This window comes from Vreelandella hamiltonii, from assembly GCF_014651795.1.
GTDB lineage: Bacteria > Pseudomonadota > Gammaproteobacteria > Pseudomonadales > Halomonadaceae > Vreelandella > Vreelandella hamiltonii.
Genome location: NZ_BMXO01000010.1, coordinates 1 through 55935, shown reverse-complemented (window position 1 = coordinate 55935; position 55935 = coordinate 1). Strand labels below are relative to the sequence as shown.

54 protein-coding genes (1 of these 54 only partly in view) are annotated in these 55935 nt (G+C 62.0%); 34 read left to right on the top strand and 20 right to left on the bottom strand.

Annotated features, from left to right (window positions below; all coding sequences use genetic code 11):
• The 3 genes from IE061_RS11265 to IE061_RS11255 form a co-directional block, all read right to left on the bottom strand.
• On the bottom strand, positions 1 to 658 hold the 5' end (the start) of the coding sequence (locus IE061_RS11265) for a 3'-5' exonuclease (RefSeq protein WP_193461635.1). Its footprint begins 1193 nt before the window's first position; only the first 658 of its 1851 coding nucleotides appear in the window; its start codon is at positions 656 to 658; its stop codon lies off the left edge, out of view.
• A 235-nt stretch (positions 659 to 893) separates the two neighbouring features.
• Entirely contained in the window at positions 894 to 1796 is a 903-nt protein-coding gene (locus IE061_RS11260) for a sucrase ferredoxin (RefSeq protein WP_193461634.1), read from the bottom strand.
• Positions 1793 to 2605, bottom strand: coding sequence for an ABC transporter ATP-binding protein (locus IE061_RS11255; protein WP_144979839.1), 813 nt, complete (start codon positions 2603 to 2605; stop codon positions 1793 to 1795). The genes IE061_RS11260 and IE061_RS11255 overlap by 4 nt, the downstream gene beginning before the upstream one ends.
• Positions 2606 to 2871: 266 nt before the next feature.
• Between IE061_RS11255 and IE061_RS11250 the strand changes: the two genes are divergently transcribed.
• Entirely contained in the window at positions 2872 to 5004 is a 2133-nt protein-coding gene (locus IE061_RS11250) for a TonB-dependent receptor (RefSeq protein WP_193461659.1), read from the top strand.
• A 3-nt stretch (positions 5005 to 5007) separates the two neighbouring features.
• Here the strand turns inward: IE061_RS11250 and IE061_RS11245 are convergent, their stop codons facing one another.
• The 5 genes from IE061_RS11245 to IE061_RS11225 form a co-directional block, all read right to left on the bottom strand.
• Positions 5008 to 6036: a FecCD family ABC transporter permease gene (locus tag IE061_RS11245; RefSeq protein ID WP_193461633.1), complete on the bottom strand. Its 1029-nt coding sequence runs from the start codon at positions 6034 to 6036 to the stop codon at positions 5008 to 5010.
• Positions 6033 to 7037: a FecCD family ABC transporter permease gene (locus IE061_RS11240; RefSeq protein ID WP_193461632.1), complete on the bottom strand. Its 1005-nt coding sequence runs from the start codon at positions 7035 to 7037 to the stop codon at positions 6033 to 6035. Before IE061_RS11240 ends, IE061_RS11245 begins: the two co-directional genes overlap by 4 nt.
• Complete coding sequence (locus IE061_RS11235) at positions 7031 to 7987, bottom strand: ABC transporter substrate-binding protein (RefSeq protein ID WP_193461631.1); 957 nt, start codon at positions 7985 to 7987, stop codon at positions 7031 to 7033. Before IE061_RS11235 ends, IE061_RS11240 begins: the two co-directional genes overlap by 7 nt.
• Positions 7988 to 8054: 67 nt before the next feature.
• Positions 8055 to 8390 carry an AzlD domain-containing protein gene (locus IE061_RS11230; RefSeq protein ID WP_193461630.1) on the bottom strand — a complete coding sequence of 112 codons (336 nt, stop codon included), beginning with the start codon at positions 8388 to 8390 and terminating at the stop codon, positions 8055 to 8057.
• A complete protein-coding gene (locus IE061_RS11225; RefSeq protein ID WP_039175691.1) occupies positions 8387 to 9127 on the bottom strand; it encodes an AzlC family ABC transporter permease in 741 nt (246 codons plus the stop codon). The genes IE061_RS11230 and IE061_RS11225 overlap by 4 nt, the downstream gene beginning before the upstream one ends.
• A 145-nt stretch (positions 9128 to 9272) precedes the next feature.
• Here IE061_RS11225 and IE061_RS11220 point away from each other — a divergent pair, with 145 nt between their 5' ends.
• The gene (locus IE061_RS11220; RefSeq protein ID WP_193461629.1) at positions 9273 to 10577 is read left to right on the top strand and encodes an MFS transporter; all 1305 of its coding nucleotides are present in this window, start codon (positions 9273 to 9275) and stop codon (positions 10575 to 10577) included.
• A gap of 94 nt (positions 10578 to 10671) precedes the next feature.
• Here IE061_RS11220 and sstT read toward each other — a convergent pair whose 3' ends face one another.
• Complete coding sequence (gene sstT, locus IE061_RS11215) at positions 10672 to 11895, bottom strand: serine/threonine transporter SstT (RefSeq protein ID WP_193461628.1); 1224 nt, start codon at positions 11893 to 11895, stop codon at positions 10672 to 10674.
• Positions 11896 to 12179: 284 nt separating this feature from the next.
• On the opposite strand from sstT, the gene IE061_RS11210 reads away from it, so the two are divergent.
• A complete protein-coding gene (locus tag IE061_RS11210) occupies positions 12180 to 12509 on the top strand; it encodes a hypothetical protein (RefSeq protein ID WP_039175695.1) in 330 nt (109 codons plus the stop codon).
• 68 nt (positions 12510 to 12577) lie between these two features.
• Here IE061_RS11210 and IE061_RS11205 read toward each other — a convergent pair whose 3' ends face one another.
• The 3 genes from IE061_RS11205 to IE061_RS11195 all read right to left on the bottom strand — a co-directional run bounded on the left by IE061_RS11205 (position 12578) and on the right by IE061_RS11195 (position 14106).
• A complete protein-coding gene (locus tag IE061_RS11205) occupies positions 12578 to 12898 on the bottom strand; it encodes a hypothetical protein (protein ID WP_016916369.1) in 321 nt (106 codons plus the stop codon).
• A gap of 247 nt (positions 12899 to 13145) precedes the next feature.
• Positions 13146 to 13322 carry a hypothetical protein gene (locus tag IE061_RS11200; protein WP_193461627.1) on the bottom strand — a complete coding sequence of 59 codons (177 nt, stop codon included), beginning with the start codon at positions 13320 to 13322 and terminating at the stop codon, positions 13146 to 13148.
• A gap of 154 nt (positions 13323 to 13476) precedes the next feature.
• On the bottom strand, positions 13477 to 14106 hold the full coding sequence (locus IE061_RS11195; RefSeq protein WP_039175697.1) for a CDP-alcohol phosphatidyltransferase family protein: 630 nt from the start codon (positions 14104 to 14106) through the stop codon (positions 13477 to 13479).
• Between the two features lie 343 nt (positions 14107 to 14449).
• On the opposite strand from IE061_RS11195, the gene IE061_RS11190 reads away from it, so the two are divergent.
• The 5 genes from IE061_RS11190 to IE061_RS11170 all read left to right on the top strand — a co-directional run bounded on the left by IE061_RS11190 (position 14450) and on the right by IE061_RS11170 (position 21242).
• Positions 14450 to 16033, top strand: a complete 1584-nt coding sequence (locus IE061_RS11190) for an SLC13 family permease (RefSeq protein ID WP_227407703.1) — start codon at positions 14450 to 14452, stop codon at positions 16031 to 16033.
• Between the two features lie 153 nt (positions 16034 to 16186).
• The gene (locus IE061_RS11185; protein ID WP_193461626.1) at positions 16187 to 17335 is read left to right on the top strand and encodes an exonuclease SbcCD subunit D; all 1149 of its coding nucleotides are present in this window, start codon (positions 16187 to 16189) and stop codon (positions 17333 to 17335) included.
• Complete coding sequence (locus IE061_RS11180; protein WP_193461625.1) at positions 17332 to 19932, top strand: AAA family ATPase; 2601 nt, start codon at positions 17332 to 17334, stop codon at positions 19930 to 19932. Before IE061_RS11185 ends, IE061_RS11180 begins: the two co-directional genes overlap by 4 nt.
• A 96-nt stretch (positions 19933 to 20028) precedes the next feature.
• On the top strand, positions 20029 to 20754 hold the full coding sequence (locus IE061_RS11175; protein ID WP_039175704.1) for a tellurite resistance TerB family protein: 726 nt from the start codon (positions 20029 to 20031) through the stop codon (positions 20752 to 20754).
• 8 nt (positions 20755 to 20762) lie between these two features.
• On the top strand, positions 20763 to 21242 hold the full coding sequence (locus tag IE061_RS11170; protein ID WP_373294976.1) for a phosphatidylglycerophosphatase A family protein: 480 nt from the start codon (positions 20763 to 20765) through the stop codon (positions 21240 to 21242).
• 101 nt (positions 21243 to 21343) lie between these two features.
• Here IE061_RS11170 and IE061_RS11165 read toward each other — a convergent pair whose 3' ends face one another.
• Positions 21344 to 22726 carry an NAD-dependent succinate-semialdehyde dehydrogenase gene (locus IE061_RS11165; protein WP_039175708.1) on the bottom strand — a complete coding sequence of 461 codons (1383 nt, stop codon included), beginning with the start codon at positions 22724 to 22726 and terminating at the stop codon, positions 21344 to 21346.
• 309 nt (positions 22727 to 23035) lie between these two features.
• On the bottom strand, positions 23036 to 23947 hold the full coding sequence (locus tag IE061_RS11160) for a LysR family transcriptional regulator (protein ID WP_039175710.1): 912 nt from the start codon (positions 23945 to 23947) through the stop codon (positions 23036 to 23038).
• Positions 23948 to 24086: 139 nt separating this feature from the next.
• Between IE061_RS11160 and IE061_RS11155 the strand changes: the two genes are divergently transcribed.
• From IE061_RS11155 to IE061_RS11110, 10 genes are all read left to right on the top strand, one after another.
• Positions 24087 to 25598 (top strand): CoA-acylating methylmalonate-semialdehyde dehydrogenase, encoded by a 1512-nt coding sequence (locus tag IE061_RS11155; protein WP_039175712.1) that lies wholly within the window; start codon positions 24087 to 24089, stop codon positions 25596 to 25598.
• Positions 25599 to 25649: 51 nt separating this feature from the next.
• On the top strand, positions 25650 to 27317 hold the full coding sequence (locus tag IE061_RS11150; RefSeq protein ID WP_039176070.1) for a GMC family oxidoreductase: 1668 nt from the start codon (positions 25650 to 25652) through the stop codon (positions 27315 to 27317).
• Positions 27318 to 27507: 190 nt separating this feature from the next.
• Complete coding sequence (locus IE061_RS11145; protein ID WP_009101184.1) at positions 27508 to 27711, top strand: cold-shock protein; 204 nt, start codon at positions 27508 to 27510, stop codon at positions 27709 to 27711.
• Between the two features lie 218 nt (positions 27712 to 27929).
• Entirely contained in the window at positions 27930 to 29699 is a 1770-nt protein-coding gene (locus IE061_RS11140; protein WP_039175717.1) for an SLC13 family permease, read from the top strand.
• Between the two features lie 72 nt (positions 29700 to 29771).
• Positions 29772 to 30437 carry an alpha/beta hydrolase gene (locus IE061_RS11135; RefSeq protein WP_039175719.1) on the top strand — a complete coding sequence of 222 codons (666 nt, stop codon included), beginning with the start codon at positions 29772 to 29774 and terminating at the stop codon, positions 30435 to 30437.
• A gap of 50 nt (positions 30438 to 30487) precedes the next feature.
• Positions 30488 to 31177, top strand: coding sequence for a hypothetical protein (locus IE061_RS11130; RefSeq protein ID WP_039175721.1), 690 nt, complete (start codon positions 30488 to 30490; stop codon positions 31175 to 31177).
• Complete coding sequence (locus IE061_RS11125) at positions 31174 to 32664, top strand: complex I subunit 5 family protein (RefSeq protein WP_052196325.1); 1491 nt, start codon at positions 31174 to 31176, stop codon at positions 32662 to 32664. Before IE061_RS11130 ends, IE061_RS11125 begins: the two co-directional genes overlap by 4 nt.
• Complete coding sequence (locus IE061_RS11120; RefSeq protein WP_016916385.1) at positions 32661 to 34166, top strand: complex I subunit 5 family protein; 1506 nt, start codon at positions 32661 to 32663, stop codon at positions 34164 to 34166. The genes IE061_RS11125 and IE061_RS11120 overlap by 4 nt, the downstream gene beginning before the upstream one ends.
• On the top strand, positions 34163 to 35932 hold the full coding sequence (locus IE061_RS11115) for a proton-conducting transporter transmembrane domain-containing protein (RefSeq protein ID WP_230478442.1): 1770 nt from the start codon (positions 34163 to 34165) through the stop codon (positions 35930 to 35932). Before IE061_RS11120 ends, IE061_RS11115 begins: the two co-directional genes overlap by 4 nt.
• Positions 35929 to 36933 (top strand): YihY/virulence factor BrkB family protein, encoded by a 1005-nt coding sequence (locus IE061_RS11110; protein WP_193461624.1) that lies wholly within the window; start codon positions 35929 to 35931, stop codon positions 36931 to 36933. The genes IE061_RS11115 and IE061_RS11110 overlap by 4 nt, the downstream gene beginning before the upstream one ends.
• Positions 36934 to 37002: 69 nt before the next feature.
• On the opposite strand, the gene IE061_RS11105 is transcribed toward IE061_RS11110, so the two are convergent.
• Together IE061_RS11105 and IE061_RS11100 are read right to left on the bottom strand one after the other, a co-directional pair.
• Entirely contained in the window at positions 37003 to 38412 is a 1410-nt protein-coding gene (locus IE061_RS11105) for a PhoH family protein (protein ID WP_016916388.1), read from the bottom strand.
• Positions 38413 to 38616: 204 nt separating this feature from the next.
• A complete protein-coding gene (locus IE061_RS11100; protein WP_016916389.1) occupies positions 38617 to 39486 on the bottom strand; it encodes a LysR family transcriptional regulator in 870 nt (289 codons plus the stop codon).
• A gap of 109 nt (positions 39487 to 39595) precedes the next feature.
• Between IE061_RS11100 and IE061_RS11095 the strand changes: the two genes are divergently transcribed.
• Together IE061_RS11095 and IE061_RS11090 are read left to right on the top strand one after the other, a co-directional pair.
• A complete protein-coding gene (locus IE061_RS11095; RefSeq protein ID WP_016916390.1) occupies positions 39596 to 40459 on the top strand; it encodes a cation diffusion facilitator family transporter in 864 nt (287 codons plus the stop codon).
• A 99-nt stretch (positions 40460 to 40558) separates the two neighbouring features.
• A complete protein-coding gene (locus tag IE061_RS11090; RefSeq protein ID WP_016916391.1) occupies positions 40559 to 40828 on the top strand; it encodes a hypothetical protein in 270 nt (89 codons plus the stop codon).
• A gap of 47 nt (positions 40829 to 40875) precedes the next feature.
• Here the strand turns inward: IE061_RS11090 and IE061_RS11085 are convergent, their stop codons facing one another.
• Positions 40876 to 41061 (bottom strand): DUF3008 family protein, encoded by a 186-nt coding sequence (locus tag IE061_RS11085; RefSeq protein ID WP_016916392.1) that lies wholly within the window; start codon positions 41059 to 41061, stop codon positions 40876 to 40878.
• Between the two features lie 105 nt (positions 41062 to 41166).
• On the opposite strand from IE061_RS11085, the gene ybaK reads away from it, so the two are divergent.
• From ybaK to IE061_RS11050, 7 genes are all read left to right on the top strand, one after another.
• Positions 41167 to 41634 carry a Cys-tRNA(Pro) deacylase gene (ybaK, locus tag IE061_RS11080; RefSeq protein ID WP_193461623.1) on the top strand — a complete coding sequence of 156 codons (468 nt, stop codon included), beginning with the start codon at positions 41167 to 41169 and terminating at the stop codon, positions 41632 to 41634.
• A 251-nt stretch (positions 41635 to 41885) separates the two neighbouring features.
• The gene (gene dbpA, locus IE061_RS11075; protein ID WP_230478441.1) at positions 41886 to 43283 is read left to right on the top strand and encodes an ATP-dependent RNA helicase DbpA; all 1398 of its coding nucleotides are present in this window, start codon (positions 41886 to 41888) and stop codon (positions 43281 to 43283) included.
• Between the two features lie 20 nt (positions 43284 to 43303).
• Positions 43304 to 44161: a PA4780 family RIO1-like protein kinase gene (locus tag IE061_RS11070; protein WP_081139037.1), complete on the top strand. Its 858-nt coding sequence runs from the start codon at positions 43304 to 43306 to the stop codon at positions 44159 to 44161.
• 108 nt (positions 44162 to 44269) lie between these two features.
• Positions 44270 to 45313: an AbrB family transcriptional regulator gene (locus IE061_RS11065; protein WP_193461621.1), complete on the top strand. Its 1044-nt coding sequence runs from the start codon at positions 44270 to 44272 to the stop codon at positions 45311 to 45313.
• Between the two features lie 48 nt (positions 45314 to 45361).
• Positions 45362 to 47254, top strand: coding sequence for an ABC transporter ATP-binding protein (locus tag IE061_RS11060; protein ID WP_144979914.1), 1893 nt, complete (start codon positions 45362 to 45364; stop codon positions 47252 to 47254).
• Positions 47255 to 47314: 60 nt separating this feature from the next.
• Positions 47315 to 48322: a zinc-dependent alcohol dehydrogenase family protein gene (locus IE061_RS11055; RefSeq protein ID WP_016916398.1), complete on the top strand. Its 1008-nt coding sequence runs from the start codon at positions 47315 to 47317 to the stop codon at positions 48320 to 48322.
• A gap of 12 nt (positions 48323 to 48334) precedes the next feature.
• Positions 48335 to 48472, top strand: a complete 138-nt coding sequence (locus IE061_RS11050) for a hypothetical protein (RefSeq protein WP_189462636.1) — start codon at positions 48335 to 48337, stop codon at positions 48470 to 48472.
• 8 nt (positions 48473 to 48480) lie between these two features.
• Here the strand turns inward: IE061_RS11050 and IE061_RS11045 are convergent, their stop codons facing one another.
• Positions 48481 to 48744, bottom strand: a complete 264-nt coding sequence (locus IE061_RS11045) for a hypothetical protein (RefSeq protein ID WP_039175741.1) — start codon at positions 48742 to 48744, stop codon at positions 48481 to 48483.
• 137 nt (positions 48745 to 48881) lie between these two features.
• Here IE061_RS11045 and IE061_RS11040 point away from each other — a divergent pair, with 137 nt between their 5' ends.
• Genes IE061_RS11040 through IE061_RS11030 form a run of 3 tightly spaced genes read left to right on the top strand, consistent with a single transcriptional unit; the run spans position 48882 to position 51645 of the window.
• Positions 48882 to 50048, top strand: a complete 1167-nt coding sequence (locus IE061_RS11040) for a hypothetical protein (protein WP_039175743.1) — start codon at positions 48882 to 48884, stop codon at positions 50046 to 50048.
• 8 nt (positions 50049 to 50056) lie between these two features.
• Positions 50057 to 50887 (top strand): mechanosensitive ion channel family protein, encoded by an 831-nt coding sequence (locus IE061_RS11035; protein WP_193461620.1) that lies wholly within the window; start codon positions 50057 to 50059, stop codon positions 50885 to 50887.
• Positions 50884 to 51645 carry a hypothetical protein gene (locus IE061_RS11030; protein ID WP_039175746.1) on the top strand — a complete coding sequence of 254 codons (762 nt, stop codon included), beginning with the start codon at positions 50884 to 50886 and terminating at the stop codon, positions 51643 to 51645. The genes IE061_RS11035 and IE061_RS11030 overlap by 4 nt, the downstream gene beginning before the upstream one ends.
• Positions 51646 to 51649: 4 nt before the next feature.
• Here IE061_RS11030 and IE061_RS11025 read toward each other — a convergent pair whose 3' ends face one another.
• Complete coding sequence (locus IE061_RS11025) at positions 51650 to 52381, bottom strand: YebC/PmpR family DNA-binding transcriptional regulator (RefSeq protein ID WP_016916403.1); 732 nt, start codon at positions 52379 to 52381, stop codon at positions 51650 to 51652.
• Positions 52382 to 52619: 238 nt separating this feature from the next.
• Between IE061_RS11025 and IE061_RS11020 the strand changes: the two genes are divergently transcribed.
• Both IE061_RS11020 and IE061_RS11015 read left to right on the top strand, forming a co-directional pair.
• Positions 52620 to 53237 (top strand): LysE family translocator, encoded by a 618-nt coding sequence (locus IE061_RS11020; protein WP_016916404.1) that lies wholly within the window; start codon positions 52620 to 52622, stop codon positions 53235 to 53237.
• Positions 53238 to 53338: 101 nt separating this feature from the next.
• Positions 53339 to 53824: a glutathione peroxidase gene (locus IE061_RS11015; RefSeq protein WP_016916405.1), complete on the top strand. Its 486-nt coding sequence runs from the start codon at positions 53339 to 53341 to the stop codon at positions 53822 to 53824.
• Between the two features lie 5 nt (positions 53825 to 53829).
• Here the strand turns inward: IE061_RS11015 and IE061_RS11010 are convergent, their stop codons facing one another.
• Positions 53830 to 54213 carry a DUF7079 family protein gene (locus tag IE061_RS11010; protein WP_039175751.1) on the bottom strand — a complete coding sequence of 128 codons (384 nt, stop codon included), beginning with the start codon at positions 54211 to 54213 and terminating at the stop codon, positions 53830 to 53832.
• A gap of 160 nt (positions 54214 to 54373) precedes the next feature.
• Here IE061_RS11010 and fabV point away from each other — a divergent pair, with 160 nt between their 5' ends.
• A complete protein-coding gene (fabV, locus tag IE061_RS11005) occupies positions 54374 to 55579 on the top strand; it encodes an enoyl-ACP reductase FabV (protein ID WP_026002006.1) in 1206 nt (401 codons plus the stop codon).
• Between the two features lie 62 nt (positions 55580 to 55641).
• Positions 55642 to 55857 (top strand): hypothetical protein, encoded by a 216-nt coding sequence (locus IE061_RS11000; protein ID WP_039175752.1) that lies wholly within the window; start codon positions 55642 to 55644, stop codon positions 55855 to 55857.
• The last annotated feature ends 78 nt before the right edge of the window (positions 55858 to 55935 follow it).

Sequence of the window (55935 nt, the reverse complement as noted above, 5' to 3'; positions counted from 1 at the left end):
CGAACAGGTCCCCGGTGGGGGCGTCGATGCGCACTTCCGGGAAGAGCTGCCAGCGAATCCTGTCGAGCTGAGGAAGGCTCAGTTTTTCGCCAAACTGATAGTTGAACATGTTCCAGAGGCGTTCCTGAAATGCCTCCGGGTCGGTGGAGGGGGCCATCTCGTCCTTGCAGATGACCAGGTGGCTCGGCAGCACTAGCTCCTGGTCGGCTTCGGCAATCGCGTTATTCCACTGCAGCCGAGTGATGTTGGGAAAGACCACCCCAAAGCCATAAGGAAAGCAGAGCTTTCCCCGGTAACGCTCGTCGCGTTGCGTGAGCTGCGGGTCTCGCTGTAGCTGGTTGATGGCGGAAAAGGCGCATTGGCGGGCCTGAGCCAGTGGGTTACTGACGGTCTTGCGCCCTTGAGGCGTATCGATCTCGACGCTGTCGGGGGTGATCGAGCGGAGCGTTTCGATCTTCCAATCTTTTACTTCGAGAAATAGCAGCCCTCGGGCAGGGTGCAGAACGATGAAATCTGGGTAGCGGCGCTTTTGCCCCAGCGGTATGTCGTACCAGACGATGTAGTCGTCTTCCAGCAGGCTATCGAGGCGTTGCGCGACACGTCGCTCGCCAGCGGTCATGCGGGGAATGGTGGTGAGCGTGGGGATGAATTTGGCCATGGTGTGAGGGCTCCGGTATCGGGCCATCTACCCAATCATGAAGTTTTATTTGGTAATTCATTCTATCCGGCGTATCGGGTGGCTTCAATTAGAAAACCCGGAAGTGACGATGCGGCGGGCAACCCGAGGTCACGTATATCGAAATGGCGCCATCGAGTGCTGGATATGGTGGGCTATGCCGGTGCCTGGCAGAGGCAGTGCAAGCTACCGCTGGTAACGGCGGCAGGGTGGCGGGTCAGTCGGCGTTGACAGCATACGCCCGCCACACGACGCTTTCTGTTGGCCCCTGATCCAGGTCGGCGCAGCTATCCACACGCTGGATCGTCGTGGCTTGGCAATAGACGGTCAGCTGGCCCTGGCCATCAGGGCGCTGCCATTGCCATTGAATCCGGCGCTGCTGCTCGTCGCCTTCGTCGTTCAGCAGGGTCAGGTGGGGTTGTTCTTGTGCATCACTCAAATGGTGCAGGGCGGCCAGTTGGCTGGCCTGCTGAGCGGGTGACAGTTGGGAGTCGCCACGATAGCCGGGTAAATAGCGCTGTTGGCGCGCCTCGCTGTGCAGGAACGCAGCCACTTCTGCAGGGGTGATGCGCCCGTACTTGCGCACGGGAGAAAGTAGCAGGAGGCTGGCCGCCAATCGGCAGCCGCCCAGGTGGCTGCTTTCCCAAACGTCGAAGGGAAGCTGCTCGTCAGCCACCGTGTTGGCCAGTGCCTTGTAGGTTTGATAGCCGTATTTGGCGCAGCATTTATCCTTTTTGCCGTGGGTGCAGCAGAGAATCAGGTCGTGCTCGGGGGGTGGCTGCTCCCATTGTTCCAGTGGAAGGTCGTGCTGCCAGGCGTGCAGGAACGTCTCCAGGTGCTCGCGAGCCACGCTGAAGCGGCGCCTTTCCGGCATCAGAAATACCTGATGCTGATAGTGATCCTGATGATGCCGATGAATCAGGTTGATTCTGCGCCCGCTGGCGGCAATGCGGTCCAGCGTGTGTTTCAGCGGTTCGCTCATGTCGCTGGCATGTCGCAGGGTGCGAAGCCATTTTGCTCGGGGCCAGCTGATCAGCAGGTTGTGTTCCAGGTGGGCTGCACTCCCTGCCAGAGGGTCGTTCTGCTGGCGGCTCAGGTCGGCGCAGAAGGTGTGTTTCATGAGGCCATGGCTCGCTTGAAAGGCACGCAGACGGGGCTGCCGCTGGCGGGGTCGTGCAGCACATGGGCATCCAGATCAAAGACCCGTTTGAGATTGTCGGCGGTAAAGACGTCGTTGGGCGAACCGCGCGTCACGATGGCGCCTTCGCGCATCATGACCAGTTGATCGGCGTAGGCGGCGGCCAGGTTCAGGTCATGCAGTACCAGCAGCAGCGTACGGCCATGATCGTGAGCCAGGCGAGAAAGCAGCGCCAGCAAATCGACCTGTACTTTCAAATCGAGAAAGGTGGTGGGCTCGTCCAGGAGAATCAGGTCGGTCTGCTGCGCCAGCACCATGGCGATCCAGCAGCGCTGGCGCTGGCCGCCAGAAAGCGCGTCCACGCTGCGGTTGGCGAACTCCGTCACATTGGCGTAGGCCATGGCCTCACGGATGGCGGTGGCGTCGCGCTCGGCATCCTTGTGCCATAACCGCTGATGGGGGAACCGCCCCATGCTCACCAACTGCCGCACGCTCAATCCCTCTGGCGCCACTGGCCCCTGGGGCAGAATGCCCAACCGCTGAGCCACCTCGCGGGTGCTGCTGCGGTGTATATCCTTGCCATCCAGATAGACGTGCCCTGCCTGCGGGGTCAGCGTGCGGGCAAGGGTTTTGAGCAAGGTGGATTTGCCGCTGCCATTAGGGCCCAGCAGTACCGTCAGCTTGCCCTCGGCCACGGCAATGTCGACCCCATCCAGCACTCGTCGCGATTCATAGCCTGCCTGCAGGGCATCGCCTTTCAAGCGAGGAGGGGGAGGGCTCGTGGCGGACATGGGCGAACTCACAAGAAAATACGAAGCTCAGCACCCTAATTCAAAACATTCTCATTTTCAATGGTGATGCCCGGCACCGAGCGCCCAAGGCAAAGCGACATACCCCTCAGTCATTTCATTATATCGAACGGTTCGTTCCCCAAGCCTAGATCTTTCTTATCTTATATGCATAATACAATCATTATCATTTAATGATGAGTTGCGTTTGCAGCGAAGGAAGTTCACGTCACACTGATCCGCAGGGGGATAAAAAGAACATGCGTACGATGAAGCGTCAGGTATTTTGGCCGACCGTCACGTTGGCCGGTCTGGTGTCGGCCAGTCAGGCCCATGCTCAGGAGAGCATTGCGGTAGAGCCGCCAGGCAACCGCAACAATACGGAGCCCACTGTGGTGGTCACGGCGTCGAGAACCAATACCACCAAGGAGGACTCGCCGCAGACCGTACGCATCATCAGCGAGGAAGAGATCCAGCAGCAGCTGCAGCTGACCAGCGACTCCTCGCAAATTCTCAGTAACCTGCTGCCTTCCTACTCGCCCAGCCGCCAAAAGATGAGTGGCAGTGGTGAGACGCTGCGTGGCCGCAGGCCCTTGATCCTGATTGATGGTATTCCTCAGTCCAATCCGCTGCGCCCCACCGGGCGCGAGGCCCACACCATCGATTTTTCCATGGTGGAACAGATCGAAGTGATCCAGGGGGCCAACGCCACCAACGGGATTGGCGCGGAAGGGGGCGTCATCAATCTGGTGACCAAGCGCCCAGAGCCGGGGTCTTTCAACCAGCACATAGAGGCCCAGGTCACGACGCCCACTCGGGAGCTGGATAGCGATACCCTGAGCTATCGCACCACTTATGGCGTCAGTGGCAACAGTGGCAACGTGGATTATCTGTTTTCCGCCAGCCTCGAAGACCAGGGGCTGTTTCTGGATGGTAATGGCCAGGCGGTGGGGGTGGATAATACCCAGGGCGATCTGATGGATGCGCGGTCGTTCGATATTCTTGGCAAGTTGGCGTACTGGTTCGATGATGACCAGCGTCTCCAGTTCACCCTCAATCACTACAACATCGAGGGGCATAATAACTATCTGAGTGTCACCGGAGATCGCGCCAATGGCGTGGTGACCACTTCCGAGCGCGGCACGCCAGAGGGTAAAGCGCCTTATAACCGGGTCTGGACCACCGGCTTGAGCTACGACCATTACGACCTGGCAGGCATGCACTTGAGTGCCCAGGTGTTCTATCAGGATTATGAGGCGCTGTTTGGAGCCGATAATTCGGCGACGTTCCAGGACCCCGCCTATGCCCCCATCGGCACTTTTTACGACCAGACCATGGCCGACACCTCGAAATGGGGCACCAAGGTAAGCTTGACCCGCGAAGACCTGCTGGATGACCGACTATCGCTCACGGCGGGCTTCGACACGCTGTTCGATGACACCGAGCAGTACCTCTACCAGACCGACCGTACCTATGTGCCGCCGGTAGAGTACACCGACCTCTCGCCATTCCTTCAGGCGGAGTTGCGCCCGGCAGAGTCGCTGCTGCTCTCGGCGGGGATGCGTTACGAGTACGCCAAGCTGAACATCGACGACTACCAGACGCTTTACACCCGCAATGGCGTGGATGTGGAAGGGGGCTCCCCCAGCTTCAATGAGACGCTCTACAACCTGGGAGCCGTGTGGAAGCCCGTGCAGCACTGGAGTCTGTTTGCCAACTACTCCGAAGGTTTCACCGTGCCCGACGTGGGGCGTGCGCTGCGCAGCATACAAACCCCGGGGCAGTCGGTCGACAGTATCGAGAACCTGCGCCCTATCGTCACCGACAATATCGAAACCGGTGTTCGCTACGACGACGGTCGGCTGGCTGCCGAGCTGAACTACTATGTGTCGTCGTCTGATTTTGGCAGCCGCCTGGACGAGCGCGACGGTGCCTTCTTCATGTCGCGCCAGGAAACCGAGATCAAGGGGGTAGAAGCCGCCGTGGGTTACCAGTTCACGGATCAGCACGCCGGTCGGCTCTCTTATTCCCGCATGCGCGGCCGCTACGACAGTAACGACGACGGCAACCTGGATGCCTCGCTGTCCGGCATCGATGTGGCCCCGGACCGCCTGGTGGCAAGCTGGTCGGCCAACTGGACCGACCAGCTCTCGACCTATGTTCAAGCCAACTATGCTTTCGACATGACCTTCGACGAGCCCGAACGTGAGTTCGATGGCTACCTGCTGATGGATGCCGCCGTGGGCTACCAGCTGCCGGTCGGGCGAGTGAATGTCGGGATATCCAACCTGCTGGATGAACAGTACGTCACCTACTACTCGCAAAGCGCGCTGGTCAATGACGAACGCTATTTTGCTGGCCGAGGCCGGACATTGACGCTGGGGTACCGTCTCGATTTCTGATCGTCAGGCATGGCGCGACCGGTACAGCATATAGACGAAAAACGGCGCGCCAATGCCAGCCACGAAAATGCCTGCAGGCAGGTCCTTGGGTAGAAACATCACTCGGCCCAGGAGATCGGCAAGCACGACGATCAAGGCGCCTACCAATGCAGAGGCAGGCACCAGCCTCGCCATGGAACGGCCTACCCATTTTGCTGCCAGGTGTGGGGCAATCAGCCCCACAAAGCTGAGGGCTCCGGCATAGGCCACGGCGGCACCGGCCAGGGCGACGCTACAGGCCAGCAGGCTCACTCGGCTGCGTGTGATAGCGACCCCCAACCCTGCGGCCACCTGATCGCCCAGTGCCATGACGTCGGCATGGCGAGCAAAGAAGCAGCAAAGGGGCGTCGCTATCAGCAGCCATGGCAGTATCCCTCGCACATCCTCCCACTGGGCGGCATAGAGGCTACCAGTCAGCCATACATAAGCCGACATGGCAGCAGCATCGTCGCTCACCACGATCAATAGGGTCGTACCGGCCCCCATGGTGGCTGCCAGACCAATCCCCACCAGAACCATCCGCGATGGGTGAAGACCCTCTTTCCAGGCAAGGCTAAACACCAGCAGTGCTGCTATTAACGCGCCCAACATGGCGGCCACCGGCAACCAGCGATGGCTCAAGGTGCTGCTGAGGAGGGAGAGAAACAGCACTGCAGCCAATGCAGCCCCGCTGGTGATCCCGATGACATCCGGCGAGGCCAGTGGGTTGCGCACGATGCCTTGTAGCAGCGCCCCCGCCACGGCGAGCGCTGCCCCCACCAACATGGCCAGCAGAATGCGCGGCAGGCGCAGCTCCCAGACAATGAAGGCTACCTCGCTGGTGTGGGGCGCCACCAGCGCCTGCCATACGTCCATGGCAGAGGTCGGGAAGCTGCCCAGACCTAACGACAGGCCTGCGCTGGCCAGCAGCAAGAGTGCCAGTGCGGTCAGCCTGGGCAGCAAGCGGGCCGAATGAAGGGCGGTAGGCGTTGGCGTCGCGGATAGTGGTCTCATGGGGCGGCCATGGTGCGTCTGGCAAGATAGATGAAAAACGGCGTGCCCAGCAGGGCGGTCATCACCCCAACGGGCAGCTCCTGGGGCGCGATCAAGAAGCGCGAGGCCACATCGGCCAGTAGCAGCAGGCATGCGCCCAGCAGGCCACAGGCAGGCAACAGCCAGCGGTGTCCCGTGCCAAAAAGCGCCCGCGCCAGGTGCGGGACTATCAAACCAATGAAACCTATCATGCCCGCCAGCGCCACGGAGCTACCCGCCAGCAGGATGACGGCAATCCCCAGCAGCAGCTTGGTGGTCGTGGGCGCCAGCCCCAGCCCGGAGGCCATGTCATCCCCCAGCAGCAGCGCATCCGCATGGCGCACCAGCAGCGCGCAGAGACACAGTGCACCCCCAAACAGCGGCAGCAAGGGCACTACCAGTCCAAGGTCACGGCCGGATACCGAGCCCGCCAGCCAGTAGAGCACGTTTTCGAAACTCTGCTGATCGACCACCAACAGCCCCTGACTGAACGAAACGAACATGGCCGTCACGGCCACTCCCGCCAGAACGACGCGCAGCGGTGGCAGCTCCCCACGCGGGCCTCTGCTCAGTAGTATGACCAGTAGCGCTGCCACCAAAGCCCCCAGTAACGCCGCCCAGACGTAGTGGCCGGGGGGGGGCAAGGGGAACAGCGAGACAGCGATCACGACAAAGCACATCGCCCCGGCATTGATCCCTAAAATGCCAGGCGATGCCAGTGGGTTGCGCGTGATGGTTTGCATCAGCGCGCCTGCCATGGCCAGACTGGCCCCTACCAGCGTGGCCACCACCGCGCGAGGTAATCGCTCGGTGTGCAATATGAGGTGGTCCACACTGGCCGGATTTGGCGCGACAAGCGCTTGCCACAGCGTAGGCCAGGCAATGTCGGTGGGCCCCATCTTTATACTGAGCAGAAAGGCCAGCGCGAGGGCCGTTCCAGACACCAGCAGGCCGCTGCTTTTGGCGGTGTGACTGGTCAGCATGTGGACACCTCTGCCTCCGGTGCAGAGAGGGCAGCGCTGCAATCCATGGGGAGCGCATAGTGTCGGAAGAGATCGTCCAGCATGGCGTTGGCAGCCAGAATACCGCCGCCCATCATCCAGTTGACCGGGTCTACCTCGAACACACGCTGCTGCTGCACGGCTTCCAGCTGCTGCCACAGAGGGTGTGCTGACCAGCGCTGGTAGTTGTCGAGAATGGCCGGGTCCGGCTCCAGCAAAATAAACAGCACGTCCGTGTTCAACAGCGGAATGTTTTCCGGGCTGGTCAGCTTCATGCCCCAGCCATGGGTGTCTAACGTCTCGGGGTGCTCGAACCCCAGCTCATCCAGAATGTAACCAGCAAACCCACCCGAATAGATGCGTACATGGTCACTTTTGAACCGCACGACCGCGACTTGCTGGGGCCACGCTTCGCCTAGAGCGTGGGTGATTTGCTGTTGAAACGTGTCGACACGGGCAGCCCAACGCTGTAGCAGAGCGGCAGCCTCTGCCTCGCGGCCAGTGGCTTCGGCCACCATGTTCAGAGTGTGCTTGAAGTCGAACACGTTATCGGCCGTGACCGTGGGCGCAATGGCAGAGAGCAGTGGCTGTATGCGCTGATGGCGAAAATCCGTCGCCACGATGACATCGGGTCTCAACCAGGCAATTTTTTCCAGGTTGGGCTGAGTCTCCAGGCCCACATGGGCGACCTCCGCCAGGGGCGCTCGAAGGTAGCGGTACATGGGCTTTTCCAGCCAGGCATCCACGACGCCGATGGGAGTAATGCCCAGTGCGACGGCGCTGTCGGTTGCGCCCTGGTAAAGCGTAACGATCTGTGGCTCGGGTGGTTTGGCAGAGGCGGTAAGGGCGGTCAGGCAAGCCGTCAGCAGCAGCGACCACGCTGCACATAAACGGCGCCCGCCGCCCAGAGAGGAAAAGTTGGCCGTGAACATGCGTGCCCTGGAGTCCTGAAACGAGGCAAAAAGCATGACAGGTTGTAAAAAGTAATGCAAAGCATTATCAAAGGAGTGCGAATCCTACTTCCACCATCCCAAACACCGACACCCCCGCCGCCACTGGCCAGCCCAGGGAGCGCAGGCGCCGCCATACCAGCAGCGTCACGCTCAGCCCGATGGCCGTGGCGAGCCACGAGGTCGGGCTGGGGTTGACGGGCACGATGGAAACCCCGAGCACGCCTGCAATCATCAGCGGGCCGAGGATCACCAGCCACTGCGGCATGGCATTGAGGCCAGTGTCGCTACCCAGGCGGCGCTGCATCCACAGGAAGGGCACCACCCGCATCAATAGCGTGCCCAGCGCGCATATCACCACGGCAACCCACAGCGATGCGCTCATGGCGTGTGCTCCCGGCTACGAAAGGTCAGGGTGTAGAAACACAAGGCGCCGCAGGCCGCCGCCAGTGGAATGGCCACATTGCTCCAGCCTGCCAGGTTCAAGCCCAGTGCGGCCAGCACGGTACAAGTGGTGGCGGCCGCCCAGCGTTTGCTGGTAAAGCGCGGTGCCACCATGGTGAGGAAGAGCGCAGGCAGGGCAAAGGGCATGATTTCTCCCAGCAATGGCCAGCGGGCGGTGACGGCTTCGCCACCGCTGGCTCCGGCGATGGTACCTATGATCCACACCCCCCAGGCCAGCAGCGACGCGCCCACGAACCAGGCAAAACGCTTGACCTCGGGGAGCTGCGGCAGGCGGGTGAGCGCCAGGGCAAATACCTGGTCGGTCAGGCCGTGCATCAGCCAGGGCCAGTGGCGGCTACGGGGTAGCAATGGCGCGAGGTTCGGCCCATACACCACATGGCGCACGTTGATCAGCAGGGTCAGCGCCACCACCAGCCACAGCGGCGCGCCAGCCGCGATCATGCCCACGAACAGAAACTGCGAGGCGCCAGCGTAGATCAGGGCCGAAATGATCGCGGCTTCCCAGGTCGTGAAACCCGCCTGGGTTGCGACCAGGCCAAACGACAGCGAAACGGGCACATAGCCACCCAGCAAAGGGATGGCTTCGCGAACGCCCTGAAAGCCTGCGCGCAGGGCGGAATGCTGGCTCGTATCGGCTGGCTCGATCGACTGGTTCACGATGGCGTACTCCCTTGGCCGTCAGTAGGAAACGTTAGCCTGGCAACTATTATGACCTTCTGTCAGGGGCGTGTCATGCGTAGAGAAGATTTCCAGTGGCATCTTTCATGCATGGTCTGTAGCGAGGCTGCTACGAGGAAGCGCGATGTATTCATTAGCCATGCTCAATCCCGTTAAGTCGATACTGCGCAGTGTGGCACTGCTGTTGCTGGGCAACGGCCTGCTCAACACGCTGCTTACCCTGCGGGGCACGGCGGAAGGTTTCTCCAGCGCGGTGCTTGGGATCATCATGTCTGGCTATTTTGTCGGTTTTATCTGCGGCACCTGGGTAAGCGGGCGCTTGATTCGGCGTATGGGGCACATTCGTACCTTTGGCTTCTGCGCTTCCATTTGTTCATCGGTGGCGCTGCTGCATCTGGTGTTTATCGACCCGTGGGTATGGCTGCCGTTGCGGGTGATCTACGGGCTTGCGTTCATTACCTTAATTACGGTGATCGAAAGCTGGTTGAATAGCCAAGCCGCCAGCCATGAGCGGGGGCGTATTTTTGCGGTATACATGGTGGTTAACCTGGGTGCCTTGGCACTCGCCCAACAGCTGTTGCGCCTCTCTTCGCCGGAAGGGTTTCTACTCTTTGTGGTGATCGCTATTTTGATCAACTGGGCGCTGTTACCCATTACCTTGACCCGTCGCGTTCAGCCCAAAATCTCCGAGCGGCCCAAAAGCAGCCTGCGTGCACTGCTGAGCTTTGCGCCGCTGGCGGTGGCTTCTGCCGCGTTATCCGGGCTGGCCATGGGGGCGTTCTGGTCGATGACGCCGATATACGCCACGCAACTGGGGTTTGATATTGGCGGTGTTGGCTGGGTCATGAGTGTAGCGATCATGGGCGGCGCGCTTTTACAGATCCCCATCGGCCGCTTTTCCGACAAGCATGACCGCCCCAAGGTGATGATCTGGGTGGTGCTGCTGGCGGCCTTGACCGCCGCCGCCATGCCCTTTGCACCCAGTCACGAGGTGCTGCTGGGGCTCTATTTTATCTGGGGTGGTTTGGCGTTTTCCCTCTATCCGCTGGCGGTAGCGCAGTTGATTGACCAGCTCCATCCGGATGAAATTGTCTCGGGCTCGGCGGATATGCTGGTCATGCACGGCGCGGGGTGTGCCGTGGCGCCGGTGGCTGCGGGGTCTCTGATGACCCTGGTCGGCAGCCACGGCCTGCCGATCTATATTGCCTGCGTCTTTACCCTGTTGGGTATCTATGCCCTCTATCGCCGCCGCCGTGTCAGGGCATGGGGCACGCATACGGCGCACTTCGAGCCGATGGTGCAAAGTAGTGCAGAGGTGTTGGAAATGATCTTCGATGATACCCAGCGCGACCTCTTTGATGACCCGAGTTTTTATGAAGAGGATGAGCGTGAGCGTTTGTCGAGACTGGTGAAAACATCCAGCGGGTAGTGCGAGAGGGCCGTAGAGAAAGTCGTGGGTAACCGTCGTGGGAGGGCGTGCTGGGGAGTGGCAGTGGTCAGCCGCCACTCCCCCTGGCAAATGCCTACGCGCGCTTCGCCTCTTGCGCCCGGCAGGCGGCAGCCGTAAACAGCACGTCGGTGGACGAATTGAGCGCCGTTTCGGTGGAGTCCTGCACCACGCTGATGACGAAGCCGATTGCCACGGCCTGCATGGCGACTTCGGTAGGAATGCCGAACAGGCTTGCCGCCATGGGAATCAGCATCAACGACCCACCGGCCACGCCAGACACACCGCAGGCCGCCAGGGCCGAGACGACGCACAGCAGCAGGGCAGTGGGGAAGTCCACGGCAATACCCAGCGTATGGGTGGTGGCCAGGGTAATGACGGTAATGGTGATGGCGGCGCCGCACATGTTGATGGTGGCGCCCAGCGGAATGGAGATGGAGTAGGTATCGGCATCCAGCTTGAGGCGGCGGCACAGTTCCAGGTTCACCGGGATATTGGCCGCCGAGCTGCGCGTAAAGAAGGCGGTAATGGCACTGCCGCGCAGGCAGGTGAACACCAGGGGGTAAGGATTCTGACGAGTGACCAGATAGACCAGCAAGGGGTTGCTCACCAGGGCGACGAACAGCATGCAGCCCACGATGACCCCCAGCAATTGGGCATAGTTGAGCAGCGCCTGCATACCGGATTCAGCCAACGTACCCGCCACCAGGCCAAAAATGCCAATGGGGGCCAGCCGAATCACCAGCGTCACGATGCGGGTAATGGCGTTGGAGAGGTCTTGCAGCGCCTGGCGCGTGGTATCGGCCGCCTGACGCAGCGCCAGACCCAGCGCAATGGCCCAGGCCAGAATGGCGATGAAGTTGCCTTCCATCAGCGCGCTGACCGGGTTGGTGACCGCGTTCAGCAGCAAGTCACGAAGTACGCTGAAAATGTCGCTGGGCGGGTTGCCGTCTACCTGGCCGGCATCCAGCGTCAGTTCGGTCGGCATCCAGAAGCTGGCGGCCACCGCAATCAGCGCGGCGATCAGCGTTCCACATACATATAAAAGCAGCACCGCACGAATGTGCGTAGGTTGCCCTTGGCGATGTGCTGCGATAGCCGCAGCGACCAGTACGAATACCAGAATGGGGGCGACGGCCTGCAGGGCGGCGATGAACAGTTGGCCCAGCAGGGCAATATCGCTGGCGACCGTAGGGGCGAGTAGCGCCAGCAGCACCCCCGCAATGATCCCCATCACGATCTGGGGTACGAGCCCCCATTGTAACAGTGGTCGGAAGAGGGCAGTGGCGGTAGCTATCATGACGGAACTCTCAGGTAGTGGGTGCAGATAGTAGGTGCAGATAGTAGGTGCAAATAGTAGGTGCAGTAGTCGGTGGAGCCGCGAGCTGGCAAGCCGCCAGCCCGTGCCTGAAAGGGGCAGTATTCTATCAGCTACGCAGAAGCTGTGGGGGGCTGCAAAAAAGCGCCTAAGGCTATCTCGAAAATGGCGGGCCAGAGATATACTGATATTAGCGTCTGGGCTCGGCGTCAGCAGGCTTGGCGCGCTAACGTGGTTTCCTCTAAAAAAACATCAGGAATACACCCATGCGTATCAAAGTGTGGCTCTTCTCTTTATTGCTGCTGTGCAGCTCGTCGCTCGTGATGGCGGACGATTACTATGTGGATATCACCAATCGTACCGGCTACACCATTTATTACATGTACGTGAGCCCAGCATCGTCTTCCAGCTGGGAAGAGGACGTGCTTGGGAGCGATGTGTTGATGAATGGTGATACCCAGCGGGTGACGTTGACGGGCTATCGCAGCCCTTACTTCGATATTCGCCTGGTCGATGAGGATGACGATAGCTATACCTTCTGGAACATCGATGTATCGCGCCAGGATATCGTGGTCACGTTGGAGCATCTGGACTAAAAAAAACGGCTTGCGCTCAGGGAGCGCAAGCCGAAGTAAGCCTTGTAGGAAACTGGGTAGTCAGTGCATCAAGCCACGGCGACAGAAACGGATGACGTCGCTTTCATCGCTTGATTAGCGGCACTGGAAGATTCAGCGTGCTGTGCGGCGCTCAAGGTCGCCATGTCGGCATAGGCCTTTTCGGTAAGCGTGACGACCTCCGGAGAGGTGCCCCATTTCAGCAGCATGTCATCGATGTGACGTTCTGCTGCTTCGAACTGGCCGCAATGGCAGAGCAGCTTGGCGATGGTGTAATCGCACTCGGGAGTGTCGAACATTTCTTCCCTGAGTTCGCGAATGGCCAGTTGCAGTCCTTCCTGAGAAATATCGGTCAACTGTGTAAATGGCATGCCACGTCTCCTTGTGAATGCTAGTGATCGCCCTTGAAGGGCCATCTTCCCTTGCTGTATCAGCAGGTTGATGCGTCAGATTGCCCTGTGGTAGCTATTTGTACGCGTCTTGTACCAATTGAGAGTAATACAGGGAGAGACGAGAATCAATCGCCGTGTGGCAGGTAAGGAAAAAATCACATGAATTAAAAAAATCCCCACGCGGCAGGTGGGGATTTCAGTGGTGCTGTGGGCCGCTGGCGATGGGCTAAAACGTCATCATGGCCAGTAGCGTCATGGCGCAGCCCAGGAAAAACGCGCTGGTGGCAATGACGAGCTTATCGGGCTCTTTGACTTTTGCGCGGCTACGCTTCTGATCCATAAGGTATTTTTCTAAATGCTCACGGCTTCCTGGCTGTGTGCCTTTATAAAGATGTTGTCGCATCAGCTTACCTCCCTCAGGGTGGGTAATGTGTGTGACCCCCTCTAGCAATACTGCGGTAGCGCTTTGTCAGTGCTTGTTGTCACACTGTGTTCTGTCTTGAAAGCAGAGACCATGGCGTCACGGAATAATTCATAAAAGCTATACAAAATGTTAACTATCGTGTCATGTCATCGTGATGGCGCAGGGTCCAGTAGCCGCCCCACAGCCGCGTTGCCGTGGTGATCAGGCAGGCTGCAGCGAACAGGTACGCCAACCAGGGGAAATGGTCGGGAAACAGGCAGAACACGATCAGCGCTATCACGGTTTCCGTGCCTTCCGTCAAACCCTCCAGGTAATAGAAGGCTTTTTGCGGAAAATGCGGGCGTTCCACCTGGTGTGCTCGAGCCGCAATCGCAAACGCCAGAAACGACGTGCCTGTGCCAATGAAGGCAAACAGTAACAGGGCCGCGGGCAGTGCGTTTTGCGCCGGGGCTGCCAGCGCAAAGCCCAGTACCACGGCGGCGTAAAAGACGAAGTCCAGCCCAATGTCGAGAAACCCGCCTGCATCGCTTTGTTGCTGGCCAAGCCTTGCCAGCGCGCCATCCAGGCCGTCGCCGATGCGATTGAGCACGATGGCCAGCAGCGCCCAGCCATAATGCTCGAAGGCCAGCAGGGGCAGGGCCAGCATACCGATCAGAAAGGCCGCCAGGGTCACCTGATCCGGGGTGATGCGGCAGGCATGAAGCGCGCGGGCGACCCAGCGTAGCGGAGGGTGGGTCAGGGGCATGGTAAAGCGGTCCAGCATGGGTGAACTCCTGAGCGGTGTGGGGCTCAGCCTGGAGCAGTGAAACGGATTTGTATACCTTGATTCTCTGCGGGCAACATCTTAGCCAATGCTAATAATTACGACCAAAGTGTTTAGACTTTGGTTGTAATTGCCGTCAATTTACTGGACTAATGGCTTATGGCAGTGAATAAAGGGCACCTCAAAAAAGCCAGACGCGCTGGCACATTTGTCCTTGGGTTGGCCCGTACGGCGCCCATTCGTTCACCCTGACTGCGAGCGGTACTTCATAATGCGCAGAACTGCCACGATGACGCTCTGGGACTCCCTTTGGCATTCCCACGACCAAGCAAAAAACCTCCTCATGTGTGCGCTGCCCACTTCTGGCACGGGCAGCGCTGGGCGAGGTGGTTCCTCTGACGCACAGCCAGGCAATCAGCCTCCGCGTCCGCCTGCCTTCAACACGGCGCAAAAAATTGGCCTGGTACTCGGGCCAGCTCTCTTTGCCTTTGTTTTGCTGTTTTTCCATCCGGCCGACCTGAGCTTCGAAGGGCGCATGGTGCTGGCTACCACGCTGTGGGTTGCCGTCTGGTGGATCACCGAAGCGATTCCGATCCCGGTCACCTCGTTACTGCCCATCATCCTGCTGCCGATTACCGGCGCCCTGGATGGCAATACGGTGACGGCCGCCTACGGTAACCCGATCATCTTCCTGTTCCTTGGCGGCTTCATGATCGCTCTGGCCATGGAAAAATGGGATCTGCACAAGCGCATTGCGCTGTCGATCATTTCCATTTTGGGCACCAGCATCAATAGCATCGTCTTTGGCTTCATGGCGGCCACCGGCTTCTTGTCCATGTGGGTATCCAATACCGCAGCGGTCATGATGATGCTGCCGATTGGTACTGCCATTGTCTTCCAGGTAACGGAAGAGCTGAAAAAGAGCTCGGAAGACCACAGTGCCGAAATCGACAAGTTCAGCAAGTCGTTGATTTTTGGTGTGGGTTACGGTGGCACCATCGGCGGTCTGGGCACCTTGATCGGCACGCCGCCCAACATCATTCTGGCCGCTATCGTCAGCGAGCTGTTTGGCGTCGAAATTTCCTTTGCGGGCTGGCTGATGTTTGCCTTCCCCGTGGTGGTGATCCTGCTGTTCATCGGCTGGGTCATGCTGACGCGCTTCATCTATCCCATCAAGCTGGCCAAGCTGCCGGGTGGCCGTGCGCTGATTCGCAAGGAGAAAGAGGCGCTGGGCAAGATATCTTTCGAAGAGAAAGCCGTACTGGGCGTTTTCCTGTTCGCGGCATTCTTCTGGATCACCCGCTCGTTCCTGTGGCAGGGGCAGATCATCAACATCCCTGGCATCAACGACACCATGATCGCGATTGCCGCGGCCATTGCGCTGTTCCTGATTCCTTCGCCCTCCAAAGGCGGCTGCCTGCTGGACTGGAGCGTGGCCAAAGACGTGCCTTGGGGCATTCTGCTGCTGTTCGGGGGTGGTTTGGCCATCGCGGCGGGCTTCGGCTCTTCGGGCCTGGCGTCCTGGATTGGCGGTCAGATGAGCGTTCTGGAAGGCGTCAATTTCATGCTGGTGATTCTGCTGGCCACGGGCATGGTGCTGTTCCTCACGGAAATCACCTCGAACACGGCCACGGCCACGATGATTCTGCCGGTACTGGCGTCGCTGGCGCTGGCGTTGAACATCCATCCCTTCGTGTTGATGGTACCTGCGGCCATGGCGGCCAACTGTGCCTTCATGCTGCCGGTGGGCACGCCGCCCAACGCAATCATCTTTGCCACGGGCAAGATCACCATCATGGAGATGGTGCGCAACGGCTTCTGGCTGAACATCATTTCCATGTTCCTGATTGCCGCGGCGGTCTACTTCATGTTGCCGGTACTCTGGGGTGTGGATTTGACCACATACCCGGACGCGTTCCGCAACTAACCCGGTGTGTCGCCGCTGGCTCCTCTGGTGGGCCAGCGGGAAGCCACCAGGCTCCGGCCCCGCCCTCGTGCGGGGCTTTTTGTGCTCGGCTTTTGTGCGTCGTTGGCCATCGGGTTGGTATGATGCGGTCATACTTTCTGGATCGAGCCTGTCATGCGACTACTTCATACCGCCGACTGGCATTTGGGTCGGCTGTTTCACAATCTCTCGCTGCTGGACGACCAGCGTCATGTCCTGCAACAGATGCTGACGATCATCGACCGTGAGCGCGTGGATGCGGTGCTGATTGCTGGTGATATCTACGACCGCTCGGTGCCCCCGGCAGCGGCGGTGACCCTGCTGGATGAGATACTGGCCGAGCTGTGCGAGAAACGTAGCCTGCCGGTCATCATGATCTCTGGCAACCACGATGGCGCCGCGCGGCTGGGGTTTGGGGCGCGTCATCTGCGCCAGGCCGGGTTACACATCCTCACCGATTTGGCCACCTGCGATCAGCCGGTGACGCTTGCCGTCGATGGCGTGACGGTGGATGTCTTCGGCATTCCCTACGCCGACCCGGAGTACGTGCGCAGCGAGTTTGGCGCCGACGTGCGCGATTTCGATGCCGCCCACCGCTACCTGCTGGAGCGTATTCACGCTCAGCGCCATCCCGCGCGCCCGGCGCTGCTCATGAGCCATTGCTTCGTGGAGGGCGGGGCGGCCAGCGAGTCCGAACGCCCGCTCACCCTGGGCGGTGCCGAAAGCGTTGCCTGGGAACCCATGCAGGGTTTCGATTACGTGGCGCTGGGGCACCTCCATGGCCCCCAGTACCGCGGAAGCGAGCACATCCGCTATAGCGGCTCGCTGCTGAAATACAGCTTCTCCGAGGCGACGCAGCGCAAGGGCGTCACCCTGGTGGAGATGGGCAGCGAAGGTCTGGTGAGCATCACCCAGCATCCGTTGACGCCCAGGCGCGACGTGCGCGTGCTGGAGGGAGAGTTGGCGCAGCTGCTGGCCATGGGGGGCGAAGACCCCGGTGCCGATGACTACCTGCTGGTGCGCCTCACCGACCGGCACGCCATTCTCGACCCCATGGGCAAGCTGCGGGCGGTGTATCCCAACGTCCTGCATCTGGAGAAGCCCGGCATGCTGGAAACGGCAGGTCGCCAGTCGCTGAGTCGTGAACGACTCGCTTTCAGCGCGCTGGACATGTTCAGCGATTTCTTCGCCCAGACCAGCGGCGAGCCCATGAATGACGAGCAGGCCCGCGCCATGGGCGAGCTGATCACCGCCCTTGACCGCGAGCAGGAGGGGCCAGCATGACGCCTTTGACACTGACCCTGCAGGCCTTTGGCCCGTTTGCCCGGCGTGACACCATCGACTTCACCGCGCTGGGCAAAAGCCCGCTGTTCCTGATCAATGGCCCCACCGGTGCTGGCAAAAGCTCGATACTCGATGCCATCTGCTTCGCACTTTACGGCCAAACCACCGGCAATGAACGGGATGCTGGCCAGATGCGCTGCGACCAGGCTGCGCCAGACCTGCTCACCGAAGTCACCCTCACGTTTCGCCTGCGGGAAAGCACCTATCGGGTGCGCCGCGTGCCCCAGCAGGAGCGCCCCAAAGCCAATGGCGAGGGTACCACCACCCAGGCTGCCGAAGCCCAGCTGTGGCGGCTGACCCCAGAAGGTCAGGAAGACGAATGCCTGGTGGCGCGCAAGGTCACCGATGCCAACGGCCAGCTGCAGCAGTTGCTGGGGCTGGATGCTCGGCAGTTCCGCCAGGTGATGGTGCTGCCCCAGGGCAAGTTCCGCGAGCTGTTGCTGGCAGGCTCCAAGGAACGCGAGGAGATTTTTGCCCAGCTGTTTCAGACCCAGATCTTCCAGCGCATCGAACAGCGCCTGGCGGACCAGGCCAAGCACATCGTGCGTGAGGTGAACGACCACCGCCAGCGTGTACAGGGCATGCTGGCGGCCAGCGATGTCGAGAGCGAAGCCGCCCTGGAAGCTGCCCTCGCTGCGCTGGCCCCTGACCACCAGATCGCCAGGCACGACTTGGCCCTGGCCGCCGAGCAGCGGGAGCAGGCCGTGGCGGCCGCCCAGTCGGCGGCAGCGCTGGCCCGCCAGTTCGCGCAGCACGCCGCGCTGGTCAATGCCAAGGCCGCGCTGCTGGTGCAGCAGCCGGCCGTGCAGCGTGCCCAGCAGCAGCTGCGGCAGCATGAGCAGACCCAGGCCCTGGCAACACCGTTTTATGCCCGGCAAAGCGCCCAGCAAAACGCCACGGCGGCCCAGCGCGAGTGGGCCGCCGCCGAACAGGCCATTGCCCCGCGCCAAGCGGCTCACCAGCAGGCTCAGGAAACGCTCGAGGCGGCCAATGCCCAATATGAACAGCTGCCCGCCCTGCAACGCCAGGCCTATGCGCTAGAGCAATCTCTCGATCAGTGTCAGGCATTGGCCACGCTGGAGAAACAGCAGCAAGCGCTTGCCCAGCAAGTGGCCCGGGCGCGCGAAAATGCACAGCAGAAGCAGCGTGCGGCCACACAACAGGAGCAGCACGCCATCGAGCAGGAGATGCGCTGGCACCAGGGCCAGGCGGCTCTGCTCGCTGAGCAGCTGGAAGGTGGCCAGCCTTGTCCGGTGTGTGGCAGCCGTGAGCATCCCGCGCCTGCCTCGACGGCCCAGCTACTGGTCACGCAAGAGGAGGTGAAGCAGGCGCGCAGCGCCCATGAGCGCGCTCGACAGGCATGGGTGAGCGCCCAACAAGATGCCCAGCGCCTGGAGCAACAGGCCGAGCACGTCGGTGAGCAGTGCCAGAAGCTGCGTGAACAGCTGGGCGATAGCGCCTCGCTGGAGAGCGTGAATGCCTCGTTAGCGGCCGTGAAGCGTGAGATGGACACCTGCGAGCGGAGCTGGAAAGCCGCCCAGAGCCAGGCCCAGACCGCCCACACGGCGTTCACCCAGGCGCAAACCACGCTCACTCAGGCAACCCAGCGCCAGGCCGAGGCGCAGCGGACGCTGGAAGCGGCCGAGGCCGAGTGGCAAACGGCCCTGCAGGGTAGCCCCTTTGAGGATGAGCAGGCATTTATTACCGCCCGTCTGGACACCACCGAACAGCAGCGGCTGAGTGACGACGTGGCGCGCTTTCAACGGGAACTGGCCAGGCTGGAAGGGCAGCTCGAAGCCAGTGCGCCGCTGCTGGAAGGCAAGACGCCGCCCGACGTTGCTGCCCTCGATGCCCAGGCTGACAACAGCAAGTCCCGGGAGGAGGCGTGCCGACAGCATTACCAGCGGCTGAGTGCACGGGTAGACCAGCTCACCGCCACCCGACAGCGGTTGGCAGAGGCGCGCAATGTGGAGGCGGCCCTGGACGAGCAGTACAAACTGTGGGGTACGCTCAGCGAAGTGGCCAATGGGCGCACCGGGAATCGCATCAGCTTGCAGCGCTTCGTGCTGGGCGTGCTGCTGGACGATGTGCTGATTCAAGCCTCCGCGCGCCTGGTGCGCATGAGCCGTGGGCGCTATCAGTTGGTGCGTCGGGAAGACCCTTCCAAAGGCAATAAAGCCTCCGGCCTGGAACTGGACGTGGCCGATACCTATACCGGCAAGAATCGCCCGGTGGCGACGCTTTCCGGCGGCGAGTCGTTCATGGCTGCGCTGGCGCTGGCGTTAGGGCTTTCCGATGTGGTGCAAGCCTATGCAGGCGGTATTCAGCTGGATACGCTATTCATAGATGAAGGCTTTGGCAGCCTCGACCAGGACGCGCTGGACCAGGCTATCGCCATGCTCAGCGAGCTGCAGATGAGCGGGCGCATGATTGGCATCATTTCGCATGTCAGCGAACTCAAGGAGCAGATGCCGATTCGTATCGACGTGCTGCCCAGCCGTCAGGGCAGCACGGTCGTGGTGAAGGGTGAAGGGTGAAGGGTGAAGAGCCCGGCGGTTCACGTTGCGTTCATGTTCGATGCTTTATAACCAGAACCGATCAATTCACGATGATGACCCGAAGGGGGAGCAAGGATGAATGCGAGCAAGATTCTCCAGCAGTTGATGAATCAGGCCAGTGGTGGCAAAGGCGGCCGTGGTGGCATGGACGTGCAGGGCATCATGGATGGGTTGTCGCGGCAGTTGGGCGGCAGTGGCAGCCAAGCGGCGCGCTCCGGCGGCAGCTCGGGCGGGTTCGACATGAAGAGCCTGCTGGGTGGCGGGGCCATGGGCATGCTGATTGGCTCCAAGCGAGGCCGCAGCATGGGGGGCAAAGCGCTGAAGTATGGGGCCATTGCCGGGGTGGGCGTGTTGGCCTGGAAAGCCTGGCAACGCTCCCAGGCCAACGGCGGTGCCACGGCGGCGTCGGCAGAAGGGGAGCGTGTCGAGGTACTCAGCGGTGAGTACCAGGAGCGCCGCAGCCTGGAGCTGTTGCAAGCCATGATCATGGCAGCCCGCGCCGATGGCCATATCGATGAACAGGAGCAGGCGCTGATCACTCAGCAGATCGATGCGCTGGGTGCCGACGACGAGATGCACCGCTGGGTAGAGCAGCAGCTGCGCGCCCCGCTGGACGCCAGGGCACTGGCTCGTGAAGCAGACTCCCCCCAGGCCGCCCGTGAAATGTACCTGATCAGCGTGGCGGTGACCGACGACCAGAACCCCATGGAACGCGCCTGGCTGGACCAGTTGGCCAGCGCCCTGAACCTGTCGCCCGACATGGTGGCAGAACTGGAACATCAGGCCCAGCAGGCCAGCTGATGCTCGATATCGTTGGCACTGCCAACTTGTGGTTAGCCACCGGTTTTGGGCTGGGGCTGATGCCCGTGGCCCCAGGCACGTTTGGTTCCTTGCTTGGCCTGCCGTTGGCCTGGTGGCTGTCAGGTCGCTCGACCCGTCAGCAGGTGGTCATCATCACGCTGATGCTGTTGGCTGCCGTGCCGGTGTGCCACATGGCGTCCCTGCATTTTGATGGACAGGATCATGGCAGTATCGTCGCCGATGAATATGTGGCTTTCCCCTTGGCAGTGCTGGGGCTAAAAGCTGCCCGCCATCCGCTGGTGTTGGCCTTGGCGTTCGGCGTCTACCGCTTCTTTGATGGCCTGAAACCACCGCCTATTCATCTGGCGGAACATGTTACCGGGGGAGTGGGGATCGTGCTGGATGACGTGATTGCTGCGCTGGTAAGTTGGCTGGTGGTCGCGTTGCTGGTGACGCTATGGCAGCGTCGGCAGCGGCAAATCGTTTAACATCGCTTCTCTCGACGCTAACCACCAAAAACGCCGCAGGTCGCGAAAGCGACGCTGCGGCGTTGTGCTTTTGCCTACCGGAGCAGCGTAGGCGTTCGCTATCAGCTTTGAACCACGATCACCGACTTGGCATTAACGAACTCGTGCATGCCAAAGCCGCCGTGCTCACGGCCGTAGCCTGAATCCTTCACGCCGCCAAACGGCATCTCGGGCGTGGCCACACCAAAGCCGTTGATGAACACCATGCCGGTATCGAAATACTTGCTGGCCAGCTCGGTGGCGCGTTTCACGTCCTTGGAGATGATGCCGCCGCCCAAGCCGTAGCGGCTGTCGTTGGCGATGCGCATGGCGTCGTCGTCATCCTTGGCGCGAATCAGCGCCGCCACCGGGCCAAACAGCTCGTCGTCGTAGGCGGGCTGACCGGGGGTGACGTCATCCAGCACCGTGACCGGGTAGAACGCGCCTTTGCCTTCCGGCTTTTCACCGCCGCAGAGGATTTTCGCGCCCTTGCGCACGCTCTCTTCCACCTGCTCGTGAAGGGTATCGCGCAAATCCACGCGGGCCATGGGGCCCAGGTCGCTCTCTTGCTGGCTAGGGTCGCCCGCTTTCAGGTCCTTCATGCGCGCCACGTAGCGCTCCTTGAACGCTTCGTAGTTCTTCTCGGTGACCACGAAGCGTTTGGCGGCCACGCAGGTCTGGCCGCCGTTGAATACGCGACCGGTCACGCAGGTGTCGATGGCCACGTCCAGGTCGGCGTCGTCCAGCACCAGATAAGCGTCGTTGGAGCCCAGCTCCAGCACGGTCTTTTTCAGGTGCTCGGCGGCCTTGGCGGCCACTTTGCGACCAGCGCCGTCGCTGCCGGTCAGGGTCACGCCCCGCACGGCCTTGTGGGCGATGACGTTGTCGGACACTTCATGGGAAATCACCAGAGTGCGGAAGACGTTTTCCGGCAGGCCCGCCTCACGATAGATCTTTTCCAGCAGCAGGCCGCTGCCGGTGACGTTTTCAGCGTGTTTCAGCAGCACGCCGTTGCCCGCCATGATGTTGGCGATGGAGTAGCGCACTACCTGGTAGGCAGGGAAGTTCCAGGGCTGAATGCCGTAGATCACGCCCATGGGCGAGTAGGTGACGAAACCGCGCTCGCCATTACCGGGCTGGCGCTCTTCATCGGCCAGCTTGGTGGGGCCGTGTTCGGCGGTGTAGTCACAAATGCCCACGCACAGATCCACTTCCTGACGGGCCTGATCCGGCAGCTTGCCCATCTCTTTCACCATGAGCTGGGCCAGGTCTTCCCGATGCGCTTTCAGCGCCTGGCCAATGGCCTTGACCACACGGGCGCGTTCGTCCAGAGAGGTCAGCCGCCAATCGAGAAAGGCCTCATGACAGGCCTCGACGACCTGCTGAGCCTGCTGGTCATCCATCAGTGTGTAGGATTCGAGGGTATCACCCGTGGTGGGATTGACGGTCTTGATCGTGTTGCTCATAAGATCTCCTATCTTTAGATCAACGGGACGTGAGGGGGTAGACCACATAGCGGCTAATCGTTCCTTTAGGCTTGGTACGAAAACTGCCTACGCTCGCCCATACGGCGTTAAAAATTGGCTCAAAGTACTCATTTACACCCCGTAAACTCCGTCTTTTCGCCAATTTTTGCCTTGTCTGGCCATCGCTCGACGATTTTTCGTACAAGCCTAGGCCGACTGGTCTATTCACGCTGATTTTCCACTTTAGTAGAAAAATCCCCATTTGCCCAAATTTCGCGGTCTGTTCACCCGCCCACCCTTTGGCGCTTTTTATGGCGCCAGGGAAGGGCGGTGGGCCCACACGGTATCCAGGGTGTCCAGCGCTGCCTTGATGGTGGGCTCGATGGCGCGATCCTGTCGCCAGATCAGGCTCAAGGCGCAGGGCAGGCGAACGTGCTCGGCCACTGCCAGCCCGCTCTCCTGGCGCTCGGCCATGGCCAGCGCGTCGCGGGCCAGGCTCAGGCCGACCCCGGCGCGCACCAGGTCCAGCATGCAGGCTTCCTGGTCGACCTGTGCCACTCGGTGCGGCGTGGCGCCGCTGGCAGCCAGCGCACGCTGGAGCAGGCGCGAGTGGGCAGACACGCTGGGGGTGACGATCCAGGGGAGGCTGGCCAGCGCTTCCCAGCGGGTGTCGGCCAACTTGGACTCCCAGCCCGGGGGCGCCACCACGTGGTAATGAAAGTGGGTCAGCTCACGCCAGGCCAAGGCGTCATGGGCCGGGCCTTCGCCGGGCGGTGCCAGAAAGAAGCCCACATCCAGCTCGCTGTGCACCACGTCTTCCAGCACGCTGCCGCTCATGCCGTGGTGCAGCTCCGTTTCCAGCTGGGGCGCTCGGGCCATCAGGCGGCTCAAAAAATCGCCCAGGCGGATGAATTCAGGGTCCACGATGGTGCCGATGCGCAGCTTGCCGCGAAGGGTGCTGTGCAGGGCACTGGCGCTTTGTTCGAATGCCAGCGCACTGGCCAGGGCGTTTTCGGCGGCGGGCAGCAGGGCATAGCCATCGGCAGTGAGGCGCAAGCCCTGAGGGCGGCGGGTGAACAGTGTCAGGCCAAGGTGTTGTTGAAGCTGCTTCAACTTTAGGCTGACGGCAGGCTGGGTGAGGTGCAGCTGTTCAGCGGCGCGAGACACGCTGCCGGTATGGGCAACGGCCACAAAGGCCCGTAGCGTGGCGTACTCCTGCATGGTCGATGACCTTCGTTGTCATGTTATTAGCAGAGCTTATATCCGGGTTAAAAATTACTCAATTGCTTGGCCTGTGGCGCCGGGTAGTCTAGGGCAGACTCTCCTCATCACTTAAACGATGTTTATAAAGGTAGCGACAATGACAACTCACGCCATTCACCACTTCATCAACGGCCAGCGCAGCGAAGGCACCTCTGGTACTTCCCAGGACGTTTTCAACCCGGCCACGGGTCAGGTCACCGGCCGCGTGGCACTGGCGTCGGCAGCGGATGTGGACACGGCCGTGCAGGCGGCCCAGGCGGCCTTCCCTGCCTGGGCCGACACGCCCCCCATTCGCCGCGCTCGGGTGATGTTCAAGTTTCTGGAGTTGCTCAATACACATAAGGATGCGCTGGCCGAAGCGATCACCAAAGAGCACGGCAAGGTGTTCACCGACGCCCAGGGGGAAGTGGCGCGTGGCATCGATATCGTCGAGTTTGCCTGTGGCATCCCTCAGCTGTTGAAGGGTGACTATACCGAGCAGGTGAGTACCGGCATCGACAACTGGACCGTGCGACAGCCGCTGGGCGTGGTGGCCGGGATCACCCCGTTCAACTTCCCGGCCATGGTGCCCATGTGGATGTTCCCCATCGCGATTGCCGCCGGGAATACGTTCATTCTCAAGCCCAGCCCGCTGGACCCCAGCGCTTCGCTGATGATTGCCGACCTGTTGCAGCAGGCGGGCCTGCCGGATGGCGTGTTCAACGTGGTGCAGGGCGACAAGGACTCCGTGGAAGCGCTGATCGATCATCCGGAGGTGAAGGCGCTGTCGTTCGTCGGTTCCACCCCCATTGCCAACCTGATTTACGAGCGTGGCGCGAAGCACGGCAAGCGCGTGCAGGCGCTGGGCGGCGCCAAGAACCACATGGTGGTGATGCCCGATGCCCACCTGGACAAGGCCGTCGATGCGCTGATCGGTGCCGCCTACGGCAGCGCCGGTGAGCGCTGTATGGCCATCAGCGTGGCCGTGCTGGTGGGCGACGTTGCCGATAAAGTCGTGCCGATGCTCACCGAGCGAGCCCAGGCGCTGAAGGTCAAGGATGGCATGCAGCTGGACGCCGAAATGGGCCCCATCGTGACCCGTCAGGCCCATCAGCGCATTACCGGTTACATCGAAAAGGGCGTGGCCGAGGGTGCACAGCTGATCGTCGATGGCCGTGAATTCGACGGCGCCAACGCGGGAGAAGGCTGCGCCGAGGGGTTCTGGATGGGCGGCACGCTGTTCGATCACGTGACCCCCGACATGACGATCTATAAAGAAGAGATCTTCGGCCCGGTGCTGGTGTGCGTGCGCGTGCCGGACGTGGCCACCGCCATTCAGCTGATCAACGACCATGAGTTTGGTAACGGCGTGAGCTGCTTCACCGAAAGCGGTAGCGTTGCCCGTGAGTTTGGCCGCCGTATCCAGGTGGGTATGGTCGGCATCAACGTGCCGATTCCCGTGCCCATGGCGTGGCACGGTTTCGGCGGCTGGAAGCGCTCGCTGTTTGGCGATACCCATGCCTATGGCGAAGAGGGCGTGCGCTTCTATACCAAGCAGAAGTCGATCATGCAGCGCTGGTCTGACTCCATCGACGCCGGTGCCGAATTCGTGATGCCCACGGCGAAGTAACGCCCGCTCTTCACCGGAGTCACCCGCATGTCCAACAATACAACTACCCCCATGGCGGCTCATGCCGCCATGCAATGCTTTGACTATATCGTGGTAGGCGCAGGCACTGCAGGGTGCCTGATGGCCAACCGACTGAGCGCCGACCCGAACAATCGGGTGCTGCTGATTGAAGCCGGTGGCCGAGACAACTACCACTGGATTCATATACCCGTCGGGTACCTGTATTGCATCAACAACCCGCGCACCGACTGGCTGTTTCGCACGGAGCCCGACCAGGGGTTGAACGGTCGCTCGCTGATCTACCCGCGCGGCAAGACCCTGGGCGGCTGCTCCAGTATCAACGGCATGATCTACATGCGCGGCCAGGCGCGGGATTACGACCACTGGGCGGAAGTGACCGGCAGCGATGCCTGGCGCTGGGAGAACTGCCTGCCGGACTTTATCAAACACGAAAACCACTACCGATTGGATAAAGGCAGCGACGGTGATGACACTCACCGCGCGTTTCATGGCCACGGCGGCGAGTGGCGGGTGGAGAAGCAGCGCCTGAAGTGGCAGGTGCTGGATGACTTTGCCGAAGCTGCCGTTCAGGCCGGTATTCCTCGAACCGAGGACTTCAATCGAGGCAGTAACGAAGGCGTTGCCTATTTCGAAGTCAACCAGCGCGACGGCTGGCGCTGGAACACGGCCAAGGCGTTCTTGCGCACGGCCTTGAAGCGGGACAACCTGACGCTGTGGCACTCCACCCAGGTGAATCGGCTCTGCTTCCAGCGTGATCAGGCCGTCCCCCGCTGCGAAGGAGTCGAAGTGGTGCGAGCAGGCAAGACTCTGCGCGTGCAGGCCAGCAAGGAAGTCGTGCTGTGTGCCGGCGCGATTGGCTCGCCCCACCTGCTGCAGTTATCGGGCATCGGTCCCGCCGAGCACCTTGCCGAGCATGACATCGAGGTCGTGCACGACCTGCCGGGGGTGGGCGAGAACCTGCAAGATCACCTCCAGATACGTTCGGTGTATCGTGTCAGCAATGCCAAAACGTTGAACGCCATGGCCAGCACGTTATGGGGCAAAGCCGGTATCGGATGGGAGTACCTCACGCGGCGCACGGGACCCATGAGCATGGCGCCGTCGCAGTTGGGCGCGTTCACGCGTAGTTCCGACGACCAGCCGTATCCCAATATCCAGTACCACGTGCAGCCGTTGAGTCTCGAAGCCTTTGGGCAGCCTCTGCACCCGTACCCTGCGATCACCGCCAGCGTGTGCAACTTGAACCCTACCAGCCGAGGCACCGTGCGCCTGAAAAGCGCCGACCCGCGCCAGGCACCGGCGATCGCGCCGAACTATCTGAGCACCTCCGAGGACCGCAAGGTGGCCGCCGATTCGCTGCGGGTGACGCGACGCATCGCCGAGCAGCCCGCCTTTGCCAGATACGCCCCGGAAGAGATCAAGCCGGGCGTGGAGTACCAGACCGACGAGGAGCTGGCCCGTTTGGCAGGGGATATTGGCACGACGATTTTCCATCCGGTCGGCACCACGCGGATGGGAAAAGACGACGACCCCATGGCCGTGGTGGATGCGCAATTGCGGGTTCGCGGGGTGTCTGGACTGCGGGTGGCCGACGCGGGAGTGATGCCCACCATCACCAGTGGCAACACCAATTCGCCGACGCTGATGATCGCCGAAAAGGCCGCCGGATGGATTTTGGAAGAAAATTCATTGCACTGACATTTTTTTCCATCATAGTGTTGACGTGCAGCGTCGTTAAGCGCATGCTGCATGCAGTTGGTTAGCAAGTCGAACGTAGTCAGCAGTATCGAAACGCTCTCGCGTTGAGTCTGGTGAAAGTTTCTTGTTCTACCCACTGCAACTCGGGTATTGCCCGGCTCTTCATTAAGCTAAATCGAGGATTTCGATCATGGCAACTGGTACCGTTAAGTGGTTTAACGACACTAAAGGCTTCGGCTTCATTTCTCCGGACGACAATGGCGACGACCTGTTCGCGCACTTCTCCGAAATTCAAGCTGACGGCTTCAAAACTCTGCAAGACGGCCAGAAGGTTTCCTTCGACGTCACCCAGGGTAAAAAAGGCCTTCAGGCTTCCAACATCAAAGTTCTGTAATCTGAACGAATGATGTTGTCAGGTGACCTACGGGTCAGCCTGTAAAAAAACCCCGCCTTCGTGCGGGGTTTTTTGTTTGCCACGATTTTCACCTCACCTCACCTCACCCCTCATGGGTATATTCTATTTTGTTCTTACTGTGTTTCTAAAAATAACTTTTTAGAATATTGGGCAGGCGGCACAATATCCCCAGGTTCGTTTATCAAGGATATGGGTTTATGTCGCTGGATGCCTGGATTGCCGTTGGGGTGGTGCTGACGATTTTCCCCCTCATGGCGCTGTCGCGCCTGGGCCCCGATATCATTCTATTGGGAGCCGTGGTGGTATTGATGACCCTGGGGGTCATCGACCCGCAGCAGGCGCTGGGAGGCTTCTCCAACAGCGGCCTGTTCACCGTGGCGTTCATGTACGTGCTGGTGGCCAGCATCCGTGAAACCGGCGGCATCGATTTGATCATTCGCTATGTGCTGGGTCGCCCAGCCACCGAGCGGGGCGCCCTGACCCGGCTGCTGCTGCCGGTGGCGTCGCTGAGCGGCTTTCTCAACAATACCCCGGTGGTGGCCACCTATATCCCTGCGGTGATGAGCTGGAGCCGCCGTTTGAAGCTGTCTCCCCAGCGGCTGCTGATGCCGCTGAGCTTTGCCTCCATTCTGGGCGGGACCATCACGCTGATCGGCACCAGCACCAATCTGGTGGTGCATGGGCTGCTGGTGGAGCGCTACCCGGATCTGGCCATGGGGCTGTTCGACCTGGCCTGGGTTGGCCTGCCGGTGGCTCTGGCCGGGCTTGCGTACCTGATCGTGCTGGGTCCGCGCATCCTGCCTGCCCGTAAAGGCGTCGCCAATGCTTTTGCCAACCCCAGAGAATTTACCATCGAAATGGAGGTGGACCCCACCGGCGTGCTGGTGAACCGCACCGTGGAGGAGGCGGGGCTGCGGCATCTTCAGGAGCTGTTTCTGGTCGAGATCGAGCGTGACGGTAACGTGGTCAGCGTGGTGGGGCCGGGCGAGCAGCTCAAGGGCGGTGACCGGCTGGTGTTCGTGGGCACGTCGGCGGCGGCCGTGGAGCTGCAGCAGATCCGGGGTCTGATTCCCTCCCGGGATGGCGCTTCCAGCCTGGAGAAGGAGTTCAAGGAGCGACGGTTGGTAGAAGCCGTGGTCTCCAGTCAGTGCCAGTTCATTGGCCAGCGCATTCGCGACGGACGCTTTCGAACTCTGTACGGGGCGGCGGTGCTGGCGATTTGTCGCGGCGGCGAGCGGGTGACCGGCAACCTCGGGCAGGTACGCCTGCAGCCAGCGGACGTGCTGCTGCTCGAGGCTCGCCCGCCGTTCATCGAGCGCCATCGCCAGTCCAAGGATTTCCTGCTGATCAGTGAACTCAACGGTGCGGCCAGGCCGGTGCATGAAAAGGCGCCGCTGGCTTGGGCGATTCTGCTGGGGGCGGTGATGCTGGCGACCTTTGGCGTGCTCAGCATGCTCAATGCTGCCATGCTGGGCGCTGCCATGGTGCTGCTGACCGGTTGCTGCACGGTAGGCGCGGCCAAACGGGGTCTGGATACTCAGGTTCTGCTGACCATTGCGGCCTCGTTCGGCGTGGGGGCTGCGCTGCAAACCTCTGGAGCAGCCGACGTGATGGCGGGCGGTATTCTCTCTCTGGTGGCAGGTAATCCCTGGCTACTGCTGTTGGGCACCTACTGCGTGGTGGCGCTGCTCACCGAGATGGTGACCAATAACGCGGCGGCGGTGATCATCTTTCCGGTGGTGATGGCGGCGGCCGAGAGCCTGGGCGTCAATCCCATGCCCTACGTGGTGGCCGTCATGTTTGCTGCGTCGGCCAGTTTCCTGACCCCCATTGGCTACCAGACCAATCTGATGGTGCATGGCCCAGGGGGGTATCGGCTGGGGGACTTTCTGCGCGTAGGAGGTGGATTGAACCTGCTGACCGGGGCCATTGCGGTGACGTTGATTCCATGGGTGTGGCCGTTTTAAGCGGGGAAGGACTCGCCCAACGCGTCGCTTTACGCTAGGGTGGCGCTTTTGACAGCCACCAAGGAATGCGACATGACAGCTCCAGGCGAACTGATTATCGAGCCGCAACATGGTCAACCCGCCGATGCGTGCGTGTTCATCATTCATGGACTCGGTGCCGATGGGCACGATTTCGAGCCGCTGGTGCCTGCGCTGGCCTTGCCGGAAAGCGCCCATGTGCGCTTCATCATGCCCCATGCGCCGCGCCTGCCGGTGACCATCAATGGTGGCATGGTGATGCCTGCCTGGTATGACATTCTGGCCATGGACCTGGGGCGCCGGGTCGACGAAGTGCAGCTGAAAACCTCCGCTGCGCGCATTCAGGCGCTGATTCAGGAGCAGATCGATCAAGGCATCGATAGCCAGCGCATCATCGTGGCGGGGTTCTCTCAGGGCGGCGCGGTGGCCTATCAGGCGGCCCTCTCGTTCCCCCAGCCGCTGGGCGGGTTGCTGGCGATGTCGACCTACTTTGCCACCGCCGACAGCATTGAACTTGCCGAGGCCAACCGCCATATCCCCCTTGAGGTGCATCATGGTAACTTTGACCCCATCGTGCCTGAAACGCTTGGCCGCTCTGGCGCCGAGCGTCTCAAGGCGCTCGGTTACTCGGTGAACTATCGTCAATATCCCATGGCCCACGCGCTCTGCCCGCAGCAGGTCAACGATATTGGCAGGTGGTTGAGCGAACGTCTCGCGTAGTACGGCCTCCTTTTTCGCTGGCCAATGCACAGGATAGGCGGAGGCACTTCATGATGTCGGTGGATATGTTGGAAGCTGGGCTGGCGCTTTGCCTGGTGGCAGTGGCGCTTGCCTGTCTGTTGGACCGCCATCTGCTGCGGACCTGTCGGCTGTTTTTGCTGTTCACGCTGCTGATGAGCCTGGCCTGGTGGCAGTGGCAGGCGCCCTGGTTGGGGCTGATGGAGCTGGTGCTGGGTGGCGCGCTCACCGGCGGCAGCTTCTTCTATGCCTTGAAGGCATTTCCCTCGGCTCACCCGGAGGCTGCCCACTACGACCGAGTGCAGCACGGGGCCGGGCATGTCATCAGCCGTGGGCTGCTGGCGCTGGCGTGGAGCGTGATGATCGGCGCCGCGCTGCGCTACCTCTTGCCCGACATGGCCTACTCGTTGAGCGAACACCCCTTGATGCTGGCGGCGGTCGTCATGGTCTCGGCGGCCATGGGGGCTTTTGCACTGCATCGACACTGGCTGCGTCGGCTGATGGCCTTCAACGTGCTGGGGTCGGGTGTGTTTCTGCTGTTGGCAGGCATGGTGGGCCCCTTGCCCAATGCCCAGGCGCTGATTGGCGTGGGCTTGCTGATTGCTTGGCTGGGCACCCTGCTGGGCGTGCTGTTGATACGACATCTGCTGCAGCTGGAAGGGGTGTCGGCCCTGGTCGATGAGCAGCCAGCCCCCCTGGCCCCCCGTGAGGCTTCACAATGAGCTGGCGTTTTGGCTTGCATGACAGCACTTTCGAGCCGTTGTGGTCGACCCACTGGGCGCTGCTGGTCGTTCTGCTGCTACCTGCCCTGATAGGCCTGCTGGGGGCCTGGTTGCGTCCCGCGCGCATGGTGCCCGTCCTGCTGGCCTGTACGCCGGTGCTGGTAGCAGGCCTGTGGATGGTCATGGATGCCCAGCAGGCGGGCGTGTTGCGCTGGCAATGGCAGCTGGCAGGGGTGGATCTGGCGCTGCGCTTCAGTGGCGTGAGCGGCTTAATGCTGCTGATTACCCAGTGGGTCGCGTTGGCCGCTGCGCTGTATACCCCTGGGCACTTGGCGCTTTCCCAGCCTGGCCCCCAGGGGCGCTGGCTGTGGCCGCTCATGGGCGTTCTGGTGAGCGCGCTGTCATTGATCTGGATGGCGGCCGATTTGCTGACGCTCTACGCCGCTTTGGAGCTGATGGGGCTGGCCGCCGTCGGCATGCTGCTGCTGTCGGGCAAGGGCAGTGCGCTCAAGGCCGGTATGCGCTACCTGCTGCTGGCGTTGGTGGGGTCGTTGGCGTTCCTGCTGGGCATTGCCCTGCTGCTGGGGTACTGGGGGGAACTGACGCTGATGGGCCTGGCCCAGGTGGTCGAGCCAGGCCCGGTGAGCTGGGTCGCGGCGGCACTGATGGGCGCGGGGCTAGCGCTGAAGGCTGCACTGTTTCCGCTGCATGGCTGGCTGACCCCGGTGCACGAAAACGCCTGGACGCCGGTGAGCGCACTGCACGCGGCGCTGGTCATCAAGGCCTCGCTGTTCATTCTGCTGATGGTGTGGAGCGTGCTGTTGCCCGATACCTGGCTGGCCCCGCAGTTGGTGGGCTGGCTGGGAATGGCGGCCATCCTGTGGGGCGGGCTGGTGGCATGGCGGGCAGCGTCGCTGAAAACCCTGATCGCCTCGTCCACGGTGGGCCAGCTGGGCTATTTGATGGTGGCATTTCCGCTACTGCTGGGGCCGCAAGCCTCGCCACTGCCCCAGGCGCTGGCCTGGGAGGGTTTCTGGCTACAGCTGATGGGGCACTCGCTGGCCAAGGCGGCGATGTTTCTGGCGGCCGGCAATCTGCTGCTGGCCACCGGCAAGAGCGCTCTGCAGGCGCTGGCGGGCACCAGCCGCCGATTGCCACTCTCGCTGCTGACGTTCGGCATCGCCTCCATCACGCTGATGGGCCTGCCACCCAGCAGCGGTTTCACGGCCAAGTGGCTGCTGCTGCAGGCCATGGTGCTCACTCAGCAGTGGCTTGCCGTTGCAGCATTACTGGCGGGAACGCTGCTGACCGCGGCCTACGTGTTCAGGGTCTTTCGCTACTCGTTCGATGAAACCGCACCACGCCATGACTACCAGCCGTTGGCACCGGGCATGGATGCGGTGGCACTGGCGCTCGCCCTGGCCGCGCTGCTGCTGGGTCTGTTGGCCCACTTGCCGTTGGCCCTGCTACAAGGAGGTGGCGCATGAACGCAGCCTGGTTACCGCTGACCACACTGGCGACCTCTCTGCTGGCCGCCGTGGCCATTTTTGCGCTACCCGAAGAGGCGCGGCGCTGGCGTACCGGTATCAACCTGCTGGCGGCGGTCAGCAAGATCGTGCTGGTCGTGCTGATGGTCGGGCGCGTGGCGGAAGGCTACGAGGACACGTTCAGCTTCCAGATTGTCGAAGGCGTCGATTTCGTGCTGCGCGCCGATGCGCTGGGCGTGATGTTTGCCGGGCTCTCATCGCTGCTTTGGCTGTGCACCACGGTGTATGCCATTGGCTACCTGGAGCATGCGGCCAACCGCAAACGCTTCTTTGGCTTTTTCAGCCTCTGCGTGGCCAGCACGCTGGGCATTGCGCTCTCCGGTAACCTGTTTACCTTCCTGATCTTCTATGAACTGTTGACGCTGTCGACTTACCCGCTGGTAGTGCATTCGGGCACCGCCAAGGCGCTGGCGGCAGGGCGCGTGTATTTGCGTTACACCCTGACCGGCGGGGTCGTGCTGTTGTTGGGGGTCGTGCTGCTGTATAGCCTGACAGGCGACCACTCCTTTGCCTCCGAGCGGGGGCTGTCGCCTTACCTGACCGACCACCGTGGCCTACTGACGCTGATCTTCGCGCTGCTGGTCGGCGGCCTGGCGGTCAAGGCGGCCATGGTGCCGCTGCATGGCTGGCTGCCCAGAGCCATGGTGGCGCCTGCGCCGGTGAGCGCGCTGTTGCATGCCGTGGCGGTGGTCAAGGCGGGGGCCTTCGGCATTCTCCGCGTGATCTATGACCTCTACGGTATCGAGCTGAGCGTCGAACTGGGGGTGACCACGGCCTTGGCCATCGCGGCCTCCATCACCATCATCTACGGCTCGCTGAGGGCCATCGCCCAGCAGGAGCTCAAGCCACGACTGGCCTTCTCGACCATCAGTCAGGTGTCGTATGTGATTCTGGGGGTCAGCCTGTTTGGGCCTTTCGGCACTATCGGTGCGCTCGCCCATCTGCTCCACCAGGGGCTGATGAAGGTCACGCTGTTTTTCTGCGCGGGCAACTACGCCGAAGAGCTGGGCATTCATCGCATCGATGAAATGGACGGTGCTGGCAAGCGCATGCCGCTGACCAGCCTGGCCTTCACAGTAGGGGCACTGGGCATGATCGGGCTGCCGCCCATCGCGGGGTTCATCACCAAGTGGTACCTGGGCATTGGCGCCATTCAGGCCGAGATGTATTGGGTGGTGGCGGTACTGGTGACCAGCAGCACGCTGAACGCCATTTACTTCCTGCCGATCCTGCATCGACTCTGGTTCCGGCAGGGGCCCGGTCACGGGGTGGGTGCGTGGCCCAACGAGCAGCGTCTGGGGCGCCTGGAAACCCATGGCTGGCTGTTGTGGCCAGCCGTGTTTACCGCGCTGGCCAGCCTGGGGGCCGGGTTGCTGGCAGGCTTGCCGTTTAGCCCTCTGGACTGGGCAACGCGGGTGGCGGTAGGGGAGTATCTACCATGATGACGACACTGCTGCTGGTCGTGGCCTTGCTCTGGCCGCTGTGCGTGGCTGCCGGGGCGGTATGGCATGCCTACCGCACCCCGTCAGCGCAGCGGCGCTACTGTTCGTGGCTGTGGGTCAGCGCCGCCTGGCCTGCGTTACTGCTGGCTTATATGGGTGAAGGCCGTTGGCTGCTGGAAGCCTGGATGCTGGGGGGCTGGTGGGAGCTGAATGCGCTCAGCCGCCCCTGGCTGGCCTTCAGCGCGCTGCTATGGAGCCTGGCGGCGCTGCATGCCCGGGGCTACTTTGCCGCCGAAGAAGCCTTGGCCCGAGGGGGCGATGACGACGCCCAGCGGCGCTTGCAGCGGTTGACGCTGCTGTGGCCATTGGCGCTGCTAGGCAACGTCCTGCTGATCCTTTCCCAGGACATTGCCAGTTTTTACCTGGGCTTTGCGCTCATGACCTTTGCCGCTTACGCGCTGGTGGTGCATAGCGGCAGCGCCGAGGCGCGGCTGGGGGCTCGGGCCTACCTGATCCTCGCCGTGCTGGGCGAAGGGCTGATTCTGGGGGGGCTGCTATGGGCGGCTGGCTCCATCGACACCTTGACCCTGGAGGGCGTTCGCGAGGCCATTGCTCGCTCGGAGCACGGCGCCTGGATGGCACTGCTGCTATGGCTGGGGTTTGGCGTCAAGGCCGGGGTGGTGGGGCTGCATGTGTGGCTACCGCTGGCCCACCCGGTTGCTCCTGCGCCTGCCAGCGCGGTGCTCAGTGGCGCCATGATCAAGGCCGGGCTATTGGGCTGGCTGAACGTGCTGCCCTTGGGCGAGTCGGGTCTGGCACCTGAACTGGTACTGCTGGGCCAGACCATGATGGCGCTGGGGCTGGCCGCCGCGTTTGGGGCTGCCCTGTATGGTGTGTGGCAGCGTCACCCCAAGGCCGTGCTGGCCTATTCGAGTATCAGCCAGATGGGTATGCTGACGGCGCTGGTAGGCACCGGGTTGACGGTGCCTCAGGCGTGGCTACTGCTGCTGCCCGGGCTGGTGCTGTTTGCGGCCCATCATGCGCTGGCCAAAGGGGCGCTGTTCATGGGAACCAGCGTCAGCGAACACATGCCCCGCTGGCGTGTACCGCTGCTGTTTGCGCTGATGGCGCTGCCGGGCGTATCGCTGACAGGTGCCCTGGCAGCCGGGCTGGTCAGCAAGTGGGGAGTCAAGTCAGTGCTTTACGATGCCCAGTTGACCACGCTGGTGCTGTTGCTGACCTGGGCGGCCGTGGGCACCTCGCTGCTGGTGAGCGTTTGCCTGTGGCGGCAGTGGCAGCTGCGCAAGAGTGGTGGCAGCCACCCCATGCAGTGGGGCGCCTGGTTGGCCGCCGTGGTGGCCGCGCTGGCCACACCGCTTTGGTTGCCGCTGCCCGGTGCCGAGGTGCCGCCGTTGGCTGAGTGGGCCGGTATCGTCTGGCCTTTCCCGGTGGGGCTGTTGGCGTTGGTGGTGGTGCTCTCCCTGCGCCAGCGTGTGAAAGTTTCTCCACCGCCAGCGGGCGATCTATGGTGGCTATACGCGCTGCTGGCAGGGCATGCCCTGCAGGGCTGCCAGCGCTTCAGTGATGGCCTGGGGCGTATCAAGGCTGCGTCGGTGGCTCGCAGTCTGGCTTTCGAGCGCGCGGTCATGCAGCTGCTCGGGCAAGGCCTGGGGGCAGAGCCCTGGCTGCGTCGGCACGGTAGCGGGTTGATGATGGCCATGGCCGTGCTGCTGGCGCTACTGCTGATGTGGGAGGGACTGGCATGAGCAAGCCGCAGGCGGGATCGCAAGCGTACCAGAATGAGCGAGGGCGTCAGGCCGTGACGCCGGATGACATACCCCGACAGGGCTGGCTGGATATCGGCTGGCGCGTGTTGAGGGCGGCCCGCCGAGACCGGGTGACCATGTACGCTGCCTGCGTGGCGTTCTACGCCCTGCTGGCGCTGTTCCCCACCATCGCCGCAGTGATTTCCATCTGGGGGCTGCTGTTCGACCCGGTAGAAGCAGGGCGGCAGCTCTATGAAATCAGCCGTTTCATGCCGCCCGATGCGGCCAACCTGATCGACCAGCAGGCCCAGGACGTGGTGGAAAGTGCCCAGCGTGGCAACGTCATGGCCGCCCTGGCAGGATTGTTGGTGGCCATGTACATCGCTTCCAAAGGGGTGTCGGCACTGGTGGTGGGGCTCAACGTGGTTTACGGCGAGCGTGAGAAGCGGCCCGCACTGTTACGCCTGGTCGTGCTGGTGGCGCTGACGTTCGGGCTCATCGGCATGACGCTGGTGTCGCTGGGGTTCATTGCCGTGGTGCCCATGCTGGTGGAGTGGCTGATGGTGGAACCGCCCTTTGACAGGCTACTGCAGTGGCTGCGCTGGCCAGCGCTGCTGGTGCTGATGAGCCTGCTGATTGCGCTGCTGTATCGCTTTGCACCGTACCGTCGCGCGGCCAAGTGGCGCTGGCTGAGCTACGGCACGCTGCTGGCTACCGTTACGTGGCTGCTGGGATCTGGAGGGTTGTCGCTTTACGTGCGCTACTTCTCCACGTTCAGCGAGCTCTACGGTTCACTGGGCGCCGTAGTGGCGCTGATGATGTGGTTCTGGATGTCGGCTTTCGTGGTGCTGCTGGGGGCCGAGATCAACTGCGAGATGGAGCGCCAGACCTACCAGGACACCACCACTGGCGAGCCGCGCCCGCTGGGTGAAAGAGACGCCTTTGCCGCGGATACGGTGGGCGTGAAGACCCCCTGGCAGGATCGCGACTCTCAGGATTGAGCAGCGGCGACCGCCCAGCCAGGCTGGGCGGTCGTGGGTTGGAGGGTGGGTGGGGACGTTAGCGGCTGTTCAAAGCAGCTCTTCTGCTGCCAGTGCCAGCCGTGAGCGCTCGACGCTTTTCAGCGTTATGTGACCTGCATGGGGCCAATCCCGGAACCGCTCCACCACGGCGGCCATGCCGCAGGTATTGGCGGTCAGGTAGGGGGTGTCGATCTGTCCCACGTTGCCGAGGCAGACGATCTTGGTGTTACGCCCTGCCCGCGTCACCAGCGACTTGAGCTGCTTGGGCGTGAAGTTTTGCGCCTCGTCGATGATCAGAAACGTATCGTTGAGCGTGCGCCCGCGCATGAAGCTGGGCGAGCGGATCTGCACTCGCGAGCCGATCAGCTGCCGCGTGGCACCGTTGTCCCAGCTCGACTCTCCCTCCTCGTTGCGCAGCAGGTTATCCATATTGTCATGGAAGGCCCCCATCCACGGCGACATCTTTTCCTCTTCCGTGCCCGGCAGAAAGCCGATGTCTTCGCCCATGGGAATGGGGGCTCGAGTGAACACGATGCGCTCGAAGTGTTTGCTGTCCAGGGTCTGCTGAAACGCGGCGGCCAGGGTCATGAAGGTTTTACCGGTGCCCGCATTACCGGCAATGGTCACCAGGTCGATCTCGGGGTCCATGAGCAGGTTGAGGGTGAAGTTCTGGCGGCTGTCATGGGCGTGCACCCCCCAGACGCCCGCGTGGTGGCGGTAGTTGGTGAGCAGCTGCAAGCGGGCAGAGGAGGGCGATAGCTCCCGAACGATGGCTTCGAATTCCGCGCCGTTTTCGCTATCCGACACCAGCATGCCGACATGCCAGTCCCGGGGCATGGTGCCGCTGAGCTGGTAGAAAGTGTGGTGCGCGACGCGCTCGACATTGACCTCCACGTTGAGACTTTCCCAAAGAGAGGCACCGCCCAAGCCTGCGGCCTCGTACACCTTGGCCCCTTCGATCATCGCATCGCTGTCGGAGAAGGCGCGGTCGTTGAGGTAGTCCTCGACGGGGACCTTCAGCGCGGCAGCCTTGACGCGAAGATTGATGTCCTTGGTGATCAGAATCACCGAGGCATCTGGGCGCTCGTCACGCAGGCGGCAGGTCTCTGCCAGGATGCGGTTGTCGGGACTGTCATCCAGCGCGTCGAACGGCTTCAGGTCGTTGTAGCATAAAAAGTGCAGCCGACCGGACTCCCCGCTGATACGCGGAATGGGGATGCCTTTCTGGATTTCATCGAAGGTGACCTGATTGGTCAGGTCGGACAGGGTGCGGCTGATCTGGCGAGCGGTGCGGGCAATTTCACGGATGCCGTTCTTGTGCTTGTCCAGCTCTTCAAGCACGGTCATGGGGATGACCACATCGTGCTCATCGAAATGATAGAGCGCGGCGGGGTCGTGAATCAGGACGTTGGTATCCAGCACATACAGCCTGGTGGCTTTCTTATCGAGTCGTACCATCGCGGAAACTACTCCTTGGTTGACGGCAATACCGACACTGGCAGATGCTCTTTACGCTTGGATGACACTTACCTGTGCCGCTTCGCTAGCGTGTCCTGCTCCTCCTTGTTAAGTACTTGCTTATAGCGTGGAAGGCTTTGGCCATTTTCGCCACCGCGTTATTTCAACGCAGTCATTGATCCATATTGCGATGACGTTCGAGGCCTAGCGGGTCGCGCTCAGAAAACGCGTCACGCTGGTCAATAGCGCGGTGGCTACCACGCCAAGGCTTTCTCCCTCCACGTAGCGGTAGTAGTGGCTCTCCAGCGCCAGATCATGATTGAGCGCGCAGAGCTGACCGTTGGCCAATGCTTCTTTGACCAACGGGTAGGGCAGGAGTGCCCAGCCGGTGCCGTTGATCGCCGCATCACGGATTACCTCGAACATCGTCAGCCCCAGGTAGTTGGTCGAAAACAGCGCTTCGCTGACCAGCCTGTCGCCCTGGTCGAAGGTCAGGCACACCTGCGTGTACTGGGCCAGGTCATCTCGGGTGACGCTGGGCAGACGGCTGAGCGGGTGATCGGCAGCGGCCACCAGACTCATGCTGACCGGTGCCAGATGATTGGCCTTCACCGTGGTGCCCTCGGCGGTATACAGGCCGAAAGCGATGTCCACGGTTTGGCGCACTACGAACTGCGGGTGCTCTTGCGGGGGCAGCAGGTACACCGAAATGGCGGTCAGCGGGTAGCGCTGTTTCAGTTCGTGCATGACCTGACGCCAGAAGGCTTCGGGCAGCGCATCGTCGCGGGCAATGCACAGCTGGCTCTCGACCCCTTGCAAATGCTGCTGGCAATGCTTCTTGATCCGGCTGGCACTGGTCAGCAGGCGGTAGCAGTCCGGCAGCACGCTTTCGCCCACCGCCGTGAGCTGCAGGCTGTTGCCCGAGCGTTCGAACAGCGCCACCCCCAGGCTATCTTCCAGGGCGTTCACGGCCGCACTGAGCGTGCTGCGTTTCATGCCGGTATGCCGAGCCGCCGCCGCAAAGGAGCCGTGTTCGGTCACTTCGATAAACGCTTCCACCTGTTCTGCGCGCATGATGTTGCCTTTCTGGGTGCCAATAATATTGGCGCTGAGCGATTGGTTTAACGTGATAGGTCCTCCTATGATACCCCGCGCTATACCTACTTTTCATGGAGCAATTCGCGTGACCCCCTTCATCGCAGAGCGCCGTGCGCTCAGATTTTCCGCTATTTCTGCCAGTCTGTTCGCGTTTACCGGCCTGGCGCTCGGCCTGGCCAGTGGCTCGATCACGATACTCTTCGACAGCGGCTATTCGCTATTAAGTTTAGTGCTGGCCTCGCTGTCGCTGTTTGCCCTTCAGCAGGCGCGCAAGCCCGCTGATGATCACTACCCCTTTGGGCGGCTGACGGTAGAGCCGTTGGCAGTGCTGCTCAAAGGCGTGGTGATTGCCCTAGTATGCCTGTTCTCGCTGGTCTCGGCGCTGTGGAGCCTGGCGCAGGGAGGTCGTCTGGTGACCCTGGACTTGGCCTTGATCTTTGGCGTGGTCAACGTCACGGGGTGTCTGGTGACGTGGTGGTGGCTGGCGCGCCATGCGCGGGTTGCCCAGTCTTCGCTATTGAATGCCGAGCTTCGTCAGTGGCAGATGGATACCTGGCTGAGTGCCGCCGTAATGCTGGGGTTCGCGCTGACCTGGGGGCTAACGTTGACGCCTTGGGCACATCTGGCACGGTTCGCCGACCCGGTCATGGTGCTGATTATCGCGGGCTATTTCCTGCCCATGCCGATTCGCATGGTCAAGGATGCCTTGCGTGAACTGATGTTCGGTGAGCCCGTGGGCAGCGTGCGTCAGGAAGTGATTCAGGAAGTGGCGGATTTCGATATTGCCGACGACGATGTGCGCCTGGCCCAGGTGGGCAGTTTCCTGATGGTGGATATCCAACTGGACAAGCAGCAGATCGATGACGCCGAAGAGATCGTGGAAAGCGTCGAACAGCACTGCAAGCAGCGTAATTTGCGCCCGGTCATGAGCATTACACTGGTGACCTGAGCCCGCATTAAAAAAGATTGACGGTAGCGCTGGGTGAGTGATATCTAGCGCTACCGACAACTGGTGTCGGTTTAACACTGCTTGTGAGGGTTGTAAAACATGCCATTGCGCCGCTGTTTGCCCGTACTGCTGGCTACCGTTCTGGTGGCTGGCTGTGCCAGTAATACCGTTGCCCCCCGCTATACCACGGATAACCCGGATGTCATGCGTATCGGTGGCGAACGCCCCGCCAGCGCCGACCCGCGCACGGAAGATGCCGGCTCCTACTGCCTGGAAACCACCGAGCGCTGGAACGAGCACGGCCGCACGCCGGATGGCCAGACGCTATGGGCCAAGGATACCCTGCGTCGCGTGGTGCCTTGCCCCTGAGCGAAGGCACCTAAAGCCTCGCGCCAGCCTGCGTGCTGGCGCGGTGCTCACGCTTCGCGCTTTTGTGGTTTTCCCTTGCGAGGCGTGCCCGCCATCTCTTCCAGCTCGGCTTCACTCATGTCGTCGTACATCTCTTTCGATGCGCCATAGAGCTCACCGGGTTTGCTTTCCCCGCGTTTGGCGGAAAGGGCAGCGCCCGCCGCCTTTTGCTGTGCTTTTGAAGTGGCCTTCATGGTCAGACTCCTTTCTGTCGGTTGACTTCCAAAGCGTTGGCACGCTATTAAGTTTGGCAGTAGACGATGAGATGTCCACCGCCACGTTCAACTCACGAGACCTCCATGACCCCGGCCATCAATAGCGCACGGCAAGCAGGCATTGCCTTTCAACTACATGACTATCCACATGATGCAGCGGCCATGTCCTACGGCCTGGAAGCCGCCGATAAGCTGGGTGTTTCACCGGCACAAGTGTTCAAGACGCTGGTGGTCAGCCTGGATGGCAAGCAGTTGGCCGTGGGGATCGTACCGGTCGACTGCCAGCTGGGGCTGAAGCAGATTGCCAAGGCCGCAGGGGCCAAGAAGGCGGCGATGGCAGCGCCTGAAGCAGTGGAGCGCAGCACCGGTTACGTGCTGGGCGGCGTCAGCCCGCTGGGCCAGAAAAAGCGGTTGCCCACCTTCATCGATGCCTCTGCAAAGGCGTGGCCCACGCTGTATGTCAGTGCCGGGCGCCGCGGTTTGGAGATCGAACTCTCCCCCCATGACCTGGCGGCCTTGAGCCAAGGGCAATTCGCGGCGCTCTCCGCCTAGGCTTTGTACGAAAACTGCCTACGCTCGCCCATACGGCGTTAAAAATCGGCTCAAAGTACTCATTTACACCTTGTAAACTCCGTCTTTTCGCCGATTTTTGCCTTGTCTGGCCATCGCTCGCCGACTTTTCGTACAAAGCCTGACGCCATGCCAAGGGCGGCCCGCTCCCAGTCAGGCAGGGCAGGGCGCTTTCTGGTATGGTGCTTCACATTATCGAATCGCTGGGCCTCATGCCCCTTCAGGAATTTCTTGTGTCAGATACCTCTTTTGCATCTCTTGCGCTGTCGCCTGCGCTGCTTGCCACGCTGGACTCCCTTGGCTATCACCAGATGACGCCGGTTCAGGCGCAGAGCCTGCCGCCCATGCTGGCGGGCCGCGACGTGATGGCCCAGGCCAAGACCGGCTCGGGCAAGACCGCCGCGTTTGGCCTGGCGCTGCTCTCTCAGCTCCGGGTGGAAGCGTTCAGCGTGCAAGGGCTGGTGCTGTGCCCGACCCGAGAGCTGGCAGACCAGGTAGCCGAAGAGCTGCGCCGTCTGGCGCGCGGCATGGCCAACGTGAAAGTGCTGACGCTGTGTGGCGGCGCGGCCTTTGGCCCGCAACTGGCCTCCCTGGAGCATGGTGCGCATATCGTGGTGGGCACGCCGGGGCGCATTGACGAGCACTTGCGCAGAGGCTCGCTGACGCTGGGGTCTTTGACGACCCTGGTGCTGGACGAAGCCGACCGCATGCTCGATATGGGCTTTCAAGCCACCATCGACGACATCATTGCCGACACGCCTGCCGACCGCCAGACGCTGCTGTTCAGCGCCACCTTCCCGGACGAGCAGTCGACCGAAGGCCTGGCCATCATGACACGGGGTGTCATGCGCGACCCGGTCAGCGTCAAGGTGGAAGAGACCCACGATGCCACCACCATCGAGCAGCACTTCTACGCCGTGACCAACGACGACGCACGCTTTGCGGCGCTGAAACAGCTGCTGCTGGCCACGCGCCCCACCACCAGCGTGGTGTTCTGCAACACCAAGCGCGAAACCCAGGCGGTGGCCGACAGTCTGGTCGATGCGGGTTTCAGTGCGGTGGCCCTGCACGGCGACCTGGAGCAGAAGGATCGTGATCGACTGCTGGTGCTGTTCGCCAACCAGAGTGCGTCGATTCTGGTTGCCACGGACGTGGCCGCCCGTGGGCTGGACATCGCCCAGCTGGATGCCGTCTTCAATTACCAGATCGCCCGCGAGCTGGAGGTTCATGTACACCGGGTCGGGCGCACCGGGCGTGCCGGTGCCAGCGGTATCGCCTGCACGCTGGTGACCCCGCAGGAGCAGTATCGCCTCGAACGCCTTGCGGAGCTGCTGGGCGAGCCGCTGACCCCCGAGCCGCTGCCCAGGGCGTCCGACAGCACTCCGTTCGAGCCACCCATGGCCACGCTACAGCTGGCGGGGGGCAAAAAAGACAAGCTGCGCCCCGGCGACATTCTGGGCGCCTTGACCAGCGAAGGCGGCCTGCGGGGGGATCAGGTGGGCAAGATCAAGGTACTGGCTCGCAGCGCTTACGTGGCAGTGGAGCGCGGTGCCGTTCAACGTGCCCAGGCCAAGCTGGAGCGGGATAAACTCAAGGGGCGTGCTTTCCGAGTGCGCCGCATTCGTCACTAACAGGATCAGCGCAGCAAGCCATGAAAACACCCAAACGATTACAGCCCCTGGTCGACGATGGCCTGATCGATGAGGTGCTGATGCAGTTGATGAGCGGCAAGGAAGCGCAGGTGTACGTCGTACGCTGTGGTGACGAGACGCGCTGTGCCAAGGTCTTCAAGGAGGCCAAGCAGCGCAGCTTCAAGCAGGCGGTGCAGTATCAGGAAGGGCGCAAGGAGCGCAACAGCCGCCGCGCGCGGGCCATGGCCAAGAAGACCCGCTACGGCCAGAAAGAGCAGGAACAGGCGTGGCTCACCGCCGAGGTGGACGCGCTGTACCGGCTGGCCGCTGCCGACGTGCGGGTTCCCAAGCCCTATGGCTTCGTGGATGGCGTGCTGCTGATGGAGATGATCACTGACGCCGCAGGCGACGTGGCCCCGCGGCTTGACGATGTCACCCTGACCCACGAGCAGGCGCTGCGCTATCACGCCAAAGTGATCCAGGACGTGGTGCGTATGCTGTGTGCCGGTCTCATCCACGGCGATTTATCCGAGTTCAACGTGCTGGTGGATGCCGACGGCCCGGTCATCATCGACCTGCCCCAGGCGGTGGATGCCGCAGGTAACAACAGCGCCGCCGCCATGCTCGAGCGCGACGTCAACAACATGCGCGCCTATTTTGGCCGTTTTGCTCCGGAGCTGCTGGACACCCACTACGGCAAGGAGATGTGGGCGCTCTATGAGTCCGGCGAGCTGCACCCCGAAAGCCAGCTGACCGGCCACTTCGAGTTCGACAGCCACATTGCCAACGTGGCAGAGCTGATGGAAGTCATTGACGACGCCAAGGAAGAGGAAGCCGAACGCCTCGCGCGCCTGCGCGGCGATGACGACGAAGATTAGCCGCCGATATCGTGTACACTAGGCTATCCATTAGCAGAGTAACGACATGCGCGGGTGTCGGCGGCCGGTCGCCAGTGCTTGAGTAGGTCACGTTTCAGGGAGGGGCGCGTGAAGGGAAGTCGTTTCAGTGCAGCAAGTGCCAGAGCGCTGGCCGTGTCGCTGGGTGTCGGCGCCCTGGGCGGCCTGCTGTTTCAACTGCTGAACCTTCCCCTGGCCTGGATGCTGGGCCCGCTGGTGGCCAATCTGCTGGCCTCCGCCAAGGGCGCCAGCGTCGCAGTGCCCGAGCCGCTGCGCAACGTGTTCCTGGCCGTCATGGGGCTGGTGCTGGGCAGCCAGGTAACGCCGGAGCTGGCACATCGTGTGCTGGACTGGCCGCTGTCGGCGGCGCTGCTGCTGCTCGGGGTGGCCGCCTCCACCGCGGTGGCCTCGGCCTGGTACCGGCGCTGCGGGTTCGACCCGGTGAGCGCCTGGTTTGGCGCCGCCCCCGGCGCGATGACGGCGATGATCCTGCTGGGCGAAAAGTGTGGTGGTGACCCTCAGCGCATCGCCGTAGCCCAGTCGCTGCGCATTATTCTGGTCATTCTCTTCCTGCCACCGCTGTTCTGGGCCTTTGAAGGGGGCGAAGGCTCGTTGGGGCCAGCCGCTTCGTCGCTGGAACACGGCTGGATGCTGCTGACCATTCCCCTGCTGATACCGCTGGGCCGCTGGCTGCGCATCCCCAGCTCGGCTCTGCTGACTCCCTTGCTCATGGCCGCCCTGCTGTCGGGGCTGGACATGGCCAGCCTGGCGCTGCCCGAGTGGGGTATGAACCTGATGCTGTGGGTGCTGGGCAGTGCCATTGGCTCGCGTTTCCAGGGCATGACCCGCAGGTTGTTGGGCCGCTACCTGTGGCAATCGGGCGTGGCGACCCTGCTGGCCCTGATGGCCCTGGCGGTATTCGCCGAACTCATTCATCGTACCGTGGGGGTGGGCCGAGATGTGGCGCTGCTGGCGCTGGCCCCTGGCGGCATCGGTGAAATGGCGATTCTGGCCGTTGCCCTGGATATCGACCCGGTCTTCGTGGCATTTCATCACCTGCTGCGCATGATTACCCTGATGGTGTTCGCGCCGTTCTGGGCGCGCTGGCTGTTGAGCCGCCGCCGAGCGCACTGACAGACGCCATTCGGCTCTCTTCAAAGGCTTCTTCGTCAAGGACTTCCCATGTTGTCACGCCTGCTGTTGCCGCTGTTCCAGTTTTTTGAACGCCGCGTAAACCCCTACCCGGAAGGTGAGGTGTCGACGCCTCCCCACGGGCTGCTGCCGTTTATCTGGCACTTTTCGCGGCCAGTCTGGCCCTGGCTGCTGCTGATGTCGCTGATGACTGCCGTGGTGTCCGCCGCCGAGGTAATGTTCTTCAGCTACATGGGCGAGCTGGTGGATTGGCTGGGCCGGGTCGAGCGGGCCGACTTCTGGGCGCAGCACGGGCTGTGGCTGGCGGGCGTCGGCTTGGCGGTGGTGGTCGGGCTGCCCCTGCTGGTACTGGGCCAGTCGCTGATTACCCACCAGAGTATTTTTGGCAACTACCCGATGATTGGCCGCTGGCTCTCGCATCGCCATATGCTGAGCCAGAGTCTGGCGTTCTATCAGGACGAGTTTGCCGGGCGCGTGTCGCAGAAAGTGATGCAAACGGCGCTGGCCGTGCGGGAGACCGTCACCAAGATCATGGACCTGATGGTCTACGCCATCGTCTACTTTACCGGTGCGGCGATTCTACTGGGGCGGGCAGACCCCTGGCTGCTGCTGCCGCTGGGTGCCTGGCTGGTGGGCTATCTGGGCATCATGCGCTACTTCGTGCCCCGGCTGCGGGACGTTTCCATGGCCCAGGCGGATGCCCGTGCGCAGATGACCGGCCGGGTCGTCGATAGTTATAGCAACATTCAGACCATCAAGCTGTTTGCCGACACCCAGCGCGAAGAGCGCTACGCCAAGGATGCCATGGAAGGCTTCATGATCACCGTACACCGTCAGATGCGGCTGGTCACGGTGATGAGTGTCTGCCTGACGCTGCTCAATACGCTGCTGCTGGTCGGCACCGCCGGTATGGCCATTGCGGCCTGGTTCCTGGAGGCGATCTCGCTGGGGGTGTTGGCCATTGCCATTGCGCTGGTGATGCGTATCCGCTTCATGTCGGACTGGATTCTCTGGGAGGTCGCCGGGCTGTTCGAGAATATCGGTACGGTACAGGATGGCATGAACACCATCGCCCAGCAGCCGACGGTCAAGGATGCCCCCAACGCCAAGGCGCTGAGCGTGCCCAAAGGCGAAATCGTCTTCGACGCCCTGCGCTTCCAGTATGCCCAGGCCAAGGGGCAGAGCCGACACGTGTTCGACGGGCTGAGCCTGACCATTCGACCCGGCGAGAAGATCGGCCTGATTGGCCGCTCCGGGGCGGGTAAGTCGACCCTGGCGAACCTGCTGCTGCGTTTTTACGATCTGCAGGGAGGGCGCATTCTGATCGACGGCCAGAACATTGCCGAGGTCACCCAAACGTCGCTGCGCCACCAGATCGGTATGGTCACCCAGGACACGTCACTGCTGCATCGCTCATTGCGCGACAACATTCGTTACGGCAGCCCGCAGGCCAGCGATGACGATGTATGGCAGGCGGTGTGCCGCGCCCATGCCGATACGTTCGTTCATGATCTGGTCGACCCGCAGGGGCGCCGGGGCCTGGATGCCCATGTGGGCGAGCGGGGCGTCAAGCTCTCCGGGGGCCAGCGTCAGCGCATCGCCATTGCTCGGGTACTGCTCAAGAATGCGCCTATTCTGGTGCTGGACGAAGCCACCTCGGCGCTGGACTCCGAAGTGGAGGCCGCTATTCAGGAGCAGCTGGATGCCCTGATGGAAGGCAAGACCGTCATCGCCATTGCCCATCGGCTTTCGACCATTGCCATGCTGGATCGCTTGATCGTGGTGGATGAAGGCCGCCTGGTAGAAAGCGGCACCCATCAGGAGCTGCTGGCCCGCAACGGCATTTACGCCGGCCTGTGGCAGCGCCAGTCGGGCGGTTTTTTGGGCAATGACCTTGATTCTGAACAGGCGACCCCCATGTAGCCGTAGAGAGTCAATTACTAGACCGGTCGCCTATTTCTGGCGCATGCAAAGGAGATAGTGATGCAAGCCATACAGCTACGTGCCCCCGGTGGGCTGGACCACCTCGATGTCGTCGACCTCGCTGCTCCCGGCGAGCCCGGCCCCGGCGAGATCAAGGTGCGCCTGCACGCCAGCTCGCTGAACTTCCATGACTATGCCGTGGTGGCGGGAATGATCCCTGCCGCTGATGGCCGTATCCCCATGTCGGATGGGGCCGGGGTCGTGGAGGCCGTGGGCGAGGGAGTAGAGGAGTTTGCCGTCGGTGATGCAGTGGTCTCGACGTTTTTCCCCGATTGGCTGGAAGGCCCCGCTCGGGTAGGCGATTTTGCCACCACACCCGGCGACGGCGTCGATGGCTATGCCCGTGAGCAGGTGGTGCGCCCGGCCAACTGGTTCACCCACCAGCCGAAGGGCTACAGCCATGCCGAGTCCGCTACGCTGACCACGGCGGGGTTGACCGCCTGGCGTTCACTGGTGGTAGACGGCGGGCTGAAAGCGGGCGATAGCGTGCTGGTGCTGGGCACCGGGGGCGTCTCCATCTTTGCTCTGCAGTTTGCCAGGCTGATGGGCGCCCGGGTCATCGCTACCTCGTCGTCCGATGCCAAGCTGGAGCGCCTGCGTGAACTGGGCGCCGAGCACACCATCAACTACCGTGACACGCCTGAGTGGGGCAAGCGTGTGCTAGAGTTGACCCACGGTGAAGGGGTCGATCACGTAGTGGAAGTCGGTGGGCCGGGCACCTTGCCGCAATCCATAGACGCAGTGAAAATCGGCGGGCACATTTCGCTGATCGGCGTGCTGACCGGCCGTGAAGGCGAGGTGCCCACGGCAAAGCTGATGGCCAAGCAGGCACGTTTGCAGGGGCTGATCGTGGGCAGCCGCCGTCATCAGATGGAGATGATCAAGGCCATCGAGGCGGCCAATCTGAAGCCGGTGATCGACCGGGAGTTTGCGCTGGCCGATATCGCGGACGCGTTTCGTCATCAGGAGTCTGGCAAGCACTTCGGTAAAATCTGCCTCAGCTATTGATCGGGTGACCGTTTGATCGAAGGTAAAGTGATCGAACCCGAGCAGATCGAGCCCGTAGCAGATAGCTATATGCACAACGCCCGCCATGATGGCGGGCGTTGGTGGCGGGCGCTGTTGTTGCCTGCCCTGCGAAAAGGGAATGGCGCTTGACGGGCTCACTAAGCCTTGCGGCTGAACACCACGCCCTTGACCTCCAGCTCCCAGATATCATCGTAGGGCACGGTAACACCGTTCATGTCACCGGGGTCGCCGGTACTGTTCTTGATGATGGTTTCCGGGATCACTTTGACCCCCGTCATTCCCACGTGCTGTATGCGCGCGCTGAACCGATTACCTTCCTGTTCGATCAGCACTCGCTCCCCAGCAATGCACTTCGCAAGCTTCTCGTGTAGCTCTTCCCTGGTGACGTCAACCACGCTCATCGTTGCCTCCTGCGCATCGCTCATCAATGTATTGGCCTTATCCTAACGACTTTATTCTAGACGATAAGTTCGGCTATCTGCGTGGTCGTACGTGGGGCATGCTAATCTTGATCTACTTTACCGGCGCGAGGCGCGATATGGATCAAGGCCCGACGAATGCAGCGCCAGCTCCGTGGGAAGTAGTGGAACTGGAAGCCTTTCAAACACCGCAGCATACCCAGGCCAGCCAGTGGAAGCGCAGTTGGCGCGTGGCCACTGCCTGGATGCTGGGAAACCGTGCCGACAGGCGTCAGGCGGCACTGGAGAGCGAGCTGCGCGCCTTGCCGGAAGTGAAACTCGCCCACTGGGCGCCTCCGGTGGATTGGACGCCTGCCGCGATGAGCTTGCATCGGGCGCTGGCCGCCTATCAAGAGGCACCGCTGGTGCTGTTCGTGTCGCCTCCCCACGGTGGGCATGCGGATATCGTTGGCCACTGGGCGGGACAGCACGGCATCGAGTGCCTGGAGGTGCCTACCTTTGCCGAGCGCATGGCTGGAGAGCTGGCGTGGGTAACGGCGGCTGCCCCGGCAAAGCGCTGGGCCATTCCGGCGTTGGAGCGGCATTTCCTGCGTCATGCCTACGGTTTGCAGGGCGTGCGCGCGCTGGTGGAGCGTGCCCAGAGCGGGCGGCTGGGGCAGGGCGTGTTGGGGTGTGATAGCTGGAGCTACGCCTTTCTGAAGCAGGCCGTCGGGCTGGAAGGGGTTCCCGTGTTGACGCTGCAAGGGCTAGAAGGCGCACAGCTGGCGGACTATTTTTCCCAGGCTGCAGGCCAGTGCCCGCCCGTTTACAGCACCCGTACACGACAGCCCGTGCTGGAGGACTCCCCCAAACAAAAGGGCGTGTTCAAGGAGCTCCAGCAGTTGGCGGCCCATAGTCGCGGCCACCTGGGAATTGCCTGGCACTATTGGCGTGAGCGCCTGCGTGAACCGGCCGAGGACGCCCGCGCTCACACGGGCAACCGTTCCGATCATGGCGAAACATCGCTATGGCTGCTGGATACGCTGGCGGATGCGGAGCTCCCCGCTGACACCGGCGATCTGGCCACCCTGCTGCTGCACACCCTGTTGATCCATGGGGGGCTGGAGGATCAGGCGTTGGCCCACGTGCTGCCTTTCTCGGAACACGAGATAGTGAGCGTTCGGTTCGCGCTGGCCAGTCGCGGCATGCTGCACTGCCATCAGGGGCGGTGGCAGGTGGCACCCTTGAGCTACGCCAGCGTTCGGCAACTGCTGGAATCGAGACACTACCTGGTAGACCCGCTTTAGGAGCCCCCATGGACGATCACGAACAGTATGCCCGCCTGTTTAACGAGCTGGACAGCGAAGCCTTCATCACGCTGGGGCTGCTGCTGGCAGGTGCCATCGTGCTGATCATTGCCAGCCAGCGGGGGCTCAACTGGCTGGCCAATCGGTTGCATGGCCCGATCAGGTTTCGAGTCTTTGCGCTGGTGCCGCTGACGCGTCTGCTGATCCTGATCACGGCCTTGGCCATTGCGGTGCCCATCGTCATCGAGCCCTCTTTACGCAACATGGTGACGCTGTTGGGGGCCATAGGCCTGGCCATCGGTTTTGCCCTGAAGGAGTATGTCAGCAGCCTGATTGCGGGCGTGGTCTCTGCCGTCGAGCTGCCCTATCGGCCCGGAGACTGGGTCAATATCGAAGGCACCTACGGAGAGGTCAAGCATGTGGGGATGCGTACGGTAGAGATTCAAACGCCGGACGATGATCTGGTGGCCGTGCCGCACTTGAAGCTTTGGGGTTCGGCCATCTACAACGCCAACAATGGCGGCGCCAGCCTCCAGTGTGTGGCCAGCTTCTACCTGCACCCCGAGCACGAAGGCGGCTGGGTGCGCCAGGCGCTGCGCGACGTGGCGTTGACCAGCGCCTACCTGACGTTCGACAAGCCCATCATCGTCGTGGCCGAGGAGAAACCCTGGGGAACGCACTATCGCATCCGTGCTTATCCCGTCGACCCGCGTCAGCAGTTCCTGTTCGTGACCGATTTGACGGTACGCGGCAAGGCGATTCTGAGCGATGCCGGTATTCGTCCCGCGCTACTGCCCCCTGAGATGCTGATGGATGCCCAGGGCGCGGGGCGGACATGAAGGCGCAGGGCGAGAGGCTCTACATCGGCTGGGACGTGGGCGGCTGGAATTGCGACCATAACCCGGCCAGCCGAGATGCGCTGGTGGTACTGGATGCGTCACTGACCCTGGTAGGAGCGCCCTGGCGGGGCAATCTGCGCGAGACGCTCAATGACGCCGCCTCGCCTGGTGATCTGGTCGCCCGCCTGTTGGGGCTCTGCCAGCACGTGGCGGACGGTGGTGAACGGGTCTTCATGGCGGTGGATACACCGCTGGCGCTGCCGCAGGCACTGCTGGCCCTGGCCAGAGGGGAAGCCGTCGCGGCACTGGGCCGCTCTCAGGAAAATCCCTATCTTTACCGACACACCGAGCGTTGGCTGTTCGAACGTGGCGTCACGCCGCTGTCGCCCATCAAGGACATGATTGGCAGCCAGGCCACCAAAGGCATGCACGTGCTGGCGCGCTTTGCGCCGCATAGCGTGGCGTGCGGTCAGTGGCAGAGCGAGCAGGGGGAGCTGACTGTCGTGGAGGGGTATCCATCCCCCGCCAAACGCTCCGAGGGCTTTGCCGCTTTGCGCCAGCGCTGCGTGATCCCGGCCCAATGGCAGGCGGTGCTGCACCAGCCCACCCCCCGCCAGCAGGACATGCACGATGCATGGCAGTGTGCGTTGCTGGCCTGGGCACTGGAGCATGCGCCCCAGCAGGTTGCCTGGCCGCCAGCGGAGATGCCGACGGCCGAAGGGTGGATTTTCGTTCCTGGTGATGCGCTGAAGGGCTAGCCGCTCAGGCGTTCTCTTCCGGCAGTTCGGCGCTGTGGAAGACGTTCTGCACGTCGTCCAGCTCGTTGAGCATGTTCAGCAGCTTTTCGAACATGGCGGCGTCGTCACCTTCCACCGGCGTGGTGTTCTGTGGCAGGAACTGGATTTCATCCACTTCGAAGTCGATCTCGCCAAAGGCGTCCAGCAGTGCCTGCTTGGCCTTGGCGTAATCGGTGTTCGGAGCAAATACCGTGATACGACCGTCTTCCTGCTCGATGTCGGTGACGTCCACGTCGGCTTCCATCAACGCTTCCAGCACGGCTTCTTCATCGCCACCGGTAAACGAGAAGATCGCGCAGTGATCGAACATGTGGCTCACACTGCCCGGCGTGCCGATCTTGCTCTTGGTCTTGGTAAAGCAGCCGCGCACATCGCCAAAGGTGCGGTTGGGGTTGTCGGTGAGGCAGTCGACGATGACCATGGCATTGCCGGGGCCGAAGCCCTCGTAACGAGCGGGCGAGAAGTCCTCGCCTCCGGCACCGCTGGCCTTGTCGAGGGCCTTGTCGATGACGTGGGATGGCACCTGATCTTTCTTGGCACGCTCCATCAGGCCGCGCAGCGCAAGGTTGCCATTGGGGTCGGTGCCCCCTGCTTTGGCGCAGACGTAGATTTCACGCCCGTACTTGCTGTACACCTTGGTTTTCGCAGCGGCCGTCTTGGCCATGGATTCCTTACGGTTCTGAAACGCCCTACCCATATTGAAGTCCTTTATTAACCATGAACTGCCTGCACGGCAGGCGTCATTGATCGGCGTTGCCGAACGTTCTGAAAAAGGAAAATTTTACCCAACAGCGTACCATGCTAACAGCGTTATTTAAGGCCGTATTCAAGGCCGGGGAAGGATTCCACGACGCGCAGCCCAGGCAGCCACCCGACTGCGCTTGAGCTGGCGTATACTGGTGCGCTGATCAACCGCTGGACTCATGGAGAAACGCATGCCGCTGACGCTCTGGTTATCGCTGGCCGCCATCTGTGCCATGGGGGCCATGTCCCCGGGGCCAAGCCTTGCGCTGGTACTGCGCCACACTTTGGGGGGCGGGCGGCTGCCCGGCGTGACCGCGGCGGTGTTCCATGCCCTGGGCGTGGGTTTTTATGCCCTGTTGACCGTGCTGGGGCTGGGCGCGCTGGTGGTACGCCACCCCGAGGTTTTTCAGCTGATCACCTGGGGTGGGGCCGCCTACCTGGCGTGGCTGGGGATCAAAGCCTTGCGGGCCGGGCGCGCCAGCTCGCTGGCAGCCAATGCGGTGGTCACCACGCCAGGCCAGGCGGCCCGAGAAGCGGTGCTGGTGGCTCTGGGCAATCCCAAGCTGATCATCTTTTTCGTGGCCCTGCTCAGTCAGTTCGTGACGCCGGATATGAGCCCGTTGGCCAAGGGCATCATCGTGGCTACGGCGATGGTCATCGATGGCGGCTGGTACGTGCTGGTGGCCGTGGGGCTATCGCACTCGCGAGTGTTGCCCTGGCTGCAGCGCCACGCCCACTGGGTCAACCGTGTTACCGGTGTGCTGCTGATCGCGCTGGCGCTGAGGGTCGTGGCGGGGCCACTGCTATAAGCAGCCATGGTGGAAAATTCGCGCAGGCGTGAGCCGCCGGGCTGGTGCTGGCAGGCCGCCTCGTGGCAAGGTAGCGTCAGACGATAGCAAGAGGGTGTGTGATGAGCATTTACGAACAGGATTGCTACACCCATCAGGGCCAGCCCTTCAACCTGCGTGCGCTGCGCGGCCAGGTGCTGTTGGTGGTCAACGTCGCCAGCCAGTGTGGCTTTACGCCCCAGCTCAAGGAGCTGGAGAGCCTTTACCAACGCTACCGTGACCGTGGCTTTACCGTGCTGGGCTTTCCCTGCAACCAGTTTGGGCGGCAGTCGCCCGAAAGCGCCGAAGCATTCTGCACCTTCGGGGAGCAGCAGTTCGGGGTCAGCTTTCCGCTCATGGAGAAGGTGAACGTCAACGGGGGCAACGCGCATCCGCTCTTTACGCTGCTCAAGCAGGGAGCGCCAGGCGTGCTGGGCACGCGGGCCATCAAGTGGAACTTCACCAAGTTTCTGGTCGCCAGAGACGGGCAAGTGCTGGCGCGTTTTGGCCCACGAGACCATGGCCCACGCCTGCGCCTGGCCGTGGAGGCGGCGCTGGACAAGGCGTGAAGGGGCTAGAGCTCGCCCCGGCTGACCATCAGTCGCTGCATCAGGTCGTTCCAACGGTGGCGTACCATCATGGTGGTCAAGCCCGAAAACAGCGCCCAGGTTTTGCGCCGCCAACCCTTCAGGCGCAGGTTGTGATTGACCAGCTGCTTCATCAGCTTGTAGTCATCGAACTTGCGCCACTCGCTGGCCACCGACAGCTGATGGCGTGACAGCACCGGGGCCAGCTCGATACGGAACACCCACTCGAGCTCCTTGAGCGGTAGCCCGTGCTGTTCGATGACCTCGATCATGCGGGCGTAGTCGCGCTCGGTGGGTTCGCGGTCCAGCCAAAGCGGGGCGAGCGCCAACCAGAGGTCGCCGCGTTCATCGACTAGCTGCTGTGCATTCATCACGGTTCTCATCGGCAGGAAGTGGGCAGGGCGCTATCCTGCCGTGAATCCCCCATAACCTCAAGAGCGGACAGGGCGCGCCTGGCCCGCTAGAATAGCGCCTACTGGCAAGTGAGCACGAGGGTGCTCCGATGATACTCATCCGATGAAGGGGTCCAATGTGATCATTAAACCGAAAGTTCGGGGCTTTATCTGCACCACTACTCACCCTAAAGGCTGCGAACAGAACGTTCTCGAACAGATCGAAGCGACCCGCGCCCGTGGTTTGGACAAGCACCAGGGCCCGAAGAAAGTGCTGGTGATCGGGGCTTCCAGCGGCTACGGCCTGGCGGCGCGTATCACGGCGGCCTTCGGCTACGGTGCCGATACCCTGGGCGTGTTCTTCGAAAAGCCCGGCAGCGAGAAGAAGCCCGGCACGGCGGGCTGGTACAACAGCGCGGCCTTCGACAAGTTTGCCAAGCAGGAAGGGCTGTACAGCAAGTCCATCAACGGCGATGCGTTCTCCCATGAAGCTCGCGAGAAAGCCATCGAGCTGATCAAGCAGGACATGGGCGAGATCGACCTGGTGGTTTACTCACTGGCCTCGCCGGTGCGCAAGATGCCCGATACCGGCGAGCTCAAGCGCTCCAGCCTGAAGCCCATCGGTGAGACCTACCGCGCCACGGCCATCGATACCAACAAGGACGTGATCATCGAAGCCGAGGTGGAGCCGGCGACGCAGCAAGAGATCGACGACACCATCACCGTGATGGGCGGCGAAGACTGGGAGCTGTGGATGAGCGCTCTGGCAGACGCAGGCGTGCTGGCCAAAGGTGCCCGCAGCGTGGCGTTCAGCTATATCGGCACCGAAATCACCTGGCCGATCTACTGGCACGGTGCCCTGGGGAAAGCCAAGGAAGACCTGGACCGCGCAGCGGCGGCCATCGATGCCAAGCTGCAAGAGAGCGGCGGCGGTGCCAACGTAGCGGTGCTGAAATCCGTCGTTACCCAGGCCAGCGCGGCGATTCCGGTGATGCCGCTGTACATCGCCATGGTGTACCGCATCATGAAAGAGCAGGGCCTGCACGAAGGCACCATCGACCAGTTGAACCGTCTGTTCGGCGAGCGCCTCTACTCAGGTCAGCCCGGTGAGATGGCCACCGACGAGCAGGGCCGTCTGCGTCTGGACGACTGGGAGCTGCGTGACGACGTTCAAAAAGCCTGTCAGGACCTGTGGCCAAACGTCACCACCGAGAACCTGTTCGACATTACCGACTATGCTGGTTACAAGCATGAGTTCCTGAAGCTGTTTGGCTTCGAACGTGACGATGTGGACTACGATGCCGATGTGAACCCCGATGTGGCGTTCGATGTCGTAACCTTGTAACGCTTGGGGCGACGGAGTGAGCGCCGCGCTGTTTCATCTAACCGGTCAGGAAGAGGTGGCGTATGGATACCAGAGAGAGCAAGACCCCGGAAGAAGAGAAAGAGCACGTACTGAACCAGCGGTTGCCCGAAGATTTCGACAAGGCGGCGCCCCATAAACAGCCGGAAGCCAAAAAGCCCCCCAGCGGCATGCACAAGCTGCTGCCCGTGGTGATCATTGGCCTGGGCCTGGTGGTGGCGGCCTTCGTGATCTTTGGCATGGGCAACAGCGGCGGTTGACGCAGCACCTTCGTTTGCCGGGCCAGTGGCCCGGCAATTTGCATTTATCGAACATCGCGAAAAACCTCGTACTTCTAG

Excerpts from the sequence above, each read along its gene's own strand:
- IE061_RS11125 (WP_052196325.1), top strand. The coding sequence starts at position 31,174 with ATGAGCTGGCGTTTTGGCTTGCATGACAGCACTTTCGAGCCGTTGTGG.
- IE061_RS11205 (WP_016916369.1), bottom strand. The coding sequence starts at position 12,898 with ATGCCATTTACACAGTTGACCGATATTTCTCAGGAAGGACTGCAACTG.
- IE061_RS11090 (WP_016916391.1), top strand. The coding sequence starts at position 40,559 with ATGCCATTGCGCCGCTGTTTGCCCGTACTGCTGGCTACCGTTCTGGTG.
- IE061_RS11070 (WP_081139037.1), top strand. The coding sequence starts at position 43,304 with ATGAAAACACCCAAACGATTACAGCCCCTGGTCGACGATGGCCTGATC.
- IE061_RS11185 (WP_193461626.1), top strand. The coding sequence starts at position 16,187 with ATGCGACTACTTCATACCGCCGACTGGCATTTGGGTCGGCTGTTTCAC.
- IE061_RS11055 (WP_016916398.1), top strand. The coding sequence starts at position 47,315 with ATGCAAGCCATACAGCTACGTGCCCCCGGTGGGCTGGACCACCTCGAT.
- sstT (WP_193461628.1), bottom strand. The coding sequence starts at position 11,895 with ATGATAGCTACCGCCACTGCCCTCTTCCGACCACTGTTACAATGGGGG.
- IE061_RS11150 (WP_039176070.1), top strand. The coding sequence starts at position 25,650 with ATGGCGGCTCATGCCGCCATGCAATGCTTTGACTATATCGTGGTAGGC.
- IE061_RS11015 (WP_016916405.1), top strand. The coding sequence starts at position 53,339 with ATGAGCATTTACGAACAGGATTGCTACACCCATCAGGGCCAGCCCTTC.
- IE061_RS11010 (WP_039175751.1), bottom strand. The coding sequence starts at position 54,213 with ATGAATGCACAGCAGCTAGTCGATGAACGCGGCGACCTCTGGTTGGCG.
- IE061_RS11115 (WP_230478442.1), top strand. The coding sequence starts at position 34,163 with ATGATGACGACACTGCTGCTGGTCGTGGCCTTGCTCTGGCCGCTGTGC.
- IE061_RS11190 (WP_227407703.1), top strand. The coding sequence starts at position 14,450 with ATGTGTGCGCTGCCCACTTCTGGCACGGGCAGCGCTGGGCGAGGTGGT.
- IE061_RS11140 (WP_039175717.1), top strand. The coding sequence starts at position 27,930 with ATGTCGCTGGATGCCTGGATTGCCGTTGGGGTGGTGCTGACGATTTTC.
- IE061_RS11195 (WP_039175697.1), bottom strand. The coding sequence starts at position 14,106 with ATGCTGGACCGCTTTACCATGCCCCTGACCCACCCTCCGCTACGCTGG.
- IE061_RS11130 (WP_039175721.1), top strand. The coding sequence starts at position 30,488 with ATGATGTCGGTGGATATGTTGGAAGCTGGGCTGGCGCTTTGCCTGGTG.
- IE061_RS11100 (WP_016916389.1), bottom strand. The coding sequence starts at position 39,486 with ATGCGCGCAGAACAGGTGGAAGCGTTTATCGAAGTGACCGAACACGGC.
- IE061_RS11180 (WP_193461625.1), top strand. The coding sequence starts at position 17,332 with ATGACGCCTTTGACACTGACCCTGCAGGCCTTTGGCCCGTTTGCCCGG.
- IE061_RS11025 (WP_016916403.1), bottom strand. The coding sequence starts at position 52,381 with ATGGGTAGGGCGTTTCAGAACCGTAAGGAATCCATGGCCAAGACGGCC.
- IE061_RS11160 (WP_039175710.1), bottom strand. The coding sequence starts at position 23,947 with ATGCAGGAGTACGCCACGCTACGGGCCTTTGTGGCCGTTGCCCATACC.
- IE061_RS11200 (WP_193461627.1), bottom strand. The coding sequence starts at position 13,322 with ATGCGACAACATCTTTATAAAGGCACACAGCCAGGAAGCCGTGAGCAT.
- IE061_RS11085 (WP_016916392.1), bottom strand. The coding sequence starts at position 41,061 with ATGAAGGCCACTTCAAAAGCACAGCAAAAGGCGGCGGGCGCTGCCCTT.
- IE061_RS11135 (WP_039175719.1), top strand. The coding sequence starts at position 29,772 with ATGACAGCTCCAGGCGAACTGATTATCGAGCCGCAACATGGTCAACCC.
- IE061_RS11240 (WP_193461632.1), bottom strand. The coding sequence starts at position 7,037 with ATGCTGACCAGTCACACCGCCAAAAGCAGCGGCCTGCTGGTGTCTGGA.
- IE061_RS11230 (WP_193461630.1), bottom strand. The coding sequence starts at position 8,390 with ATGAGCGCATCGCTGTGGGTTGCCGTGGTGATATGCGCGCTGGGCACG.
- IE061_RS11060 (WP_144979914.1), top strand. The coding sequence starts at position 45,362 with ATGTTGTCACGCCTGCTGTTGCCGCTGTTCCAGTTTTTTGAACGCCGC.
- IE061_RS11045 (WP_039175741.1), bottom strand. The coding sequence starts at position 48,744 with ATGAGCGTGGTTGACGTCACCAGGGAAGAGCTACACGAGAAGCTTGCG.
- IE061_RS11035 (WP_193461620.1), top strand. The coding sequence starts at position 50,057 with ATGGACGATCACGAACAGTATGCCCGCCTGTTTAACGAGCTGGACAGC.
- IE061_RS11165 (WP_039175708.1), bottom strand. The coding sequence starts at position 22,726 with ATGAGCAACACGATCAAGACCGTCAATCCCACCACGGGTGATACCCTC.
- IE061_RS11255 (WP_144979839.1), bottom strand. The coding sequence starts at position 2,605 with ATGTCCGCCACGAGCCCTCCCCCTCCTCGCTTGAAAGGCGATGCCCTG.
- IE061_RS11020 (WP_016916404.1), top strand. The coding sequence starts at position 52,620 with ATGCCGCTGACGCTCTGGTTATCGCTGGCCGCCATCTGTGCCATGGGG.
- IE061_RS11235 (WP_193461631.1), bottom strand. The coding sequence starts at position 7,987 with ATGTTCACGGCCAACTTTTCCTCTCTGGGCGGCGGGCGCCGTTTATGT.
- IE061_RS11250 (WP_193461659.1), top strand. The coding sequence starts at position 2,872 with ATGAAGCGTCAGGTATTTTGGCCGACCGTCACGTTGGCCGGTCTGGTG.
- IE061_RS11120 (WP_016916385.1), top strand. The coding sequence starts at position 32,661 with ATGAACGCAGCCTGGTTACCGCTGACCACACTGGCGACCTCTCTGCTG.
- IE061_RS11145 (WP_009101184.1), top strand. The coding sequence starts at position 27,508 with ATGGCAACTGGTACCGTTAAGTGGTTTAACGACACTAAAGGCTTCGGC.
- IE061_RS11175 (WP_039175704.1), top strand. The coding sequence starts at position 20,029 with ATGAATGCGAGCAAGATTCTCCAGCAGTTGATGAATCAGGCCAGTGGT.
- IE061_RS11000 (WP_039175752.1), top strand. The coding sequence starts at position 55,642 with ATGGATACCAGAGAGAGCAAGACCCCGGAAGAAGAGAAAGAGCACGTA.
- IE061_RS11040 (WP_039175743.1), top strand. The coding sequence starts at position 48,882 with ATGGATCAAGGCCCGACGAATGCAGCGCCAGCTCCGTGGGAAGTAGTG.
- IE061_RS11110 (WP_193461624.1), top strand. The coding sequence starts at position 35,929 with ATGAGCAAGCCGCAGGCGGGATCGCAAGCGTACCAGAATGAGCGAGGG.
- IE061_RS11220 (WP_193461629.1), top strand. The coding sequence starts at position 9,273 with ATGTATTCATTAGCCATGCTCAATCCCGTTAAGTCGATACTGCGCAGT.
- IE061_RS11260 (WP_193461634.1), bottom strand. The coding sequence starts at position 1,796 with ATGAAACACACCTTCTGCGCCGACCTGAGCCGCCAGCAGAACGACCCT.
- IE061_RS11105 (WP_016916388.1), bottom strand. The coding sequence starts at position 38,412 with ATGGTACGACTCGATAAGAAAGCCACCAGGCTGTATGTGCTGGATACC.
- IE061_RS11030 (WP_039175746.1), top strand. The coding sequence starts at position 50,884 with ATGAAGGCGCAGGGCGAGAGGCTCTACATCGGCTGGGACGTGGGCGGC.
- IE061_RS11155 (WP_039175712.1), top strand. The coding sequence starts at position 24,087 with ATGACAACTCACGCCATTCACCACTTCATCAACGGCCAGCGCAGCGAA.
- IE061_RS11210 (WP_039175695.1), top strand. The coding sequence starts at position 12,180 with ATGCGTATCAAAGTGTGGCTCTTCTCTTTATTGCTGCTGTGCAGCTCG.
- ybaK (WP_193461623.1), top strand. The coding sequence starts at position 41,167 with ATGACCCCGGCCATCAATAGCGCACGGCAAGCAGGCATTGCCTTTCAA.
- IE061_RS11245 (WP_193461633.1), bottom strand. The coding sequence starts at position 6,036 with ATGAGACCACTATCCGCGACGCCAACGCCTACCGCCCTTCATTCGGCC.